Source organism: Nocardia sp. NPDC004123 (genome assembly GCF_053603795.1).
Genome location: NZ_JBSGGG010000012.1, coordinates 57,352 through 112,893 on the forward strand (window position 1 = coordinate 57,352; position 55,542 = coordinate 112,893).

54 protein-coding genes, 2 pseudogenes and 2 riboswitches (2 of these 58 cut by a window edge) are annotated in these 55,542 nt (G+C 68.1%); of the genes and pseudogenes, 26 read left to right on the forward strand and 30 right to left on the reverse strand.

What is annotated here, in order from left to right; genetic code table 11:
- Positions 1-1,161 carry the 3' portion of a dipeptide ABC transporter ATP-binding protein gene (locus ACWEQQ_RS18740; protein ID WP_452349058.1) on the forward strand. Its footprint begins 525 nt before the window's first position, so 1,161 of the gene's 1,686 nt are visible here — the last part of the coding sequence; the start codon falls outside the window, past its left edge; the stop codon is at positions 1,159-1,161.
- Here ACWEQQ_RS18740 and ACWEQQ_RS18745 read toward each other — a convergent pair.
- The 4 genes from ACWEQQ_RS18745 to ACWEQQ_RS18760 all read right to left on the reverse strand — a co-directional run bounded on the left by ACWEQQ_RS18745 (position 1,101) and on the right by ACWEQQ_RS18760 (position 4,076).
- Positions 1,101-1,958 (reverse strand): AfsR/SARP family transcriptional regulator, encoded by an 858-nt coding sequence (locus ACWEQQ_RS18745; protein WP_379400007.1) that lies wholly within the window; start codon positions 1,956-1,958, stop codon positions 1,101-1,103. The two genes, ACWEQQ_RS18740 and ACWEQQ_RS18745, sit on opposite strands and share 61 nt — an antisense overlap.
- Before the next feature lie 47 nt (positions 1,959-2,005).
- Positions 2,006-2,668, reverse strand: coding sequence for a TetR/AcrR family transcriptional regulator (locus ACWEQQ_RS18750; protein ID WP_452339588.1), 663 nt, complete (start codon positions 2,666-2,668; stop codon positions 2,006-2,008).
- Positions 2,669-2,841: 173 nt separating this feature from the next.
- Entirely contained in the window at positions 2,842-3,744 is a 903-nt protein-coding gene (locus ACWEQQ_RS18755; RefSeq protein ID WP_452349059.1) for an MBL fold metallo-hydrolase, read from the reverse strand.
- The gene (locus tag ACWEQQ_RS18760) at positions 3,741-4,076 is read right to left on the reverse strand and encodes an antibiotic biosynthesis monooxygenase family protein (RefSeq protein ID WP_452349060.1); all 336 of its coding nucleotides are present in this window, start codon (positions 4,074-4,076) and stop codon (positions 3,741-3,743) included. Before ACWEQQ_RS18760 ends, ACWEQQ_RS18755 begins: the two co-directional genes overlap by 4 nt.
- Positions 4,077-4,276: 200 nt before the next feature.
- On the opposite strand from ACWEQQ_RS18760, the gene ACWEQQ_RS18765 reads away from it, so the two are divergent.
- Positions 4,277-5,809, forward strand: a complete 1,533-nt coding sequence (locus ACWEQQ_RS18765; protein ID WP_452349061.1) for an MFS transporter — start codon at positions 4,277-4,279, stop codon at positions 5,807-5,809.
- A 20-nt stretch (positions 5,810-5,829) separates the two neighbouring features.
- Here ACWEQQ_RS18765 and ACWEQQ_RS18770 read toward each other — a convergent pair whose 3' ends face one another.
- Positions 5,830-6,684 carry an NmrA family NAD(P)-binding protein gene (locus ACWEQQ_RS18770; protein WP_452349062.1) on the reverse strand — a complete coding sequence of 285 codons (855 nt, stop codon included), beginning with the start codon at positions 6,682-6,684 and terminating at the stop codon, positions 5,830-5,832.
- Positions 6,685-6,846: 162 nt separating this feature from the next.
- Between ACWEQQ_RS18770 and ACWEQQ_RS18775 the strand changes: the two genes are divergently transcribed.
- The 5 genes from ACWEQQ_RS18775 to ACWEQQ_RS18795 are packed head-to-tail and all read left to right on the forward strand — an operon-like array spanning position 6,847 to position 11,420.
- Positions 6,847-7,941, forward strand: coding sequence for a methyltransferase (locus ACWEQQ_RS18775; RefSeq protein ID WP_452349063.1), 1,095 nt, complete (start codon positions 6,847-6,849; stop codon positions 7,939-7,941).
- A complete protein-coding gene (locus tag ACWEQQ_RS18780; protein WP_452349064.1) occupies positions 7,910-8,953 on the forward strand; it encodes a phosphotransferase family protein in 1,044 nt (347 codons plus the stop codon). The genes ACWEQQ_RS18775 and ACWEQQ_RS18780 overlap by 32 nt, the downstream gene beginning before the upstream one ends.
- Positions 8,950-9,975: an MsnO8 family LLM class oxidoreductase gene (locus ACWEQQ_RS18785; RefSeq protein WP_452349065.1), complete on the forward strand. Its 1,026-nt coding sequence runs from the start codon at positions 8,950-8,952 to the stop codon at positions 9,973-9,975. Before ACWEQQ_RS18780 ends, ACWEQQ_RS18785 begins: the two co-directional genes overlap by 4 nt.
- Positions 9,972-11,090, forward strand: a complete 1,119-nt coding sequence (locus ACWEQQ_RS18790; protein WP_452349066.1) for an LLM class flavin-dependent oxidoreductase — start codon at positions 9,972-9,974, stop codon at positions 11,088-11,090. Before ACWEQQ_RS18785 ends, ACWEQQ_RS18790 begins: the two co-directional genes overlap by 4 nt.
- A gap of 30 nt (positions 11,091-11,120) precedes the next feature.
- Entirely contained in the window at positions 11,121-11,420 is a 300-nt protein-coding gene (locus ACWEQQ_RS18795) for a muconolactone Delta-isomerase family protein (RefSeq protein ID WP_354838102.1), read from the forward strand.
- A 60-nt stretch (positions 11,421-11,480) separates the two neighbouring features.
- Here ACWEQQ_RS18795 and ACWEQQ_RS18800 read toward each other — a convergent pair whose 3' ends face one another.
- From ACWEQQ_RS18800 to prpD, 4 genes are all read right to left on the reverse strand, one after another.
- Entirely contained in the window at positions 11,481-12,350 is an 870-nt protein-coding gene (locus tag ACWEQQ_RS18800; protein WP_452349067.1) for an alpha/beta fold hydrolase, read from the reverse strand.
- Between the two features lie 78 nt (positions 12,351-12,428).
- Positions 12,429-13,553 (reverse strand): bifunctional 2-methylcitrate synthase/citrate synthase, encoded by a 1,125-nt coding sequence (locus ACWEQQ_RS18805; protein ID WP_452349068.1) that lies wholly within the window; start codon positions 13,551-13,553, stop codon positions 12,429-12,431.
- Positions 13,553-14,467: a methylisocitrate lyase gene (gene prpB / locus ACWEQQ_RS18810; protein ID WP_452349069.1), complete on the reverse strand. Its 915-nt coding sequence runs from the start codon at positions 14,465-14,467 to the stop codon at positions 13,553-13,555. The genes ACWEQQ_RS18805 and prpB overlap by 1 nt, the downstream gene beginning before the upstream one ends.
- The gene (gene prpD, locus ACWEQQ_RS18815; protein WP_452349070.1) at positions 14,464-15,969 is read right to left on the reverse strand and encodes a 2-methylcitrate dehydratase PrpD; all 1,506 of its coding nucleotides are present in this window, start codon (positions 15,967-15,969) and stop codon (positions 14,464-14,466) included. The genes prpB and prpD overlap by 4 nt, the downstream gene beginning before the upstream one ends.
- A 309-nt stretch (positions 15,970-16,278) precedes the next feature.
- On the opposite strand from prpD, the pseudogene ACWEQQ_RS18820 reads away from it, so the two are divergent.
- Positions 16,279-16,458 (forward strand): annotated as a pseudogene (locus ACWEQQ_RS18820) (short-chain fatty acyl-CoA regulator family protein); the annotation flags it as partial.
- A 21-nt stretch (positions 16,459-16,479) separates the two neighbouring features.
- Here ACWEQQ_RS18820 and ACWEQQ_RS18825 read toward each other — a convergent pair.
- Both ACWEQQ_RS18825 and metE read right to left on the reverse strand, forming a co-directional pair.
- Positions 16,480-17,481, reverse strand: coding sequence for a methylenetetrahydrofolate reductase (locus ACWEQQ_RS18825; protein WP_452349071.1), 1,002 nt, complete (start codon positions 17,479-17,481; stop codon positions 16,480-16,482).
- A 100-nt stretch (positions 17,482-17,581) separates the two neighbouring features.
- On the reverse strand, positions 17,582-19,840 hold the full coding sequence (gene metE, locus ACWEQQ_RS18830; protein ID WP_452349072.1) for a 5-methyltetrahydropteroyltriglutamate--homocysteine S-methyltransferase: 2,259 nt from the start codon (positions 19,838-19,840) through the stop codon (positions 17,582-17,584).
- A gap of 138 nt (positions 19,841-19,978) precedes the next feature.
- A riboswitch (cobalamin riboswitch) is annotated at positions 19,979-20,195 on the reverse strand.
- A gap of 173 nt (positions 20,196-20,368) precedes the next feature.
- A riboswitch (cobalamin riboswitch) is annotated at positions 20,369-20,484 on the forward strand.
- A 39-nt stretch (positions 20,485-20,523) separates the two neighbouring features.
- Between metE and ACWEQQ_RS18835 the strand changes: the two genes are divergently transcribed.
- From ACWEQQ_RS18835 to ACWEQQ_RS18845, 3 genes are read left to right on the forward strand one after another with little or no spacing between them, the layout of a single operon-like run.
- Entirely contained in the window at positions 20,524-20,739 is a 216-nt protein-coding gene (locus ACWEQQ_RS18835) for a CbtB domain-containing protein (RefSeq protein ID WP_354838114.1), read from the forward strand.
- Positions 20,740-20,761: 22 nt separating this feature from the next.
- Positions 20,762-21,601: a CbtA family protein gene (locus tag ACWEQQ_RS18840; protein ID WP_452349073.1), complete on the forward strand. Its 840-nt coding sequence runs from the start codon at positions 20,762-20,764 to the stop codon at positions 21,599-21,601.
- Complete coding sequence (locus ACWEQQ_RS18845; protein WP_452349074.1) at positions 21,598-22,170, forward strand: histidine phosphatase family protein; 573 nt, start codon at positions 21,598-21,600, stop codon at positions 22,168-22,170. The genes ACWEQQ_RS18840 and ACWEQQ_RS18845 overlap by 4 nt, the downstream gene beginning before the upstream one ends.
- A gap of 34 nt (positions 22,171-22,204) precedes the next feature.
- Here the strand turns inward: ACWEQQ_RS18845 and ACWEQQ_RS18850 are convergent, their stop codons facing one another.
- Positions 22,205-22,972, reverse strand: a complete 768-nt coding sequence (locus ACWEQQ_RS18850; RefSeq protein WP_452349075.1) for a class I SAM-dependent methyltransferase — start codon at positions 22,970-22,972, stop codon at positions 22,205-22,207.
- A gap of 285 nt (positions 22,973-23,257) precedes the next feature.
- Here ACWEQQ_RS18850 and ACWEQQ_RS18855 point away from each other — a divergent pair, with 285 nt between their 5' ends.
- Positions 23,258-23,461: a zinc transporter Slc39a7 gene (locus tag ACWEQQ_RS18855; protein WP_452349076.1), complete on the forward strand. Its 204-nt coding sequence runs from the start codon at positions 23,258-23,260 to the stop codon at positions 23,459-23,461.
- Between the two features lie 48 nt (positions 23,462-23,509).
- On the opposite strand, the gene ACWEQQ_RS18860 is transcribed toward ACWEQQ_RS18855, so the two are convergent.
- Positions 23,510-24,631, reverse strand: a complete 1,122-nt coding sequence (locus ACWEQQ_RS18860) for a HoxN/HupN/NixA family nickel/cobalt transporter (RefSeq protein WP_452349077.1) — start codon at positions 24,629-24,631, stop codon at positions 23,510-23,512.
- A gap of 122 nt (positions 24,632-24,753) precedes the next feature.
- Between ACWEQQ_RS18860 and ACWEQQ_RS18865 the strand changes: the two genes are divergently transcribed.
- Positions 24,754-25,230 carry a Fur family transcriptional regulator gene (locus tag ACWEQQ_RS18865; RefSeq protein WP_452339569.1) on the forward strand — a complete coding sequence of 159 codons (477 nt, stop codon included), beginning with the start codon at positions 24,754-24,756 and terminating at the stop codon, positions 25,228-25,230.
- Between the two features lie 48 nt (positions 25,231-25,278).
- Here the strand turns inward: ACWEQQ_RS18865 and ACWEQQ_RS18870 are convergent, their stop codons facing one another.
- A complete protein-coding gene (locus ACWEQQ_RS18870) occupies positions 25,279-25,428 on the reverse strand; it encodes a hypothetical protein (RefSeq protein WP_452349078.1) in 150 nt (49 codons plus the stop codon).
- Positions 25,429-25,611: 183 nt separating this feature from the next.
- On the opposite strand from ACWEQQ_RS18870, the gene ACWEQQ_RS18875 reads away from it, so the two are divergent.
- Complete coding sequence (locus ACWEQQ_RS18875) at positions 25,612-26,526, forward strand: helix-turn-helix domain-containing protein (protein WP_452349079.1); 915 nt, start codon at positions 25,612-25,614, stop codon at positions 26,524-26,526.
- The gene (locus tag ACWEQQ_RS18880) at positions 26,513-26,725 is read left to right on the forward strand and encodes a DUF397 domain-containing protein (RefSeq protein WP_452349080.1); all 213 of its coding nucleotides are present in this window, start codon (positions 26,513-26,515) and stop codon (positions 26,723-26,725) included. The genes ACWEQQ_RS18875 and ACWEQQ_RS18880 overlap by 14 nt, the downstream gene beginning before the upstream one ends.
- Positions 26,726-26,998: 273 nt before the next feature.
- Here ACWEQQ_RS18880 and ACWEQQ_RS18885 read toward each other — a convergent pair whose 3' ends face one another.
- Together ACWEQQ_RS18885 and ACWEQQ_RS18890 are read right to left on the reverse strand one after the other, a co-directional pair.
- Positions 26,999-27,442 (reverse strand): hypothetical protein, encoded by a 444-nt coding sequence (locus ACWEQQ_RS18885; protein WP_452349081.1) that lies wholly within the window; start codon positions 27,440-27,442, stop codon positions 26,999-27,001.
- A gap of 153 nt (positions 27,443-27,595) precedes the next feature.
- The gene (locus tag ACWEQQ_RS18890; protein ID WP_452339564.1) at positions 27,596-27,985 is read right to left on the reverse strand and encodes a peptidase inhibitor family I36 protein; all 390 of its coding nucleotides are present in this window, start codon (positions 27,983-27,985) and stop codon (positions 27,596-27,598) included.
- 457 nt (positions 27,986-28,442) lie between these two features.
- Here ACWEQQ_RS18890 and ACWEQQ_RS18895 point away from each other — a divergent pair.
- Positions 28,443-28,586, forward strand: a pseudogene (locus ACWEQQ_RS18895) (asparagine synthase-related protein); the annotation flags it as partial.
- A gap of 194 nt (positions 28,587-28,780) precedes the next feature.
- On the opposite strand, the gene ACWEQQ_RS18900 reads toward ACWEQQ_RS18895, so the two are convergent.
- The 4 genes from ACWEQQ_RS18900 to ACWEQQ_RS18915 form a co-directional block, all read right to left on the reverse strand.
- A complete protein-coding gene (locus ACWEQQ_RS18900) occupies positions 28,781-29,707 on the reverse strand; it encodes a short-chain dehydrogenase/reductase (protein WP_452349082.1) in 927 nt (308 codons plus the stop codon).
- Positions 29,707-31,206: a flavin-containing monooxygenase gene (locus ACWEQQ_RS18905; protein WP_452349083.1), complete on the reverse strand. Its 1,500-nt coding sequence runs from the start codon at positions 31,204-31,206 to the stop codon at positions 29,707-29,709. The genes ACWEQQ_RS18900 and ACWEQQ_RS18905 overlap by 1 nt, the downstream gene beginning before the upstream one ends.
- Positions 31,207-31,221: 15 nt before the next feature.
- Entirely contained in the window at positions 31,222-32,241 is a 1,020-nt protein-coding gene (locus tag ACWEQQ_RS18910) for a PDR/VanB family oxidoreductase (RefSeq protein WP_452349185.1), read from the reverse strand.
- Positions 32,242-32,396: 155 nt separating this feature from the next.
- Entirely contained in the window at positions 32,397-33,290 is an 894-nt protein-coding gene (locus ACWEQQ_RS18915) for a metal-dependent hydrolase (RefSeq protein WP_452339561.1), read from the reverse strand.
- Positions 33,291-33,388: 98 nt separating this feature from the next.
- Here ACWEQQ_RS18915 and ACWEQQ_RS18920 point away from each other — a divergent pair, with 98 nt between their 5' ends.
- Positions 33,389-34,003 carry a TetR/AcrR family transcriptional regulator gene (locus tag ACWEQQ_RS18920; RefSeq protein WP_452349084.1) on the forward strand — a complete coding sequence of 205 codons (615 nt, stop codon included), beginning with the start codon at positions 33,389-33,391 and terminating at the stop codon, positions 34,001-34,003.
- An 11-nt stretch (positions 34,004-34,014) separates the two neighbouring features.
- Here the strand turns inward: ACWEQQ_RS18920 and ACWEQQ_RS18925 are convergent, their stop codons facing one another.
- Positions 34,015-34,431, reverse strand: coding sequence for a PaaI family thioesterase (locus ACWEQQ_RS18925; protein ID WP_452349085.1), 417 nt, complete (start codon positions 34,429-34,431; stop codon positions 34,015-34,017).
- Between the two features lie 161 nt (positions 34,432-34,592).
- On the opposite strand from ACWEQQ_RS18925, the gene ACWEQQ_RS18930 reads away from it, so the two are divergent.
- The 4 genes from ACWEQQ_RS18930 to ACWEQQ_RS18945 all read left to right on the forward strand — a co-directional run bounded on the left by ACWEQQ_RS18930 (position 34,593) and on the right by ACWEQQ_RS18945 (position 42,209).
- A complete protein-coding gene (locus ACWEQQ_RS18930; RefSeq protein WP_452349086.1) occupies positions 34,593-37,742 on the forward strand; it encodes an ATP-binding protein in 3,150 nt (1,049 codons plus the stop codon).
- A 196-nt stretch (positions 37,743-37,938) separates the two neighbouring features.
- On the forward strand, positions 37,939-38,556 hold the full coding sequence (locus ACWEQQ_RS18935) for an NADPH-dependent F420 reductase (RefSeq protein WP_452339558.1): 618 nt from the start codon (positions 37,939-37,941) through the stop codon (positions 38,554-38,556).
- Positions 38,557-38,705: 149 nt separating this feature from the next.
- On the forward strand, positions 38,706-39,602 hold the full coding sequence (locus ACWEQQ_RS18940; RefSeq protein ID WP_452339633.1) for a class I SAM-dependent methyltransferase: 897 nt from the start codon (positions 38,706-38,708) through the stop codon (positions 39,600-39,602).
- Between the two features lie 42 nt (positions 39,603-39,644).
- Positions 39,645-42,209, forward strand: a complete 2,565-nt coding sequence (locus ACWEQQ_RS18945) for an FHA domain-containing protein (protein WP_452349087.1) — start codon at positions 39,645-39,647, stop codon at positions 42,207-42,209.
- 31 nt (positions 42,210-42,240) lie between these two features.
- Here ACWEQQ_RS18945 and ACWEQQ_RS18950 read toward each other — a convergent pair whose 3' ends face one another.
- Complete coding sequence (locus tag ACWEQQ_RS18950; protein WP_452349088.1) at positions 42,241-42,684, reverse strand: SgcJ/EcaC family oxidoreductase; 444 nt, start codon at positions 42,682-42,684, stop codon at positions 42,241-42,243.
- A gap of 209 nt (positions 42,685-42,893) precedes the next feature.
- Here ACWEQQ_RS18950 and ACWEQQ_RS18955 point away from each other — a divergent pair, with 209 nt between their 5' ends.
- Positions 42,894-43,298 carry a MarR family winged helix-turn-helix transcriptional regulator gene (locus tag ACWEQQ_RS18955; RefSeq protein ID WP_452349089.1) on the forward strand — a complete coding sequence of 135 codons (405 nt, stop codon included), beginning with the start codon at positions 42,894-42,896 and terminating at the stop codon, positions 43,296-43,298.
- A 122-nt stretch (positions 43,299-43,420) separates the two neighbouring features.
- On the opposite strand, the gene ACWEQQ_RS18960 is transcribed toward ACWEQQ_RS18955, so the two are convergent.
- A complete protein-coding gene (locus ACWEQQ_RS18960) occupies positions 43,421-43,831 on the reverse strand; it encodes a hypothetical protein (RefSeq protein ID WP_452349090.1) in 411 nt (136 codons plus the stop codon).
- Between the two features lie 152 nt (positions 43,832-43,983).
- The gene (locus ACWEQQ_RS18965; RefSeq protein WP_452349091.1) at positions 43,984-45,369 is read right to left on the reverse strand and encodes a serine hydrolase domain-containing protein; all 1,386 of its coding nucleotides are present in this window, start codon (positions 45,367-45,369) and stop codon (positions 43,984-43,986) included.
- Between the two features lie 300 nt (positions 45,370-45,669).
- Here ACWEQQ_RS18965 and ACWEQQ_RS18970 point away from each other — a divergent pair, with 300 nt between their 5' ends.
- Complete coding sequence (locus tag ACWEQQ_RS18970) at positions 45,670-46,707, forward strand: alpha/beta hydrolase (RefSeq protein WP_452339552.1); 1,038 nt, start codon at positions 45,670-45,672, stop codon at positions 46,705-46,707.
- A gap of 277 nt (positions 46,708-46,984) precedes the next feature.
- The gene (locus ACWEQQ_RS18975; protein ID WP_452349186.1) at positions 46,985-47,956 is read left to right on the forward strand and encodes an alpha/beta hydrolase; all 972 of its coding nucleotides are present in this window, start codon (positions 46,985-46,987) and stop codon (positions 47,954-47,956) included.
- Between the two features lie 65 nt (positions 47,957-48,021).
- On the opposite strand, the gene ACWEQQ_RS18980 is transcribed toward ACWEQQ_RS18975, so the two are convergent.
- The 3 genes from ACWEQQ_RS18980 to ACWEQQ_RS18990 all read right to left on the reverse strand — a co-directional run bounded on the left by ACWEQQ_RS18980 (position 48,022) and on the right by ACWEQQ_RS18990 (position 51,359).
- A complete protein-coding gene (locus tag ACWEQQ_RS18980; RefSeq protein WP_452339551.1) occupies positions 48,022-49,629 on the reverse strand; it encodes a flavin-containing monooxygenase in 1,608 nt (535 codons plus the stop codon).
- 118 nt (positions 49,630-49,747) lie between these two features.
- Positions 49,748-50,113 (reverse strand): ArsR/SmtB family transcription factor, encoded by a 366-nt coding sequence (locus tag ACWEQQ_RS18985; protein WP_379378476.1) that lies wholly within the window; start codon positions 50,111-50,113, stop codon positions 49,748-49,750.
- A 4-nt stretch (positions 50,114-50,117) separates the two neighbouring features.
- A complete protein-coding gene (locus tag ACWEQQ_RS18990) occupies positions 50,118-51,359 on the reverse strand; it encodes an MFS transporter (protein ID WP_452349092.1) in 1,242 nt (413 codons plus the stop codon).
- A gap of 109 nt (positions 51,360-51,468) precedes the next feature.
- Here ACWEQQ_RS18990 and ACWEQQ_RS18995 point away from each other — a divergent pair, with 109 nt between their 5' ends.
- Positions 51,469-52,227 carry a hypothetical protein gene (locus ACWEQQ_RS18995; RefSeq protein ID WP_452339549.1) on the forward strand — a complete coding sequence of 253 codons (759 nt, stop codon included), beginning with the start codon at positions 51,469-51,471 and terminating at the stop codon, positions 52,225-52,227.
- Positions 52,228-52,304: 77 nt separating this feature from the next.
- Here ACWEQQ_RS18995 and ACWEQQ_RS19000 read toward each other — a convergent pair whose 3' ends face one another.
- Both ACWEQQ_RS19000 and ACWEQQ_RS19005 read right to left on the reverse strand, forming a co-directional pair.
- Positions 52,305-53,081, reverse strand: coding sequence for an SDR family oxidoreductase (locus ACWEQQ_RS19000; protein ID WP_452339548.1), 777 nt, complete (start codon positions 53,079-53,081; stop codon positions 52,305-52,307).
- 212 nt (positions 53,082-53,293) lie between these two features.
- A complete protein-coding gene (locus ACWEQQ_RS19005; protein WP_452349093.1) occupies positions 53,294-54,904 on the reverse strand; it encodes an HNH endonuclease in 1,611 nt (536 codons plus the stop codon).
- Positions 54,905-54,991: 87 nt separating this feature from the next.
- On the opposite strand from ACWEQQ_RS19005, the gene ACWEQQ_RS19010 reads away from it, so the two are divergent.
- Complete coding sequence (locus tag ACWEQQ_RS19010) at positions 54,992-55,480, forward strand: hypothetical protein (protein WP_379378468.1); 489 nt, start codon at positions 54,992-54,994, stop codon at positions 55,478-55,480.
- Between the two features lie 26 nt (positions 55,481-55,506).
- Here ACWEQQ_RS19010 and pabB read toward each other — a convergent pair whose 3' ends face one another.
- A protein-coding gene (gene pabB / locus ACWEQQ_RS19015; RefSeq protein WP_452349094.1) for an aminodeoxychorismate synthase crosses the window boundary here: on the reverse strand, positions 55,507-55,542 show its 3' end. The gene runs 2,097 nt beyond the window's last position; only the last 36 of its 2,133 coding nucleotides appear in the window; the start codon falls outside the window, past its right edge; its stop codon occupies positions 55,507-55,509.

Sequence of the window (55,542 nt, forward strand, 5' to 3'; positions counted from 1 at the left end):
ATCATCGCCGACGAGCCGACGACGGCCCTCGACGCCACCGTACAGGCGCGGATCCTGAAACTACTGTCCGCCCTGCGTGATGATGGCACCGCCCTGCTGCTGGTCAGCCACGACCTATCGGTGGTTGCCGGAATAGCCGACCGGGTCGCGGTCATGCACGAGGGCCGCATTGTCGAACAGGGCCCGGCCGCACGGGTTCTCGGCGCACCCGAGCACCCCTACACCCGCCGGCTGCTGGCGGCGGTCCCGACTCCCGGCAAACGGGGAAGGCGGCTGTCCGGGGATGGCCGGACCGTCGCGCGATCGGAACCGGCGGTCCTCGCCGACGCCGGGACCGAATCCGCCCAGCCCGCCCTGTCCGTGACGGGGTTGTGCAAGTCGTTCCGCGTGGCCCGCGGCCGGTCGGTGGCGGCCGTCACCGAGGTCGGCTTCGAGCTGCCGGTCGGTACCACGCTGGGCCTGGTCGGCGAATCCGGATCCGGCAAGAGCACCACCGCCGCACTGGTTCTCGGCCTGCTGCGACCGGACGCCGGCACTGTCACCCTCGGCGGCCAACCCTGGAGCGCCCTGCCGGAGCGGGCCCGCCGGGCCCGGCGTCCGCAGGTCGGCGTCGTCTGGCAGGACCCGGCGAGTTCGTTCGATCCCCGCTGGGATGTCACCCGGATCATCGGTGAGGCCCTGCCCGCGCGCGGGCGCAGCGCCGCCGATCGGCGCAAGCGAATTCTGAGCCTGCTCGATTCCGTCGGTCTGCCACACACTTTCGAACGGAGGCGGCCCGGCGAGATGTCCGGCGGGCAGCGCCAGCGGGTGGCCATCGCCCGCGCCCTGGCCTCCGATCCCACCGTCCTGATCTGTGACGAGCCGGTCTCCGCCCTGGACGTCACGATCCAGGCGCAGATCCTGGATCTGCTCGCGGATCTGAAAGCCCAACGGGGACTGTCGATGCTGTTCGTTTCGCACGATCTCGCGGTCGTGCGGCACCTCAGCGACTCCGTGGCGGTGATGTCCGCGGGCCGGATCGTGGAGCAGGGGAGTGTCGACCAGGTCTTCGACACTCCGCAGCACGACGTCACCCGGGCCCTGCTCGCCGCGGTCCGGCTTCAGCCGCAGAGCGAATCCACCTGTGGTCGCAGTCGACCCGCGATGAGCTCGGCCGAATAGCGCGAGGCGGCAACAATTTTCGGTGGCGGAGCCAGCTCCGGGGCGCTGCGCAGCACCTTGTGGTGCAGTTGCTGCAGCGCCGGGGTGGGCTCCAAGCCCAGCTCCTCCGCCAGCCGGTGCCGCAACCGCTCGTACACCTGCAGTGCGTGCGCCTGCCTACCGGAGCGGTAGAGCGCAATGATCAGGTGCGCGTGCAGGCTCTCCAGCAGCGGCGAGCGCTGCACCATGCCGCTGAGTTCACCGATCAGTTCGCGATGACGGCCCAGCCGCAGATCCACCTCGATGCGGTGTTCGAGGATCGACAGCCGCACCTCGTTCAGGCTGGTGGCCCACATGGTCAGCACCGGACCGGGTTTGATGTCGGTGAAGACCGGGCCGCGCCACACGGCCAGGGCCGCGCGCAGCGCGCTGTCGGCGCTGTCGTCGTCCTCGGCGGCGAGCGCCAGCCGCGCCAGCCGGACCTTGTCCTCGAAGACGTCGACATCGAATTCCCCGGGGCCCACGTGCAGGAGGTAGCCGCGTTCGCGGGTCTCCAGCCGGGACTCGCCCCGATCCAGGTTCGAGCTGTGCTCGCCGAGGCATTTGCGCAACTGCATGACATAGGTCTGGAGCGTGGAGGCCGCCGAGGACGGCGGCGCCGACTCCCACAGTTCCTCGATGCAGTAGTCGGCCGAGATCACCCGGTTCGCGTTCATCAACAGCAGGGCGAGCAGTTGGCGCTGCTTCGGTGCGCTCGGGACTGCGCCGACACCGTCGATGCAGCACTGCAGCGATCCCAATACCCCGAATTTGATCATGTGTAGCTCCCGAGCTGTATGAAGATTTCAGCGCGCCGGAAATCCGGTCACGCTGGTCGTTCGATCGCGTAGGCGCGCAGAATCAGTCGTGCGGCGCGCGCCGAGATCTCTGCGGCCCGGTCCGGCGTGAGCGCGATGGTGCCGAAGGCCGAGGCCTGCTGGCCGTCGTGGGACAGCTGCGCGAAGAACTGGCCCGCCACCTCCGCCGGTTCGGTCGTCTCCAGAATGCCCGCCGCGGCGAGCACTTCGAAGCGATGGGCGAGCCACCCGGCGATCCGCGGCCCCTGCGCCACGGATTGATCGGCACAGACCTGATGCAGGTCCGGATGCCGCGCCACCTCACCGACGATCAGCCGCCGTACCGCGGACACCCGTTCGGACAGGGTCACCGCGAGGAACAAACGCCCCACCGTGACCAGATCCTCGAAGACGGTGCCCGGATTCCGCAGCAGGCGCGGATCGAGTTCGTCGGCCGTATCGGCCGCCGCCCGCACCCCGGCGAGTACCACCCGGAACAGGGTCCGTTTGTCGCCGAAGTAGTTGTAGATCGTCTGCTTGGACACGCCGGCCTGCTCGGCGATGGCCTCGACACTGGTTCGCTCGTAACCGAATTCGAGGAACGAGTCCGTGGCGGCATCCACGATCACCGACCGCTTGCTCGCCGCGCGTGAATCCAGCGCGACTGCGGCCCGGGACGAAGCTGACACCATGGGCACACTCCTTCATTCGAAATGCGATCCGATTCCACAGGCTAGCCAGCGTCCGCCGGGTGCGGAATCGTCCCGCTCGCCGTGATCGGAAGGCTTCGTCAGTATTTCATAATCTGTTACGGCACAGTCGAATTGGTGACATGGTCGGCAATCGGCGGGTGGGCGTGCCGAGGTCAGGCGGAGGCCGGGATCGAATGCCCCAGGAAGGCCGCCATATCCGCCAGGACCGGTCCCGAACGGATCGGCGCGACGGTGTCCGCGATCTCGGCGTACGCACAATGGAGATTAGCGACCAATCGCTCCGGTTCATTCCACGACGACCACGGATGGTCGCCCAGTCGCGCCGGATCGACCTGGCGGGCCGCCTCGAGTGGCGTGGCGCCGGACGGCATCGCGTCCCGGGCCACCGCGAGCAGCCAGTCGAGATAGTCACGGGTCTCGGTGAGGACGTGACGGTCGGCGACCTCGCCGTGGCCGCCGATGATGGTCTCGGGCGCGAGGTCCCGCAGCCGATCCATCCAGTCGAGCATGCCGCGCACCGAACCCGACAGCAGGAACGGTGTCGTGCCGGGCATGACGAGATCACCCGCGATGACGACCCGCGCATGCGGTACCCATACCGCCAGATCAGCGTCGGTGTGTCCGATACCCCCGGTGAGCAGGTGGATCTCGCGCTCACCGGCGTGCAGGACGGTCCGATCACCCACCCCGACACCGGGCAGTACCAAAGGCAGGTCCCCCCAATCGATCTCGGGCCACAGGGCCCGCACCGCCCAGCCGTTGCGAGCCATCGCCGGCCGGCACCGTCGATGCGCGACGACCGGAGCCGGGGCGAACAGCGCGTTCCCCGCCGTGTGGTCCCCGTGCCAGTGGGTGTTGATCACCATCGCCGGCGAGCCCGCGCCCATCCGCGTCAGCGCGGAACACAAACCGCGGGCCCGGCTTTCGGTGCCCAACGTATCCACCAGAACGGATTCGCCGTCAGCGCGGACGAGCGCGGCATTGCTCACGCACCAGCCGCCGGGGCGCTCGATATAGGCGAAGACGTCGTCGGCGACCTCGTCGAGTGCACTCACCCCGACCGACCGGCCGATCGAATGATCCGGCACAGCTGCGGATCTCCGGCCGCCACTTCACCGACCCGGGTGCGGGTGCGGAATTCCGGATTCGAGGTCGCGCGCAGGAATGCCTCGCGGCCGGACCAGCGAGCGATATTGATGTAGACGTCCGGATCGCTCTCGGATTTGAGCAATTCGTAATGCCGGAAACCGGGTTGCCGCGAGAAATAGTCCGCGACATCGGCATAGATCGATTCGAATCGCTCCGCCGGACCGGCCAGGCGCAGGACGTTCACGAAGACGTACTCGGACTGCCCGGGCGCTACCGGGTCGGTCGTTGGATCGGACATCGATCGTCCCCACTTCTCATCGATCGAACACGTGTCTCCAGCATGTGCGCGGGATCTGCAGCGCCACTGGAGTCCCGCTGGAGTCTCGCTGGAGTCTCGCTGGAGCCGGATTGACGGTGGACTCACGAGTCCAGATATTGGACCCATGAGTCCATCGGACTCGAATCACCTTTGTATCCAAGGAAATTGGAGCCCAATCCATGTCCACACCGTCTCCGTCGTTCGACACCACACGGTCCCGGATTTCCCGTCCGCCGGATTGGGCGGTGCTGAGCCTGCTCTGCCTGGGGCAGCTGATCGTCGTCCTCGACCTTTCGATCGTCAATGTCGCGCTACCCGCCATCCAGGGTTCGCTCGACTTCTCCGACGCCGGACTGCAATGGGTGGTCAACGGCTACGCCATCACCTTCGCCGGCTTCCTGTTGCTCGGCGGCCGGGTCGCCGACCTGATCGGCCGCCGGCGGGTGTTCCTCATCGGCCTCACCATTTTCACCCTCGCCAGCCTGGCCGGTGGTCTGGCCAGGTCGTCGGAATGGCTGGTGATCGCCCGTGTCATCCAGGGTTTCGGCGGCGCGCTGCTCTCGCCCGCCACCCTGGCGATCCTGTCGACCACCTTCACCGAGGGCAAGGCGCGGGCCCGTGCCACCGCGGCCTGGGGTGCGATCTCGGGGGCCGGGGCTGCACTGGGGTCGGTGCTCGGCGGCGTACTGACCGATATCGCCAGCTGGCAGTGGATCTTCTACGTCAATATCCCGCTCGGTGCGCTGGCCCTGGCACTGACCTATCCATTGCTCGGTGAGAGTCGGGGCGCGGCGGGGAAGCGACTCGACGGGGTCGGCGCGGTGCTCGTCACCACGGCGCTGGTGGCGCTGGTGTTCGGTGCGGTCGACTCCCAGAACCACGGCTGGTCCGCACCTTCGACCTGGGGGCCGATTGTGGGTGCGGCCGTGCTGCTGGTCTGGTTCACCGTGCACGAGGCGAAGGTCGCGGCCGCGCCGCTGATTCCGTTGTACGTCTTGAAGATCCGTTCGGTCGCCTTCGCCAATATCGTCATGTTCTGGATCGGCGCGGCGGTGATCGCGCACTTCTACTTCCTGTCGCTGTACATGCAGAACATCCTGGGCTACAACGCCTTCCGCACCGGCATCGCGTTCCTGCCCGGCGCGGTGGCGATGACCATCGGCGCGTACTCGGGTCCGCCGCTGGTCAAGCGATTCGGGGGCGTCCGCCCGCTGCTGACCGGAGCGCCCGCGTTGAGCGCGCTCGGCTTGATCTGGCTCGCGTTCGTCCCGGATCACGGCTCCTTCGCGCTGCATGTGCTGATCCCCCAGGTCCTGATCACCCTCGGTGCGGGCCTGGTGATGGTGCCGTTGGTCATTGCCGCCACCGGCGGTGTGGCGCCCGCCGAGGCCGGCGTGGCCTCCGGAATCATCAACACCACCAGGCAATTCGGTGGAGCCATCGGGCTGGCGGTGCTGGCCACCATCGCTGCCTCCCGGACCGGTTCCGGCAGCGGTGGCCACCCGCCGTCGCACGCTGAACTGCTGTCCGGCTATCACGCCGCGTTCGGTGTCGGCGCGGTCTTCGCGGTGGTGGCGCTGGTGTTCACCTTCGGGCTGCGGACCGCCGCGCCGCCCGCACCGGCGGCGGCGACCCCGGCGGAGCCGGAGATCGACGCACCTGAGTCCGATACCGCGCTGGAGACCACCGAAAGCAGTTCCGCCCGCCCGTGACCGGCGCCGGGCGAGGGTCCTCACGAGTCGCCGAGGAACCTCGCCCGGTGGTCGCGCACGAACTTCTCATAGCTGATCGGCGGTGTCCCGGTGAGTATTTCGACGTCATCGAAGATCCGGCCCCGGACCGGGCCCGCGGCGGCACGGGCGGCGGTGACCGCGTCCGCGACCGCCGCGGGCACCCGGCGGGCCAGCCGCTCCCGCTCCTGGTCGATCGAGATCTCCCGCACGGCGATCGGCCGGCCGAGCACCTCGGCGAGGACGGCCACCTGCTCACGCGGGCTCACCGCCCGCGGACCGCTGAGCCGCAGCACCGGTGCGCCGGCGGGGTCGGTCTCCGCGGACAGCGCCCGGGCTGCCACCCGCCCGATATCGCGGGGATCGAGGTGGGCCGCGGGCAGATCGGGCAGCGCCACCTCGGCCACGCCGGTGCCGAGAATCGAAGGGATCCACGCGAATGTATTGGAATAGAACCCGTTCGGCCGCAACACGATCGACGGAATTCCGGACTCGACGGCCACTCGCTCGCCCGCGGCATGCCAGCCGCCGAGCGCGCCGTCCGGATTCTCGTCCACTGCCAGCGACGAGACCGTGACCACCCGCCGCACGCCCGCCGCCGCGGCGGCCGCGACGACGGTGGCGTCCTGCCTCGCCTTCAGATGGCCGGAGGTCGCGATGAAGACCGAATCCACGCCCTCCAGTAGCGGAACCAGTGTGCGAGGAACATCGAGGTCCCCGGCCACGAATTCCACGCCCGCCACCGGGGCGGTCCGGCCCGGATCCCTGGTCAGGGCGCGAACCTTCGCGCCCCGCCGCGACAATTCCCGTACCGTCGCGGTGCCGACGATACCGGTGGCTCCGACCGCGAGAATCATTCGAATCATCTCCCTTGCAACGCGATTCACTGCGACGGCGGGAGCGTATCCGGCAATTCGGGCGCACGGCCGAATGCCGGATCCACGCTCCAGAGATCCTCCAGGAGCCGTGCAGCAGCGCTTTCTACGGTCGATTCCGACGCCAAACCTCAGGAGAACTCGATGAGTCACGTCTCCACACCGCTGATCCCCGCTCCCGGTGAGAACCTCGACAACACCGATTCCGGTGGATCGCCCGCACATATTCTCGGCCTGGTCTCCGGGGCCCGCCGCGCCCAGGTGGTGCTGGCCGCGGTGGAGCTCGACCTGTTCACCGCACTGGCCGACAAAGAGCTTCCGGCAGTCGAAATCGCCGCGATCACCGGAATTCAACCCGAATGGTCGCGCGATTTCCTCGATGCCGTCGCCGCCACCGGACTGCTCATCACCGATCACGGTCGCTACGCGAACAGCCCCGACGCGCACCGTTATCTGGTGCGCGGCCGTCCCCACTATCTCGGTGGATTCCTGCGTTTCCTCGACAAGACCCTGCATCCGGCCTGGACCGGGCTCGCCGCCAGCCTGAAATCCGGGAAACCGGCCAATTCCGATGCGGCGGACGGTGATCCATACGGCGCCCTGTTCACCGACGCCGACGATCGTCGCGCCTTCTTCGAGGCGATGGATGTGCTCAACGCCCCCATCGGCGCGGCGCTGTCCCGGCTGGACTGGTCGCAGCGCACCACCTTCGCCGATATCGGCGGCGCGCGCGGAAATATCGCCGCGGAAGTGGTGCGAGCCCACCCACACCTCACGGCACAGGTCTTCGACCTGCCCGAGGTCGAGCCCGAATTCGACGCCCACATCACCGAACTGGAGTTGACCGACCGGATCGTCTTCCGGCCCGGCGACTTCTTCACCGATCCGCTGCCCAGCGCCGATGTGCTGATTTTCGGGCACGTCCTGCACAACTGGCCCGTCCACCGTCGGCAGCAGCTCATCGCCGCCGCCTACGCGGCGCTGCCGGAGGGCGGCACCATCGCCATCTACGACCCGGTGCTCGATCCGGTCAGCCCCACCCCACCGGCCCTGCTCGCCAGTCTGAACATGCTGGTCTGGTCCTCCGGCGGCAGCGAGTACACCGTCGCGGAGGCCGAAACCTGGCTGCGCGCGGCGGGATTCGTCGATATCGCCGCGGCTCCGCTCGGTCCGACATCCACGCTCATCACCGGCGAAAGGCCACATCATGGCGGTGCCACTGCAGCGATCGCGCAATAGCACCCGGGATCTGGTGCTGGGCTGGCTGTCCCGCACCTCGACCGGGTACGACATCGATCCGGACAGCGTCGATATCTCGCTGCCGCGCAACGGTTTCTCGGCGGAGACCATTCAGGTGACCGCGCGCGATATCGCGGGCGGCACTCACCGTTCGATCATCCGGGTCGGCGCCACCGGAGAGCGGATCTATCCCACCGAATCGATTGTGGCGCAGGCCGATGCGCTGCGGGCGGTTCGCCGCCACAGCGATGTGCCCGTGCCCGAGGTGCTGGCCGTCGAACCCGATGCCACCGTGCTGGGCGCGCCGTTCTTCCTGATGGAGTTCGTCGACGGCCGGGTCCCGCCGGACTTTCCGTCCTACCACTGGTCGGGCTGGGTCGCCGATCTGGTGCCCAGCGAACGCACGGCGGTCTGGTGGGCGGCCCTGACCGCGCTCGAACGACTGCATTCGATCACGGCGGACACCGCCGATCTGCCCGATCTGGGTCCTGCGGGTCCCGCTGCGCAGGTTCGGTATTGGAGCGATGCGCTGGACTTCTATCGCTGCGCGGACGATCCGGTGATCCGGCGGGCCGCGCGGTGGCTGGCGGGCAATATTCCGGTCCACCGGTCGCCGTACGTGCTGCTGTGGGGTGACGCCAGGCTCGGCAACATCATCTACCGCGATACCGAGGTCGCCGCCCTCGTCGACTGGGAGATGACCGGATACGGCGAGCCCGAGAGCGATCTCGCCTGGTTTCTGTACCTGGACCGGCACCTGAGCCGGGGGATCGGCGCACAGCGACTGTACGGGCTGCCCGACCGGGACCGAACCGTCGAGGCATACGCCGCGCTGTCCGGCCGGACCCTGCGGAATCTGACCTTCTACGAGGTGCTGGCCGGATTCAAATTCGCGCTCATCACCGCGGCGGTGACGCGCCGCGCGGAGCGCACCGGACTGCCCTCGGATACGCCATTTCCCTTGCACCGCAATGCGGTAGCCCTGCTCGACGAAACCCTGGAGGCGCTATGACCATCAGATTGTCCATCCTCGACCAGGCTCCGGTTCCCGAGGGCACGCCCCAGTCGCAGGCCCTGGCCAATTCTCTCGACCTCGCCCGCCACGCCGAACGCTTCGGCTACACCCGATACTGGGTCGCCGAACACCATGCCATGTACTCGCACGCCATCTCGGCGCCCGAGATCCTGGTGACCGCGATCGCCTCGGCGACCTCGACGCTGCGGGTCGGATCGGGCGGGGTGCTGCTCACGCACTACAGCCCGTTCAAGGTGGCCGAGACGTTCCGGACGCTGACGGCCCTGCATCCGGGCCGCATCGACCTCGGCATCGGACGGTCCACGGGCGCCGACGAGGTCGAGACCCTCGCACTGCGACCGGTGCCCGAGGCCGGACGCGGACCGTCGATCGACGCGAAGGTCGAACAGCTGCGCGCGCATCTGGCCGGCTCCCCGGCCGTCGACGGGGCGCGCCGCGCCCCGGTCGCGGTCCCGCTCGACGCGCCCGCACCGGATATCTGGCTGCTGGGCAGCAGCCCCGGGAGCGCCGTGTCGGCAGGCCGGGCCGACATCGACTACGCGTTCGCGCATTTCATCAATCCGGGGGCGACCCGGGAGTCCATCGAGGCGTACCACCGGCTCGTGCCCGGGCGGTCGCCGATCGTCGCCATCACGGCGGTGGTCGCCGATACCGAGGCCGAGGCCGCGCGACTGTACTCGGCCCAACGCGCGGTGCGTAATCGGTTGTTCCGCAACGATGTCCGGCCGATTCCGGAGCCGGACACCGCGTTGGCGGAGCTGGCCCGTTACGGCGACATCCTCGAAAACGAGAACTTCGAATGGCCCCGGTACTTCTGGGGCACGCCCGACCGGGTCGGTGACCGAATCCGTTCGCTCGCCTCGAGTCTCGGCGTCGAGGAGATCATCGTCGTCACCACGGTGCACGACCATCAGGCGCGGGTGCGCAGTTATGAACTCCTGGCCGCCGAGTTCGCGCTGCCGGCCGCCACCTCTTCACTCCAGGACGTGACGCGATGAAGTTCGGCATCAACCTCTTTCCCACCGTCGGCCCGCGCGACCAGGCGCCGGTCGACTATTACGATCACGCGCTCTCGATCGCGCTCTATGCCGAAGAGCTCGGCTACCACCACGTCAAGACCGTCGAGCACTACTTCTTCGAATACGGGGGCTACAGCCCGGATCCCACCACCTTCCTGACCGCCGTCGCCGCCCGGACGGAGCGGATCCGGCTGATCACCGGCGCCGTGGTGCCCGCGTTCGATCATCCGATCAAACTCGCAGCGCGGCTGGCGGTGCTGGACAACATCAGCCACGGGCGGCTCGATGTCGGTGTCGCACGTGGATTCCTGCCGGACGAGTTCGCGGCCTTCCAACTGTCCCTGGATGATTCGCGGCCACGGTTCGACGCCACCGTGGCGGCGATCGTCGAGCTGTGGACGGGATCCGACGTGACCATCGACAACGGCTTCCACTCGTTCGGGCCGGTGACGCTGCAGCCGCGTCCGTTTCAGAGTCCGCACCCGCGCATCCTGGTGGCCACGGCGATCACCCCGGAGTCCGCCGAGCGGGCCGGTGCGGCCGGGTACGGACTGCTGCTGGTGCCGTCGATCAATCCGCGGGAGAAGGTGCAGGACATCATCGCCAGGTATCGGGTGGCCCGGGAAGCCGCCGGATTCGACCCCGCCACAGCCGAAGTGCATCTGAGTTACAGCTCGTTTCTTGCCGACGACGCGGACGAGGCGCGCAGCCTCGGCGAGCAGTTCGCGAACACCAACCACCGTGCGCTGGCCCGGGCCGTCTCCGGCTGGTCGACCGCCCGCAGCACCCAGTACGCGGGGTACGAGAAGATCGTCGACCGGGTCGCGGGCGGGACCTTCGCCGCCCAGCTCGCCGCCGACAAGACCATAGTCGGGACGCCGGCCCAGGTCGTCGATCAGATCGCTCGTATCAGAGAGGCGTTCGGCGACGTGACGATCAGCCTGCAGACGCCGCCCAGCACCGCGCCCGAGGCCGTCGTGCGGCGCTCGGTGCAACTCTTCGCCGAGGACGTGCTGCCGCACTTCTCGACGCCCGTCGCGCTCGACGGCACAGCTCCCGGCGTCGCGGCGGCGGCTGTCGCGCCGGGCCGATAGAAAACACCCGCATCAGAAGGAGTTTCGAGCATGGCGCTCTTCGCCGTCTTCACCAAGCAGCACCCCATCGGCATCAGCGCCGACGAATTCCGGCACCGGCTGCCGGAGGGATTCGCACACCACGTCGATCTCGTGAAGCGTGGCATCATCAAGCACAGCTGGATCATTGCCGGACAGTCCGGCGGGCTGAATGTCTACGAGGTGGCCAGCCACGAGGAACTCACCGACGCGCTGTACGGCAACCCGCTGTCCTCGCACCTGGAGTTCGAGGTCTTCCCGCTGTCGGACCCGGGTGGGTTCGATGTCGACGAATTCGCCACGCGGGACTAGGACATGCGAAAGCGGGGTGGTCACCGATCGGTGACCACCCCGCTTTCGTGCATGCGGCTATCAGCCGCGGGCCAGGAACGTCTCGACGACGGAGCTGAACTCGGGCGCGTTGTCGACCCACGGATAGTGGCCCGCTCCCGCGATCGACACGTGCGTCGCGACCGGGAACAGCGCGGCGGCGGCGTTTCCGGCCTCCACACCGGTCAGCGCGTCCGCGGCGCCCGTCACGACCAGGACAGGTGCGGTGACCTGCCCGAACGTCGGCAGGAAGCGTTCTGGCTCGGTGCGATCGCCATTGCCGTGGAAGTGCTTCCACGCCTCGAGCGAGAACTGTTCGCGCTGTGTCGCGGCATGCGCGCGCTGCCGCTCACCCCACCCGCCGTACGCGGCCGGGACATAGCGGTCCAGTAAGTCGAGCACAGCCTCGGGCGAGTCCTGCGGCCCGGCTGCTGCCAATTCCCCGGCAGCGGTACGCACCTCGTCGAACCACGGCTCGGCAGCGCGGGCATTCAGCAGGCTCGCGATATCGCCACCCCCGCCGAAGAAGTCCGGTCCCGGCACGACCAGCACCAGCCGGGACACCCGATCCGGATGATGCCCGGCGTACACCGCCGCGACCACCGCCCCCGACGAGTGGCCGAGCACATCGATCGTCTCCACCCCGAGATGGGATCGCAGCGCGTCCACGTCCCGGGCGAGCGACGGATAGGCGTACTTGGCTGGATTATCCGGGGCCGCAGTGGATCCCGTGCCGCGCGCGTCGTACCGAATCAGGGTCCGGCTCGCGGCGAGCCCCCCGAGGTCCTCGAGATACCGCGAATCCCGGGGTCCGCCCGGCACCACGACCAGCGGTCGCCCCGATCCGATCGCCTCGAACGCCAGCTCGGCCCCATCGAACGACACTGCGGTGCCATGAGTCGAAGTAGTCATAGCCCGAACCTACGAACCCCGGGTCCACTCTCCCTACGCCCTCGCTACAGCCCCGCTGGAAGCCTCGCGGCAACTCTGTCAGGCGACGACGGAACGTTGTGGGACGCCGACGTATTGGCTCAGGGGGCGGATCAGGGCGTTGGAGGCGCTCTGTTCGATGATGTGGGCGGTCCAGCCGGTGATGCGGCTCATGACGAAGATGGGGGTGAAGGACTCGATGGCGAAGCCGAGCAGGTAATAGGCGGGGCCGGTGGGGAAGTCGAGGTTCGGCTCGATGCCGGTGGCCTCCTTCATCGTGCGTTCGAGGATGTCGTACATCCGCACCCAGGTGTCGCCGTCAGTGGCGGCGGCGATGTCGAGGAAAGCCTTTCTCATGGTGGGCACCCGGGAGTCACCGTTCTTGTAGACCCGGTGGCCGAAGCCCATGACCTTTTCCTTCTTGGACAGCTTGTTGCGCATCCACTCCTCGGCCAGCGCCGGATCGCCGATCTCGAGCATGTCGTGCATGACCGCCTCGTTAGCCCCGCCGTGGAGCCGGCCCTTGAGTGCGCCGATGGCGGCGGTGACTGCGCTATAGATATCCGAGAGTGTCGAGGTGACCACGCGGGCGGCGAAGGTGGAGGCGTTGAAGCTGTGCTCCGCGTACAGGATCAGCGAGACTTCGAAGGCCTTCACCAGTTCAGGTGCAGGGACTGTGCCGAAGCACATGTTCAGGAAGTTCTCGGCGAAACCCAGATGTGAGTGCGGCGCAATGGGATCCAGGCCCTGGCGGCGGCGGTGATCGGCGGCCACGATGGTCGGCAACACCGCCATCATGCGAAGTGCTTTGGCGCGGTTGGCTTTCGCCGAGTTGTCGTCCTCGGCGGGGTCTTCGGCGCCGAGATAGCTGATAGCGGTGCGCACCACGTCCATGGGGTGGCAGCTGTCGGGCAGCTTGGCCACCAGCGACAGCAGCGAGCGATCCGCGCGCCGCGAGGCACGCTCCTGCTGCAGGAACTGGGCCAACTGGGTGTCGTTGGGCAGTTCGCCGTACCAGAGCAGGTAGGCGACCTGTTCGAAGCTGCAGTGCGCGGCCAGATCCTGGACCGCGTAGCCGCGGTAGATCAGGGAGTTGGTTTCCGGCACCACCTTGGAGATCGCGGTGGTGTCGACGACGACGCCGGCGAGACCCTTGTAGATGGTCGGAATCGCGGTCTCCGTCATCACTGGTTCCTTCCCAGGGTGAAATTGAAGATGTCGGAATCGAATTCGTTGTAGCGCTCGTACTGCAGCAGCTCGTAGAGCCGGCTGCGGTGCTGCATGCGATCCAGCAGCCCGGACTGGGTACCGGTCGCCGCGATCTCCCGCAATCCGGTTTCGGCGGCGAACATGGCCAGCCGCAGCGTGGTCACCGGGTAGATGACCGCGTTGTAGCCGATCGACTCGAGCGTCTGGGCCGGAATCAGTTCGGACTTCCCGAACTCGGTCATGTTGGCCAGCAAGGGAATCGACAGCGCAGCCCGGAATTTCTCGAAGTCGGCCTCGGTGTGCAGCGCCTCGGTGAAGATCAGGTCGGCACCGGCCTCGGCGTAGGCCTTGGCCCGGTCGATGGCCGCGTCCATGCCCTCGATGCCCGCGGCGTCGGTGCGCGCACAGATCACGAAGTTCGGGTCCCGGCGGGCGGCCACGGCCGCACGCAGGCGGCGCACCATGCCGGCGGTGGGCACCACGGCCTTGCCGTCGAGGTGGCCGCAGCGCTTGGGGTTCACCTGGTCTTCGAGGTGCAGCCCGGCGATGCCGGCGTCCTCCATGACCGTGACGGTGCGCGCGACGCTCATGGGTTCGCCGAATCCGGTGTCGGCGTCGATGAGCACGGGCAGGTCGGTGACTCGGGCGATCTGCTGACCGCGCCCGGCCACCTCGGTCAGCGTGGTGAGCCCGATATCGGGCAAGCCCAGATCAGCGGAGAGCACCGCGCCGGAGACATAGACGCCCTCGAAGCCGACCTCCTGAATCAGCTTGGCCACCAACGGGTTGAACGCACCGGGGAACCGCTGGATCGTGCCGGAGCTCAGCCCCGCTCTGAACGCTGCGCGCTTGTCTGCGGCCGAGGTGGCGGCGGCGAGCAAGCCGGTCATCGGAACAGCCCCTTCGGCGACCGGGGCGCGCGGGCGAGCACGTCCGACGAGACGGTGAACGTCAGCTCCGACAGCTCGCCCGCGGACAGCTGGCCCGCGCGCTGGGCCACCTCGAGGAAGCGATCCTGCTCGGCGGGCGCGATGACACCCTCGGCGAGAGTGCGGAACTTGGCGACGTATTGATCCCGGGCGAAGGGACACGCGCCGAGTGGATGCGCATCGGCGACGGCCAACTCGTCGATGATCACCTCACCGCTCTTCAATGTCACCTCGGCGCGGGCGCCGAACGCCTTCTCGTTCGGGTCTGTCGAGTGGTAGCGCCGCGTCCACTCCGGATCCTCGGCGGTGGAGATCTTGTTCCACAGCTCGATCGTGTCCGGACGCTGCGCGCGCTCCGGCGCGTAGGAGCGCTCGTGATGCCAGGTGCCGTCCTGCAGCGCCACCGCGAAGATGTACATGACGGAGTGGTCCAGGGTTTCGCGAGAAGCCTTGGGGTCGAACTTCTGCGGATCGTTCGATCCGGTGCCGATCACGTAGTGGGTGTGATGACTGGTGTGCAGCACGATCGACGCGATCTGGTCGAGGTCGCCGATCCGCTCCCGCATCCGCCGCGCCAGATCGATCGGGGCCTGGCTCTGGTATTCGGCCGAGTGTTCCTTGGTGTAGGTGTCGAGAATCCCGCGCTTGGGCTCACCCGGACCCGGCAGCGGCACCGAGTATTCGGCGTTCGGGCCGCCCAGCAGCCACGCGATCACACCGTCCTCCCCCTCCCAGATCGGCGCGGGCGCGCCTTCGCCGCGCATGGCGCGATCCACGGCCTCCACGGCCATCTTCCCGGCGAAGGCCGCTGCGTAGGCCTTCCAGCTCGAGATCTCACCCTTGCGGGACTGACGGGTCGCGGTGGTGGTGTGCAGGGCCTGACCGACGGCCTGGTAGATGGTCTCGGTGTCCAGGCCGAGGAGTGTGCCGATACCGGCGGCCGCCGACGGTCCGAGGTGGGCGACATGGTCGATCTTGTGCTCGTGCAGGCAGATCGCGCGCACCAGATCCACCTGGATCTCGTAACCCGTTGCGAGACCGCGGATCAGGTCGCGGCCGGTGCGTCCGGTGTGTTGCGCGACGGCCAGGATCGGCGGGATGTTGTCCCCCGGGTGCGAGTACTCGGCGGCCAGAAAGGTGTCGTGGAAGTCGAGTTCGCGCACCGCGACCCCATTGGCCCACGCCGCCCACTCCGGGGAGTACGAGCCCTCGACCCCGAACACGGTGGCGCCCGGCCGGTAGGGGTGGGCCAGCGCCTGCGCACGGGCATTGGCGACCGGGCGGCGGGCGATCGAGGCCGCCGCGACCGCCGCATTGTCGATGATCCGGTTGACGATCATCGCCTCCACCTCCGGAGCGACCTCCACGGCATCCGCGGCAACCTCGGCGATCCGCCAGGCGAGGTGTTCCTCTCGGGGGAAGTGCTCGGCGGAGCGGTGGGTGCGGACGAGATGGTGCTTCACTGTCGGAGTCCTCCAGGGCGTCGATTTCACCGGTACATTTCGCACGCTACACAGCGCTGTATTCGACCGAAACACCACGCAAATGCCGATTTTTGTGGAACCAGCCCTGCGAATTTGCAAAGGTTGTGAAAATAGGAATTGCTAGATTGAACCCAAGTAGAAGATGTACGCGGGTGCGCGATTGCGCACGGTCCGGGAATAGCGGGGGTTCACCCGGTCGGCCTGAGCCAAGGCGCTCGGGCTATCCGTGAGCTACGTCAACCAGCTCGAGCGCGACCAGCGACCGCTGACCGCGCCGGTGCTGCTGCGCCCGGGCAGGCACGGGTGCCGTTCTTCTTCGTGCGCACCGACCGCGCCGGCAATATCTCGAAGCGGCAGTCCACCATGGCCTTCCACTTCTCCCGGGTGGGCGGCAGCTGCCCGCTGTCGGTGGTGCACGAGGCGTTCTCGACGCCGGGGAGCATCCGCACCCAGATCGCGCAGATGCCCGTGCCGACCGTGGCGTAGCGGTCAGGCGCTCAGGGGCGCGGCGGTCACCTCGTAGCCCAGGTTGGTCAGCACCTCGGTGGTCGCCTTGGCGAAGTTGTGGGTGATGAAATGCAGGCAGGGCGCGCCTTCGTCGATCAGGCGCTGCGCCATCTCCGTGGCGATCTCGATACCGGCCGAGCGTGCGGCGGCACGATTCTCCTCCGGACCGTCGCCCGCCGCCTTCCGCAGGCGCTCCAGCACCGTCGTGGGCAGCTCGCGCCCGGACAGCTCGACCGCCCGCCGCACCGTGCGCAGCGAGGTGATGGGCATCAGCTCGGGAATGATCGGCTTGGCCCCCTCGACCGGATCGACCTGCAGCACCCGGTCGCGCAGGCGTAGATAGTGCTCGGGGTCGAAGAACATCTGTGTGATCGAATAATCCGCTCCGGCACGGAGTTTCGCGGCCAGGAACGCGGTATCGATGTCCAGGTCGGGGGAGCGGTGATGGCCCTGCGGGAACGAGGCCACCCCGACATGGAAGTCGCCGAGATCCCGCACGATCCGTACCAGCTCCTCGGCGTACTCGACGCCGTCGGGATGCTTGCGCCAGTCACCGAGCGGGTCGCCCGGCGGGTCGCCACGCAGCACGAGAATATTGCGGATACCGCAGTCGGCGTACGCGCCGACGAGCGCGCGCAGTTCGGCGACGCTGTGACCGACCGCGGTCAGGTGCGCGACCGGCAGCAGCGTGGTCTGCTGCGCCAGCTGCCCGGTGATGCGCGCGGTGCGGTCCTTCGTGGAACCGCCTGCCCCGTAGGTCATGGAGACGAAGGCCGGGTGCATGCGCTCGAATTCGCGTACCGTGCGCCACAGCCGCGCCTCCCCGGCGGCGTCGCGCGGTGGATTGAATTCCACCGAGAAGGGCACCCGAGGGCCGGAGTGCGTGCGCAGGCTCCGCACGACCGACGGTACTCCGGTGACTATCGGTGAGATCCGGGTCGAGCGCTCAGCGATCGAACGGTTCCGTTCGAGTGGGGAATCCATGATGACCTCGTGGAAGAGATTGTGGCGCGGCCGATGCCGCGCCGATGGGAGAACGACGTCACGCCGGGGCGCCCGCGGTGTGGAGCGCCCCGGCGCGCGGTCAGCGCAGCGCCTGTGCCGCCGTGACCAGGTTGCGCAGCGAGGCGGTCACCTCATCGGTGTGACGCGTCTTCAGGCCGCAGTCGGGGTTGACCCAGAGCCTTTCGGCCGGAACGGCTTTCAGTGCCAGGCTCAGCGACTGCTCGATCTCGCCCGGGCTCGGCACGCGCGGCGAGTGGATGTCGTACACGCCCGGCCCCACGCCCAGGCCGAAGCCTGCGGCCGTGAGGTCGTCGAGCACCTCCATATGGGAGCGGGCGGCCTCGATCGAGGTGACGTCGGCATCCAATTCCGCGATGGCGCCGATGATCTCGCCGAACTCCGAGTAGCACAGGTGCGTGTGGATCTGCGTGGCGTCCGCGACGCCGGAGGTCGCCAGCCGGAACGCGTCCACCGCCCAGTCGAGGTAGGCGGGCTGGTCGGCGCGGCGCAGCGGGAGCAGTTCCCGCAGCGCGGGCTCGTCCACCTGGATGATGCCGATACCCGCGGCCTCGAGATCCACCGTCTCGTCCCGGATCGCCAGCGCTATCTGGCGTGCGGTGTCCGCGAGCGGCTGATCGTCGCGGATGTAGGACCACGCCAGGATGGTGACCGGCCCGGTGAGCATGCCCTTGACCGGCTTGGCGGTCAGCGACTGCGCGTAGGTGCTCCAGCCGACCGTCATGGCCGCGGGGCGCACCACATCGCCGAACAGGATCGGGGGCCGGACGCATCGGGTGCCGTAGGACTGGACCCAGCCGTTCGCGGTGGCGGCGAATCCGTCGAGCTGCTCGGCGAAGTACTGCACCATGTCATTGCGTTCGGGCTCGCCGTGCACCAGCACGTCCAGGCCGATTTCTTCCTGCAGCGCAACGACTTCGGCGATCTCCGCTCGCATCCGCGCGTCGTACTCGGCCTGATCGATCTCCCCGCGGGAGAGCTCCGCGCGCGCTACCCGGATCCGGCCGGTCTGCGGGAACGAGCCGATCGTCGTGGTCGGGAGCACCGGCAGGTGCAGTCGCTGCTGCTGGAGCGTCCGGCGCTCGTCAGCCGGGGCGCGCCGGGCGTCGGACGCCCCGGCCAGACGGGCCCGCACGGTCGCGTTGTGCAGCCGGGGGTCGGATCGCCTGTCCCGCACGGCCGTTCGCGCGATCTCCAGCTGCTCGCCGACCGCGTCCTGCCCCTCATGCACGGCGCTCGCGAGCATCCGGATCTCCGCGATCTTCTCCGCGCCGAAGGCCAGCCATGAGCGCAGCCGCGGCTCCAGCGCGGTCTCGGCGTCCAGACTGTAGGGAACATGCAGCAGCGAGCAGGAGCTCGATACGGCGACCCGGGCACCGCCCTCGCGCAGGGCGGCCAGCCGGGGCAGCGCGCGATCGGGATCGACGCGCCACACGTTGTAGCCATCGACGATGCCGGCCACGATGAGTGTGTCCCGAAGCGACTGCGCCGCAACCACATCCGCGTCGCCGCCCGCGACCAGATCGACGGCGATACCTTCGATGCCGGTCGCCGCCAGCACCGGCAGTGCCTCACCCAGACGGCCGAAGTACGAGGCCACCAGCAGCGCGGGCCGCGCGGACACCTCGGCCAGCCTGCGATAGACGGTGTGCACCAGCGCCAGTTCGGTCTCGCTCAGATCGGTGACCAGCACCGGTTCATCGAGCTGCACCCAGCGCGCGCCCGCCTTCGCCAGCAGGCCCAGCAGCCGCTCGTACAGCGGCAGCAGATCCGGCAGCCGGTCCAGCAGGTCGCTGCCGTCCACCGACTTGGCCAGCTTCAGGAACGTGACCGGTCCCAGGATCACGGGACGGGCCGGAACGCCCAGTGCCAGCGCCTCTTTCAGCTCGGCCAGCGGCTTGGCCGGATGCAGCGAGAACTCCGTCGCGGCCGAGAGCTCCGGCACCAGGTAGTGGTAGTTGGTGTCGAACCACTTGGTCATCTCCAAGGGCGCGACCTCGGCGGTGCCGCGCGCGGCGGCGAAATACCGGTCCAGCTCGTCCTCGATGCCGCCCACCCGGTCGGGCAGTGCACCCAGCAGCACCGCGGTGTCGAGCACATGGTCGTAGTACGAGAAGGTCCCCACCGGAACCGAATCCAGGCCGGTGTCGCGGATCCGCAGCAGCTGTGCGGCGCGCAGCCCCGCCGCGACGTCGTGCAGCGTGGCGGCGTCGATCCGCCCCGCCCAGTACGACTCGACCGCGCGCTTGAGCTCGCGGTTGGGCCCGATGCGCGGCAATCCGAGCACCGTGGCGGTGAAAGTGTTGTCAGGGTTCAGCATTGATGAACTCCTTGGTCAGTAGCCGATGGCCGCCGCCCTTGAGAAACGCACGCTGACGGAGCCCGCAAAGCATCGATCCCGTGCCCAGGTCCCACTCGGCGTACCGCCCAATCCACGAGGCGACGACCGCCGGATACGGCGTATCCGGCACAACGGGCAGGTCTTCGGACTCGTGGGCATCGACCCGGAAGGGTCGGCCCCGGCGCTCGAGGCCGGGGCTGGTCCTACTGGCCGTCGCTTCCCAGGCATCACTTCATGCGCCCAGTGCGAATGACGGCTGTCGTTCCCACTCACCGCTGCGGGACAGTCCCGGATTCTCACCGGGTTCCCTCTCACCCGCTCGGCACGCGCACGCGCCGCCGGGCTTCGACGCCATCGGATGGATCAGGGGCTCCTCGACTCCACCTCCGGCGAACCAGCTGCGATGGCGAATATAGCGAAGGTTCGCACGAACCCGCTGCGCGGCCGGCGCGATCCCATCAGCTGGACAGTCGTGCGCACCCGGATTGACCAGCGTGGATGTGTCCTCGTATGGTTGTTCGACGATGTCTCGAGGAATCCGGTGCAATTCCGGAGCGGTCGCGCCACTGTGAGCATCCCGGTAGGGGTGTGAGTCAGACCCTCGCATCGTGAATTCGATCGACTGTGGGGACGCGAAATCCCCCTGACTCAAAGGGGTCACCGTGGCTACGTCCTACGCTCCTCGTTCCGGTCTCGGCACCGGCGCTCTCGCCCTCCCCACCACCGCCCTGTGGCTGGTCGGCACCACCCTTCTCGCGCTGCTGGCGATCTACTTCATCGGCATCGACCAGGGTGCGGTGTCGATCTTCGGCAGTGACATGCACGTCCACGAGTTCGTGCACGACGGACGGCATTTCCTCGGGTTCCCCTGCCACTAGTCGCGGGAATCGAGTCACCACAATGGAAAAGCGAATCATCGGCCGAGGAGTCCTGCTGGGGGCACTCGGCGGATTGCTGGCGTTCGTCTTCGCCCGGATCCTGGCCGAGCCCATCATCAACCGGGCCATCGACTACGAATCCGGCCGCGACGACGCGCAGATGGCCCTCGACAAGGCCGCCGGAAAGCCCATGGGCGACATGGGCCCCGAACTCTTCACCCGCGCCCAGCAGGAGAACATCGGGCTGGGCTTCGGCGTGATCGTGTTCGGCGCGGCGCTGGGCGCGCTGTTCGCGGTGGTCTACTTCCTGGCGCTGCGCAAGGCCGGCAAGATCGCCCCGCGCAATCTGGCGCTGCTGGTGTCGGGCGGCATGTTTCTGGTGCTGTACGCGGTGCCGTTCCTGAAGTACCCGGCCAACCCGCCCTCGATCGGGCATCCGGAGACCATCAAGGAACGAACGGCGCTGTTCGTGGGCATGATCGTGATCAGCGCGGTCGTCCTGCTCGCCGCCATCTGGCTGGGCCGCAAACTGGCGGCACGGCTGGGCAACTGGACCGCCGGCGTCACGGCTTCGGTGGCCTTCGTGGTGGTCATGGGCGCGGTCATGGCATTGCTCCCGTCCCTCGGGAAGCTCTCGGCCAATAAGGAGTACGGCGACTTCGCCACCGAAACCCCGCAGCCACTGAAGGATCCGTCCGGAACGATCGTGTACCCCGGCTTCCCCGCCGACGACCTCTATCACTTCCGGCTGTATTCCTTCGCCGCCCAGCTGATCCTGTGGGCGGTCATCGGCGTCGGCTTCGCCTGGCTCGCCCCGCGCCTGCTCGGCGACCGCTCGACCACCACCGAACTGGCCGCATGAGCGCGGTCACCCGCCTCACCCTGGTGACGCACGCGATCACCGACGCCGTGCAGGCCGCCCGCTTCCCGGCCGACGAACCGCTCAACCCGCTCGGGTCGCGGTCGGTCGAGAAGGCGGGCGGCCTCCCCGGCCTCGAACCCGCCGTCGTCTACCATGCCCCGGAAATCCGTACGGCCCAAACCACTCACGGTCTGAGCTTGACCGGAACTCCCGAGCCGGCCCTCCGGGATATCGACCACGGCACCTGGAGCGGCCGGTCGATGGACGCACTCCCGCCCGACCAGCTGATGGCCTGGCTCACCGATCCCGCCTACCGCGCCCACGGCGGCGAATCCATCATCGGACTCCTCGACCGCGTCGGCTCCTGGCTGGGCTCGCTGACCGGCCGCGGTGATCGCATCGTCGCGATCACCCACCCCGCCGTGGTCCGAGCTGCGGTGTTGCTCACCGTGAACGCTCCCGCGGAGTCCTTCTGGCGCATCGACATCCCGCCGTTGACGGCCACCACGCTCCACCATCGCGCCCCCGCCTGGACCCTGCGGACCACCGCCCACGATCTCATCGTTTGATCGTCGGTGGCGCTCCGGCCGTCGCTCACGCGGGCTATCGGATCCCGACGATCACGCGGTCGTCGCCGTACTGCCATACGATTCCGGATTCGGCGAAGCCCGCCTCGCGTGCGAAGGCGATGTAGTCGTGGACGGTAGGTCGGTCGTCGACCGGGTGGGCGAATCCGCCGTCGCGCAGCCGGACCAGGTCGGCCAGTTCGGGAGCGTGGTCGACCGCGGCCCACCACGTGTCCCAGTCCTCCGTACTCGCGGTTCCCATGCGTTGGGCGCGGCGGGCGGTCATGGCTTCGCCCAGTGCGTCCAATCGCGGGCCGGCGGCTCCTTCGTGGAGATGGTCCCCGTCGATGAACAGACCGCCGGGTGCGAGTGTGTCCGCGCAGGTTCGGATCAGCGCGCGAAGCGGTTCACGGTTCATCCAGTGCAACGCGGTGGTGCTCACGAACGCGTCGGGTACTCGAGGCAAGCGGAGTCTGTCGAGCCAATCGCGCTCGCGCAGATCAGCGTTCACCGTACGGAAGCGCGGTGACCCCAGGGTCATCTCGGCCAATGTCAGCAGCAGTGGATCCACGTCCACGCCGACGATGGTGGCGGCGGGCATTCGCCTGAGCAGCCGGTCCGACAGCGTTCCCGGCCCGACGCCGAGGTCGACGATCAACGGGTCCGTCCGGTCGGCAAGTTCGGTCAGGACGTCACCGATCACCTCGAACCGCTGTTCGCGATCGGGCATGTAGTGCTCCTGCTGACGATCCCACCGGCCGACCCAGTACCGCGCCCGCGACATATCGAGTTTGCTGGTCGTCACACGAATCCTCCTCGCAGGTAAGGTATTTCGCGCATTCTGCGACAACCGCGCCCTTCCCGGTCGACGCGCTTCGACGCCCCAGCATATGTGTGTCGAACCCAATACAAGACCATTTGGTCCGGTTTGGGGCGAAAAGGCTTCTGCGGCCGCTTATGGACAGAGCCGGATATGAGGGCGCAACTCGTGCCCACCCGCCGATGGTCCGGGCATCCCGGATATCACCGCGGCGTGCTGGTATGCATGCATTGCCGTAAAACTCACTCGATACAGAAAAGGAACCGGGATATGACCGACGAACACTCCCACGTCGAGCCCCATACCCACCCACACAGTCACGGCACCCAGACCCATGCCCACGCCCACAGCACGCACGAGCATGACCACAGCGAACACGAACACACCCATACACATGAGGACGGGACCGTGCATTCGCATCGCCATGTGCATCAAAGCGATCTACTCGACGATCACTCACACACCCACGACTGAGCCGAACCGCACGGGAACACGGCTGCGGTGCGGCCGGGCGTCAGCTGGTCAGTCGTGATGGTCGGTTCGCTGCTGGAGTCCGGCGGTCCATTTCTCTTCGATGCGTCCATAGCGCCAGGCGAGGATGGCGATGGCCCAGGTCCCGACGAACAGGCCGACGATCAAGTAGCCGATCAGGTTGAGGTCCAGGGCGCTGATCCAGTCGAAGAAGCCTCCGGTCCAGCCGAATTGGTCGGCGAGCAGGCCGACAAGTTCGACGGTGCCGATGATGAGGGCGACCGCGACCGAGAGCGCGGTGATGGTGATGTTGTAGTAGACCTTGCGCACGGGTTTGGCGAAGGCCCAGCCGTAGGCGAAGTTCATGAAGCTGCCGTCGATGGTGTCGAGCAGGCTCATGCCGGCGGCGAACAGGATCGGCAGGCACAGGATCGCGTACCAGGGCAGGCCCGCCGCGGCGCTGGTGCCGGCCAGGACCAGCAGCGCGACTTCGGTGGCGGTGTCGAAGCCGAGGCCGAAGAGGAGCCCGATCGGGTACATCTGCCAAGGTTTGGTCACCGACTTCATCACCGGGCCGAGCAGTCGGTTGATCAGACCGCGTTGTGCAAGTTGGTTTTCCAGCTCGGCGTCATCGAACTCGCCGGTGCGCATGCGCCGGAACACGCGCAGGATGCCCACCAGCACAGCGATATTGATGATCGCGATGACATAGAGGAACGTCCCGGACACGGTCGTGCCGATCAGGCCCGTGTAGTGGTGCAGTGCCGAAGAGTCGTCCTCAACTGGCCCGACGATGGCCTTTACGCCGATCGAGAGCAGCAGCGCCAGACCGAAGACGACGCTGGAGTGGCCCAGGGAGAAGAAGAATCCGACCGACAGCGGTCGCTGCCCGTCGTGCATGAGTTTGCGGGTGGTGTTGTCGATCGCGGCGATGTGGTCGGCGTCGAAGGCATGCCGCATGCCCAGCGTGTAGGCGGTCAAGCCGACCCCGATACCCAGGGTCCGATCGCCCAGGCTGAAATGCTGCGGAGCGACGAACGCGACCAGGGTGAACCAGCCCAGCACGTGCAAGCCGATGATGACCCCCGCCATCGCGGCCAGCCGCAGCCATTCCGGGCGGGTCAACGCCAGCCGATCGGTGACCGCGCGAAAGGGTTTCAGGATTGCAGACATCACGATATGCCCTCTCCGCACGAGCCGAATTCATCGAAGGTAGAACGCATCCCGCCTTGTTGCAACTGATTGGCAAGACGAGGGTTGGCGGTTGAGCGGGTGGAAGCGGCAGACTAGGGGCCATGGCGCGCGTTTCGCACCTGACTCACGCACCGGCGCCGGCCGGTGAGCACAACGCTCGCCGTTTGCTGCGCAGCCGCGGACTGCGGTGCACCGCACCACGACTGGCGGTGCTGTCGATCCTGGACGGCTCGCGCGAGCAGGGACACCTGACGGTGGCCCAGATCCAGCAGGGTCTCGCCTCGGCCGGCCACGAGGTCGACCTCACCACCGTCTACCGGACGGTGGCGACCCTGGTCGACGCGGAAGTGCTGCACGCCTTGGTCATCGATGAACGGATCACCAGCTACGGGCTCACCGACATCCCGCACCATCACGCGGTGTGTACCCGGTGTGGCGCGATCGACGAGGTCCCCTCGGCACATCTCACCGTGGCCCTGGCCGAAGCACGCAACGGCAGCCGCTTCGCCCTGCCCGACACCGGCGGACTCACCCTGCACGGTTTATGCCCGGCCTGCCAGCAGGACACCGAGCACTGACCACGCAGGAACCGCGGTCGACTACTCGATGAGTTTTGCGTGGTCAGTTCATGTTCGCGATGTGGTGTCCCACAACCCGCGAATCTCATACCCGCCACCGATGCGCTGGGCATCGATGCGGTGGGAGTCGGCAACCTTCCGCTCACCTTCGATGCGGTCGATGATCGCCTGCACCGACCACTGATTGTCGCTCGACATCTCGCTGCCCTCCCTGCCGTCGTTGTGGTTCCAGCACACCACCAGCGATGCAGGGGATACAGTGATGTTGGGTACCCGGTCCGAAGTCGTCCAAATCTCCATGAGCCGACCCGTAAATCCCGTGGACCGCACCCGATTTCGTGCTCCGATCGACCCGATTTCACGTAGTGATGGGACGTCGACATGACCAGTGCGTACGACGACACCGAGAACACTCCGAGTTCGACGCTGCCGAGGCGGCAATTAGGTCGGTTCCTACGCGAATTGCGCGAAGCCAATGGCTTTACCATCGCTACCGCCGCGAAACTGGTCGATTTGTCCGCGTCGGCTCTGCAACGTATCGAGGCGGGCCAGACCCAGAAGGTGCGCAAGCAAGACGTGCGTGCACTGTGTGAAATCTATGGGGTCGGCTCCGGCGATGCCGCTGCCGCAGCCGATTTGGCGGCCGTGGCCAGGATGCAAGGCTGGTATCACGCGTATGGCGGACTGTATTCGGACGCGTTCAACATGTATGTGGGACTCGAAGCAGCTGCGCGGCGACTGACCACCTACCACGAACACATTCCCGGTCTGCTGCAGACGGCCGACTACGCCCGCGCCATCATCGGTGCGTATCCGGGATTCGCCGATTCCACCGACGTCGACCGCCGAGTCGAACATCGGCTGAGGCGACAGGCGATAGTTACTCGCAAGACCAATCCTGTTGTCCTGGAGGTGTTGCTGCACGAGTCGGCATTGCATCGGATGATCGGCAACCGGCAGACCATGGCCGCCCAGTTGCGCCACCTGGCCGAAGTATCGAAGCTGGACAACCTCACGGTGCGCATTCACCCGTTCGCGGCGGGGATGACCTGGGGAATGCCACGAGGGTCGTTCACGGTCTTGGAGTTCGACGCCGAGCCCGGGCATGAACCAGTAGAACCGCCCATCGTGTATATCGAGGGCGGGCCGACCCAGGACGTGTACCTGGAAAAACCCGACGAAGTGCGACTCTATAGTGAGCTTGCGTCAGCGATTCGAAGCTCGGCACTGGACGATGGACCCACCCGGGAGTTGGTACGCCGGGCGACGAAGGAGTATGAGCGTGAGCAGCATTGATCCCTCCGAGCCCAAGTGGTTCAAAAGCAGCTACAGCGGCAGTCAAGGTGATTGCGTCGAGGTCGCGCATCTCGACGGCGGCATGGTCGGTGTCCGGGATTCCAAGAATCCGACCGGTCCGGCTCTGATGTTCGGGCCGGGGGAGTGGGATGCCTTTACGTCCGGTGTGGTCGGCGGAAAGTTCGGTCATCCGGCCTGACGCCGATCGCTCTGATGCTGAGGTGACAGGTCGAGTAGATCATCGGGTTTCGGCCTGAGGCGCAACTTCCGAGGGCTCGATACCGCAGCGACACCGATGCGGGTGTGTGGCCGTGCGTGATGCCGGTGGTGCGGATCATGGCGTGGCGGAGCTGGATTCGTTGATGGCCCGAGGCGCGTTCAAGGTCCGCCCGCTCCCCGTCGGAGCCGAGGGAGCGGGCGTCTGCTAATTCTTCTTGCGGGACCGAGGGTTCCGGGTCGGCAGAATCCTCGGCTAGCCGGAGATGCTGGGGAGCGGGCAGCCGAAGCTGCCGGTGGAGCTGGCTGCGCCGACCTGGACGGTCAACGGCGTCAGGGGCATAGGGGTGTTGAAGCTGAAACCGGCTGTGGCGGTGAGGACGTGCTGGCCCGGGGTGGCAGGTGTCCACGAGACTTCGGCCGGGTTGCCGAGCAGGCTGGTGCCGACCTTGCCGGTGCCGATGGTGGCCCCGTTGTCGTAGAAGGTGACGGGCATCTCGTTGAACGCGCTGCTGCCGCCCCCGACCAGGTCGCCGCTGGTCAGCGTGTAGCTGCACCCGGCCTGCGGGTTCGAGCCCTTCAGCGTCACCTCGCCGATGCCGGCGGCCGCGGCGTCCGGAGCCGCGGCCAGCAGCAGCGCGCCCGTGCCCGCGATCGCCGTCACGGCGAGTTTCGCGTGGCGTACCCAGGGTGTTGTCATGGCGTCCCTTCACTACGAGATGTCCGCGCGGTCACGAACATTCGACGCGATCCGCGACCACGCCGAGATAGTGAAATTAACATGCTTCAGAATTGGCCGAGCCGGATTCGCGGCAGCCGGACCGGCAGCCGGCCGGCTGGGGGAAGTTCCTGGTCAGTCGCAGAGCCGGACCGCGTCGGTCTTCTTGTCGGCATAGCGCGAGAGGGTGCCGCGCTCGCTGTCCTGAATGACCGCGAGGGTTTCCCAATGGTCGCCCATCCAGTTGAGGAGGGTGACCTGCTTGCCGGTCCGGTTCCAGTACGAGGTGAGCAGATCGCCCTTGCCGGCATTCCCGATGTCGTGGAGGAAGCAGTCGGAGTTGGCCTGGACAACCAGGTTTCCGGTTCCGTCGCGACCCTCCCATCCGCAGAACATGCCACCGGGGCAGTCATAGGCGTAGGCGTGCGCGGGGGTCGCGGCGACCAGGGATGTGGCGGTGAGCGCGCCGAAGGTCAAGGCGACGGCGGCGAGGGGCGCGAGACGCGCGCTGTTCGAGCGGGACACTGTTTCCTCCTCTGGCGGGACACCCAACTGCGGGTGCTGCGGGGAAGCGTATGGACAGCTGCCGGTTCCGGACGTCCGCCGAACTACTCACCGCGCCTACTCATTCGAAGCCGGTGGCCGAGGCTCGCACGGAATGGCGAGGGTTCGGGTTGGATCCGGCCCTTCGGGCGCGAGCATGATCAAAGTTATTGCGTGACAACAAGGCTCGACTGCAACAGGTTTCTGTGGATTGCGGCTCTTGTGGGTTTCGGTGTGTTGCAACGGAATTACAGATAGTTCACGTTGCTAACAATCTGGAGGTCCCCGAATGTGTGGGATTGCAGGGTGGGTGTCGTTCGAGGCGGATCTGACGCGGCGGCAGGGGTGGTGGACGGGATGACGGAGACCATGGCGTGCCGGGGGCCGGATGCGCGGGGGACGTTCGTGCGTGAGCATGTCGCGCTGGGGCATCGGCGGCGATCACCGGCTCGTCGAGTACGTGTACAACACGCCCTGGGAACTCGAGACCTTCGACGGTCGCGAGAAGAGCCTGCTGCGGGCGGCGGCGAAACACGTGCTGCCGCAATCGGTCGTGGACCGCGTCAAGAGCCCGTACCCGTCCCCGGGTACGCAGCCGATCTGCAGCAGCACGTGAAAGAACGCCTGATGGAACACGATTCGCTGTTGTTCGACCTCTGGCAGCGATGGCGAGAACTGTCGTAGCCATCATTTTCTTGGTGTGCATGATCTCATCCCATCCGTTCGGGATTGTCATTCGACGCTCCCCCGACGCACGGCAAAACGGATGGGATGAGATCAATAATGCGCTTGCACGCGCTCCCTGTCTATGGGGATTACCGCTGGTGAGGGCGGTTTTACGAGACTGCGCCGCTCGACTTCCCGCAGCAGCGCGTGCACCCGCGGGTCACGGGTCAGGCGGGAATCGAGCACGGTATTGATCACGCCACGCAGCAGCGAGTAGGGCATCCAGGCCAGCGGCGAGATGGCCTGCGGTGCGCGGTGCTCGATGGCGTCGGCAATGGTGCGCGCGGCGTGCTCGGCGGTGATGCGGGTGCTCAGCGGCCACGGCAGCAGCGCCTCGATGCGGCGGCCGAGCTCGTCCCGGTCGAGGGTCGAGTGGGTCATCTCGGTGTCGACGATCCCGAAATAGGCGACGCCCGCGGACGCCCCGTGCGGCGCCAGCTCGACCCGCAGCGCCCGGCCGAGCTGCTCCACCGCCGCCTTGCTGATCATGTACGGCGCGCCGCCCATCCCCGGAGCGAAAGCGGCGCACGAGGATACGACCTCGACATGCCCGCGCGCGGTGATGATGTGGTCCAGCGCCGGGTGCACGGTATTGAACACCCCGGTGAGGTTGATGCCGATGACCCGGTCGAACTCGGCGGGATCCATGGTCCGCAGCGTCGCCGGCGGCGGCACCACGCCCGCGTTCGCCACCACGATGTCGAGATGCCCGAAGTAGGCGACCACCTGCGGAATCGCCTCGGCCATGGCGGCCCGGTCGGAGACATCCGCGATCACCGGCAGCGCCCGATCACCCAGGGCGGCGGCCAGCGAGGTGGCGGCCCGGGCATCGACATCGACGATGGCCACCGACGCGCCCCGCCGGTACAGCACCCCGGCGAGTTCGCGGCCGATACCCTGACCGGCCCCGGTGATGAGGGCGACCCGGCCTTCGGGACGGAAGGGGCCGGGACCGGGGAGACAGCGCGGAGTGGACATCAGCGGCTCATTTCGTAGGAGTCGGAGTCGAAACGCCGGGTGCGCCGGCGGTATTCGAAGCTCCAGTTGGGGTACAGGCCGGCATTGCGGCCGTCGGCGGTGGTGTAGTAGCTCTGGCAGCCGCCGGTCAGCCACACGGTGTCGGCGCTGCGGCGGTCCATCTCGTCGAGGAAATCGTCCTGCACCTCGGGGCGCAGCTCGATACGGTCGATTCCCCTGTCGCGCATGGTCTTCACCGCATCCACGATGTAGGCGATCTGGGATTCGATCATGTAGACGGCCGATTGGTTCCCGGCCGCGCCGAACGGGCCCAGCGTGCAGAAGAAGTTGGGGAATCCTGCGAAGGCCGCGCCCAGATAGCTCTGCGGCTCCTGGTGATACAGGTCCGCGATGGACTGCCCGTGCCGTCCGATATAGCGGTGATACGCCGACGGAATCGAGGTGAAGCCGGTGCCGAAGATGATGGTGTCGACCGCGTGCTCGGTGCCGTCGCGCAGCACGATCGAATGCGGGCGCACCTCGGCGATGCCGTCGGTGACGACCTCGACATTCGGCTGATCCAGCGCGGGTAGATAGGCATCGGAGAAGATGGCGCGTTTGCATCCGATGACATAGTCCGGGGTCAAGGTCTTGCGCAGCGCCGGATCGCGCACCTGCCGTAGCAGCTGCAACCGGCCCAGTGCCTCGTATGGATGGCGGAACCGCTTGTCCACCAGCGAGATCAGGCCGAAACCCTCGATGGCGGCGTACCAGCCGCCACGGATCGCCTTCTGGGCGAGGGGAATCCGACGTAGTAGCGTCCGTTCCAGACCCAGCGTGCGCCGATCCATCCGCGGCACGATCCACGGCGCGGAGCGCTGGAACAGCAGCAGCCGGTCGACCACCGGCTGGATCTCCGGCACGAACTGCACCGCCGATGCGCCCGTGCCGATCACGGCCACCCGCTCGCCGGTCAGGTCGTGGTCGTGATCCCAGTGCAGCGAGTGGAAGGCCTTGCCCGCGAACCGATCCAGCCCCGGCAGCTCGGGATACTTGGCCTCCGCGAAGATGCCCGCCGCGGAGATCAGGACATCGGCGGTGAGCGCACCCCGGCTGGTCTCCACCCGCCACAGCGAGCGCTCCTCGTCCCAGCGCGCGTCCAGCAGTTCGGCGCCGAATCGGATGTGCCGCACCACATCGTGGTCCGCGGCGACCCGGCGCAGATACTCCAGGATCTCGGCCTGGCGTCCATAGGTCCGCGACCAGTCCGGATTCGGGGCGAATGAATAGCTGTAGAGCTGTGAGGGGACATCGCACGCGCAGCCGGGATAGGTGTTGGCCCGCCACGTCCCGCCCAGATCCTCGGCGCGCTCGAGAATCACCAGGTCCTCGAACCCGGCCTCGCGCAGTTTGATCGCCAGGCCGATGCCCCCGAATCCGGCCCCGACGACGGCGATCCCGACATGTTCTGCCGGTGCCGAATCGGGTTCGGCCACAGCTGTTTCCGTATCAATCGACATGAGTGTTCCCAGCGTTCAGAGATCGAGCACGAGCGCGTCGCCGCAGGCGCGGGACACGCAGAGCAGCATCCGGTCCTCCCGCTCGGCCGCGGTGAGCAGCCGGTCGCGGTGGTCCACGTCGCCCGCGCGGACCCCGACCTTGCAGGTGCCGCAGAAGCCCTGGCGGCAGGAGTAGTTCACATCGGGCAGCACCCGCCGTACTGCCGCGAGCGCCGTCTCCTCCGCGCCGACCCGGACCGTCCGGCCGCTGCGCGCCAGGGTGATGTCGAAGGCCCGCCCGTCGACCACGGGCGGTGCCGAAAAGCGTTCCGTGTGCAGTGATCCCGTCGGATCCAGTGCGAACCGGCAGCGCTGCGCCGCCGCCAGCATGGCGGGCGGACCGCACACGTACACGGCCGCACCGGGCGCCGCGCTCGCGATGATCGCGGCGATATCGGGCGGTCCGAGCTCGTCGTCGGGCCGCACGTCCGCGTCGGGCAGCTCGTCCAGGAACGGCATCGTCGCCCGTGACCGCCCCGCGTACACCAGTCGCCCGCGCGACCCGGCGGCCCGCACCATCGGCAGGATCGGGGTGATGCCGATCCCGCCGGCCAGGAACAGATACGACGGCGCGTCGACCAGCGTGAAAGCGTTGCGTGGCCCGCGAATTCGCATGCGGTCCCCGACCCACAGCGAGTCGTGCAGCTCGCGCGACCCGCCTTCGCCGTCCGGGATCAGCCGCACCGCGATCCGGTACCGCGTCCGATCCCGCGGATCCCCGCACAGCGAGTACTGCCGTTGCCGCCCCGACGGCAGGAACACGTCCACATGCGCCCCGGGCCGCCAGCTCGGCAGGTCCCGCCCGTCCGGGGCCCGTAGCGTCACCGCGAGCACGTCGGGTGCGGGCCGCTCCAGTTGCTCGACCACCGGGTCCAGCTCGAACCCGCTGTGGCGCACCGGATTCGACGGCGACAACAGCCGAGCCGCGCGGCCGCTCACGAAAAGCTGCTTGTAGGCGTCCATCATCCCGCCGAGCATCCGCAGGCTCGCGGGCATCGTGGCCGCATCCACGGAGTCGACCGCATGCGCCCGACCGGTCGTGCTCGCCTGGCCCGGGCTGCCGGACCGGTGCGCCGCGCCGACCCGGGCCGGGACGGCCGTTCGGCTCTTGGCGCCCAATTGGATTCGCGTGCTCACGCTGTCCTCCCGGCTCACTCGGCGGTCGCCCGTGCCGCCGGGGAATGTGCGAGATACCGCAGCGCCACATCCATCGGGCCCAGTTGCGACGGATGGAATCCCGGCCGCAGATACCGCGGAATCTCGGTGAAGAACACCGTCCAACTGGGAATCACGCCACGCCGCGTCGCGCTCAGGAACTGCTGCGCCCAGAACCGCCCCTTCCGCGGCGACGGATCCTTCCGATACAGATATCCGGCCGAAATGATGAACAGCGGCAGCAGCGTCGCGCTGGCCAGTACCGCGGTGCGCGCCTTCCGCAGATACCCGCCGTCGAGGTACATGTACGCGTCGTAGACCACGCTGCGGTGCTCGACCTCCTCGGCCCCGTGCCAGCGCACCAGGTCCAGCATGGCCGGATGCATGCCCTCGGTCTCCAGAATGTCGGCATTGAGCAGCCATTCGCCGATGACGGCCGTGTAGTGCTCCATCCCGGCGAACAGGCCCAGCCGCTCCTTGAGCCACTCCTCCCGGGCCCGGCCGCTCAGCCCGTGATCGCCGAGAATCCGATCGACCAGCCAGGCAATGGCATCGACATAGGAGTCGACGTCCAGCCCGAGGGACCGCAGGTGCCGGCGCGCCGCCTCGTGACTGCTGGCGTGCATGGACTCCTGCCCGATGAACCCGGTCACCTCCTCCCGCAGCCGCTCGTCGTGGATGTGGGGGAGGGCCTCCGACAGCGTCTGCGCCATGGCCCGTTCGCCCTCCGGCAGCACCAGGTGCATGACATCGACAATGTGGGTTGCCAGGACTTCGCCCGGAATGTAGTGCAGCGGAACGGAATCGAAATCGAACCGCACATCGCGGGCGGAGATGGCGTGCGCCTCGTCGCGGTAGTGGCGCTGCGTCGCGCCAGCCTTGTCAGCCATGACCGAACCGTACAGCGCAACAAATCCTATTGCAATGTTGCAGCTACAAATTGTCCGAGATTGTTGCAACGGGGGTGACGCCTGCTAGCGTGGATCCGGTGACGACCGCGTCGAAAAACCCGCTGACCCGCACGGATGCCGCCGATGACATCGAGACGCGCATCCTCGACGCGGCACTCGTGCAGTTCCAGAAGGTCGGGGTCAAGAAGACGACGATCGAGGACGTTGCCAAGCAGGCCGGCGTCGACCGGGTGACCGTCTACCGCCGGCTCGGCTCCCGCGACGACCTGGTGCAGGCCGTCGTCAGCCGCGAGGTCGGCAACCTGCTGGCCGAATTGTCGAGCATGCCGGACCGGCACGACGACCTACCCGGACTGGTTGCCGACATCTTCGTCACCGTCATCACCCGCTGGCGGGCGCATCCGCTGGTGGAGCGGCTGCTCGCGGTCGAGCCGGACCGAATCCTGGTGAAACTCACCGTCGAAGGCGCGACCACCTTCGCCATGTCCGTCGCGGCCACCGTCCAGATCCTGGAGCGGGCCGCCGCCCGGGGCCTGATCGAGGCCCCGGACGATCTGGCCGCGCGCACCGAAATCGGCTGCCGCATAGTGCATTCGCTGATTCTCGTCGGCGGCGGCGCGGCCACCCTCGAAACCCCGGACGAGCTGGGGGAATTCGCGCGCACGTATCTGGTGCCGATCCTCGTCGGGTAGGGGATGCCCGACTACAGCACCGCCTGGGTCTGGGTCACCTTGGCGGCGAGTTTGCCCGCGTCGTCCCGGATTTCGGTCTCCACCACGATGAAGCTGCGCCCGGCGTGCAGCGGACGGGCCGTGGCGGTGGCGTGACCCGAGCGCAGGGCACGCAGGAAGTTCGTCTTCGACTCCACCGTGGTCGTGCCCTGCTTGCCCTCCGGCAGATTCAGGAAAGCGCACACCGCGGCGGTGGCGTCGGCCAGCGACATGAGCGCGCCGCCGTGCATCGATCCGCCCAGGGTGCACAGGTTCTCGCGCCACTCCAGGCGGCTGCGCACCAGCTCCGGGCCGCATTCGAGGACCTGGACGCCGAGGCCCTCGGTGAACGGCATGGTGGCGAACAGCTGGGCGCCCGTCGGAGCGGTGGCGATCTCGATATCGGTCATCCGATCGACTCTGCCCGACGCCGGGCCGCGCGTCGATTACTTCGCGGGTAATCGTGCGGGTTCGGAAGTTGCTGCCGATGCGCGAGGTAATCGCCTGTGCTCCGCAGTAATCGGTGGGTCCGCGGCCGCGCGTCGGGCGGCGATTCTGGAAGACTCGGCACGTGCAGGTTGGTGTGCTCGGGGCCGTTCGGGTCCATGCGGAGGATGGGACGCCGGTGGAGATCCCCGGCGTGCGGGTGCGGATGCTGCTGGCGCGGCTGGCGCTGGAATCGGGGCGGGACGTGCCGGCGAACGCGCTCATCGACGGACTCTGGGGTGAGGAGCCGCCCGCCGAGGCGGCCGGAGCATTGCAGGCCGCGGTGTCGCGGCTGCGGAAGGCATTGCGCGGCGTGGGCACGGTCGAATTCGGGACCGGCGGCTACCGGCTGCCCGGGGTGACGGTCGACGCCGATCGGTTCGAGGACCTGGTGCGGCAGGGTCGTCAGGAGCTGGCCGCCGGGCGGGCGGAAGCGGCCACCCGGCAGCTGGGCGAGGCTCTCGCGCTGTGGCGTGGACCGGCGCTCGGTGATGTGCAGGACGCGCCGTTCGCCCAGGCCGCTGCGACCAGGCTGGACGATCTACGGGCCGCCGCGGTCGAGGACCGGTTCGACGCCGAACTGCGGCTGGGCCGGTACGCCGATGTGCTCACCGATCTCGAGATCGCCGGAGGGGACAATCCGCTCAGCGAGCGGCTGGCCGCGCTGCGCATGCGGGCGCTGGCGGCGGCGGGACGGCAGTCGGACGCGCTGGCCGTGTACGAGGAGATGCGGGAGCGGCTGGACGAGGAACTCGGCATCGATCCGGGAGCCATCCTGCGGGACACGCATCTCGCGCTGTTGCGGGGCGAACTCGAAATCCCCGCTCCGCGTGGGGAATCCGTGACCCGGACGCTGCCCGTGCGGCTGACCGGATTCATCGGGCGCGAGGCGGAACTCGCGGAACTGGCCGGGCTGCTGGCGGATTCGCGGCTGGTCACCATTGTCGGACCCGGCGGAGCGGGCAAGACCCGGCTCGCGCTGGAAGCCATGGACCGGCAGGCCACCGGGGCGGTGTTCTTCGTACCGCTGGCCGAACTGGGCGCGCCCGACCAGCTCGCGGACGCGGTGGCCGGGGCGCTCGACAGCGACTCCGCCGCGCGGCCGGACAAGACCGCCCGGCTGACCGAACTACTGGACGTCGGGCCCGCGGTGCTGGTGCTCGACAACTGCGAGCACGTCATCGCGGCCGCGGCGGCCCTCGCCGAACAGCTGCTGGATCGGCTGCCGCAGCTTCGTGTACTGGCCACCAGCCGGGAACCCTTGGCCATCACCGGCGAGGCGCTGTGCCACCTGGGACCGCTCGGCGTTCCGGTCGAGACAGCGGATCCCGTTGTGGCCCAGGGCGCACCGGCCGTGCGGCTGTTCACCGATCGCGCCGCCGCCATCCGCCCCGGCTTCACCCTCGACGACGCCACCGTCGCCCCTGTGGTGGAGATCTGCCGTCGACTCGACGGCCTCCCACTGGCGCTGGAACTCGCCGCCGCCAAGCTGCGCGCCATGAGCGTCGACCAGGTCGCCCGGCGGCTCGGCGACCGCTTCCGGCTGCTCACCTCCGGCAGCCGCACCGCCCTGCCCCGGCAGCGCACCCTGCTCGCCCTGGTGGAATGGAGCTGGGACCTCCTCGACGAACCCGAAAAGATCCTGGCCCGAAGGCTTTCCGCCTTCCCCGGCGGCGCCACCGCCGAGGCAGCCGAAGCCATCTGCGCCGACGGCGACCTCCCCATCGAGGACATCGTCTACCTCCTCGACGCCCTGGTCGAGAAATCCCTCGTCACCGTCACCCCCGACGACCCGCCGCGCTACCGCATGCTCGAAACCATCCGCGCCTACGCCGCCGACCAGCTCACCCGCTCACCCGACGACCTGACCCCGCTCTTCACCGACTACTACCTCACCCTCGCCGAACACGCCGAACCCCACCTCCGCGGCACCGAACAGCTCACCGCCATCGCCCTTTTCGACGCCGAACACGCCAACCTCGCTGCGGCACTTCGTACCGCCCTCGGCACCGGCCCCGACCCGGATACGGCGATGCGGCTCGTGCGGGCCATGTTCTGGTACTGGGGAATCCGGGGAATGAGCAGCCAGTTCGAGAGCTCGCTCGATGCGGTGCTGCGGTTCGGGGACGAGCTCCCGGCGGCCGCGCGGGCCGCCTTCCGGGTGATCGCGCTGATGGCCGGTTCGCCGCCCGCCGGGAGCTCGCTGACCGCGCTCATCGAGGACTGCGTGCAGGCCGGCGGGCTGGAATTCCATGCGGCCGTACCACTGTGGACGGCGCTCCTGGCGGCGCGGGCCGACGACGAGAAGCTGGCCGAACGGCAGCTCGAACAGGCGCTGACCTGGCCGGACCCGTGGGTGCGGGCCAGCGCGCAGCTCGCCCGCGACATCGCCCTGACGGGGCAGGGGCGCCTGCACGAGGGGGCCGCCGCGCGACGGGAAGCCCTGCGCGGCTTCGAAATCGTCGGCGACCGCTGGGGCCTGGGCATGGCGCTCCTCGCCGTCGGCCGCGCCCACTCACTGCAGGGCGACCACAACCAGGCCCGCGCCGCCTACGCCCGCGCCGTCACCCTTGCCTCCGAACTCGGCACCGAGGACGACATCGTCGCCGCCCGCACCGCCCTCGCCGACGAACGCATGCGCGCCGGCGAACTCGCCGAAGCCGCCCGCGACATCGACGCCGCCCAGCGCCTCGCCGCCGACCAGGGCTTCCCCCGCCTCGCCGCCGTCATCCTCCTCACCAGCGCCGAATTACACCGCCGCACCGGCGATATCACCCGCTCCGACCAAGAACTCGACCAACTCGAGCATCGCTTCCGCCACCTGCCCTATCCAGAAGCCATGGCCGCCAACCACATAACGGTCGCCCGCCTGCGCAACCGCCTCACCGAAGGATCGCCCGCCGCGGCCCGCGCCCTGCTACCCCGCGCCATCGAAGGCGCCTTCACCTACGGCGACTCCGCCGCCACCGCCCAGGCCCAAGCCCACGCCGCCGAACTCCTCGCGAAACTCCATCTGCTGGAAGACAACCCGTCCGCCGCCGCCACCGCCCTCGGCCTCGGCCAAGTCATCCGCGGCACCGCCGACCACGGCGAGCCCGAACTCATCGCCCTGACCGCCACCCTCACAAACCGCCTGGGCGACACCGAATACCACCGCGCCTATCACCTCGGCGCAGACCTCCCTCGACCACAGGCCCTGGCCCGCCTCGCAACGGAGGCCACCCCCGCCCCGTAATCGAAACCGAGAAGTCGACCCGCGACTTTCCAAACGCTGGACGCTGTATTCTGATCACCAGAGCTCGCCGCGCCCTCAATGAATTACGTCTTGCGGCATCGGGAAATTGGTAGAGACGCAACCGATAATCTCCATCCGGGTGGGGGAAAGCTCGTTCTGCCCGCCGCCCGGCCCGACACGATCGAGGGTGAGCATCATGACCACACACAGCGCCATCGGCATTCTCGGAGCAGGAAATATCGGCCAGGCGGTCGCCGACAAGGCCGTCCGTCACGGCCACGAGGTACTCATCGGCAACAGCCGGGGCCCGGAGACGCTCCGGGCCGTCGTGGAGCAGTTGGGGCCGAAGGCCCACGCGGTGACGGCCGGGGAGGCGGCGCAGGCCGAACTCGTGTTCCTCGCGGTGCCGTTCACCGCGGTCCCGGATCTGACCGGGCTCACCGACTGGTCCGGGAAGATCGTCGTCGACACGACGAATCAGTTCGCCTCGGCGAACCCCTGGCAGGGCCGCTACGACGTCGGTGACCTCACGGGCAGCGAGTGGGTCGCCGAGCGCCTTCCCGGCGCGCGGGTCGTGAAGGCCTTCAACACTGTGTTCGCCGCATTCATCGCCGCCGACCCGCAGCATGCCGAAGGCCGGCAGGTGATCTTCTACGCGGGCGACGATGCCGAGGCGAAAGCCGCCGTGGCCGGATTGCTGGACGAGTTCGGATTCGCCGGCCTGGACCTCGGTGGTCTGCGTGCCGGCGGACAGCTGATGCAGCTGGACGGTCCGCTCAACGCGCGGCACCTGCTTCTTCAGGACGTCGGCTGACGCCCGGGTCATCCTGGTCGACTCGGCCAGGGCGTGATAACCAGTTAGTTGCCGAAAGGTTCTGTATGGGAGCAGAATCGAGCGGGTGGAACCGGGGCGCCGGCTCCGGTCGAGATAGTTCAGGCGATCGATGACACCACGAGGTGACCTTGATGCGAATGGACGGGGACAGCTGGGACATCGTGACGAGCGTGGGGCTGACCGCCTTGGGCGTCGCCACGTTCCGCGCACTCGAGACGATCGATCCCGAGCCGATGATCCGCGACGACTACGCGGCGTGGTTCGTCGAGGCGGCGGGTGAACCGCACTTCACGCAGATGCTGGAGGACCCGGCATCCGTGGGCGACATGACGCGGTTCGGGCGGTTCATGGGTGTCCGGACGAGGTTCTTCGACGAGTTCTTCGCCACGGCGTGGCAGCAGGGTGTGCGGCAGGCGGTGATCCTGGCATCCGGCCTGGATGTGCGCGCGTACCGGCTGGATTGGCCCGCGGGCACGGTCGTCTTCGAGATCGATCAGCCCCGGGTGCTGGAGTTCAAGGACCAGGTTCTCGCCGAGCACGGTGCCGTGGCCAAGGCCGATCGGCGCGTGGTCGCGGTCGATCTGCGCGACGATTGGCCCGCTGCGCTCACCGCCGCGGGATTCGATCCGGAGCGGCCGACGGCATGGTCGGCCGAGGGGCTGTTGCCGTTCCTGCCGGGTTCGGCACACGACGCCTTGTTCGAACGCATCGACGCCCTGTCCGCGCCCGGCAGCAGCGTGGCCACCGACGACTTCGGCCGCGGCTTGGACCCGCAACGCTTCGAAGACACGGAGGAGAAGTTCTTCGGCAGCAACCCCTTCGGGAACCTGGACGTGAGCGACCTCTGGTACGACGACGCCCGCGCTGTTCCCGGCGACTGGCTGGCACGGCACGGCTGGTCGGTCCAGAGCACCGCCCCTGTCGACCTCGCCGCCGGCTACGGCCACCCGATCACCGACATGCCCGCCGAATTGCTCGATCTCATGCAGCAGGCGCACTATGTGAGCGCCGAAAAGCGCCGGTGAACCCGCATATTCGGGGTCACAAAATTCGGTACATGAAACAAAATGAGAAATATTCGGCTTCGATCTTGCGTCAGGTTCTGTCGGATTAGTATTTCGAATCCCATCGGCATTCGCCGCGACAGTTCGGTCCGGTCGTATAATTCCGTTATGGCGGATGAGCGGTCCTCCACGGAATTCCCCGAGTCGCCCGTTCTCGTGGTGCAGACGCGAGAACACGTCTATCGGCTACGCGCCGGGGGTGCATACAACATCGGCCGTGATCCGACCGCCGACATTGTTGTCACCGATCCGCGTGTTTCGGCCTTGCATGCCGTGCTGGAGAAGGGATCGCACGGCTGGGAAATCGAGGACGCGCACAGCCTGAACGGCACCTTCTTCGACGGTCAGCGCGTCGAGCGGATGCTGATCGACCACGAGGAGACCTTCAAGCTGGGGCATGCCAAAGACGGTGCGCGGCTGTCCTGCTCGCTGGAAGCGTCAGCCGAGCCCGAGCCCGAGCCAGATGACGATTTCGGTGGGGACACGATGGTCGTCCCGAATCCTGGCTATGACCTCGACGATGAAACAACGGTCACCAAGTTCGAGCCGGGCCTGCCCCGGCGAGTGTCGCGGTCGTCGCCTCCGGCCGCCCAGCCCACCGCGGTGGTACGAATCGTCTCGGGCACGCTCCGGATCGGGCGCGCCGCCGACAACGACATCGTCGTGCCCGACCTCATGGTCTCTCGCCATCACGCCGAACTACAGGTGATCGCCGAAGGCAAATATCGAGTCGTCGACCTTGACAGCCACAACGGCACCTACGTCAACGGCCACCGGATCGAGACTGCGGATCTGTCCGAATCCGACCTGATCGGCATGGGGCACACCACCTACCGGCTCGTCGGCAACGAACTGCGCGAGTCTGTCGACACCGGTGACATCTCGGTCTGTGTCCAGAACCTCATCGTGCGGACACCGGAAGGCAAAGTGCTGCTCGACGACGTGACCTTCCCCATCGCGCAGCGCTCACTCGTCGGGGTCATCGGACCCAGCGGAGCGGGCAAGTCGACGCTGTTGGGCGCGGTCACCGGGCTGCGGCCTGCGACCGAGGGGACCGTCCGCTACGACGGACGCGACCTGTACACCGATTACGACGAGCTGAGACACCGGATCGGGTTGGTTCCGCAGGAGGACATCCTGCACAAAGAGCTCGCCACGCGCCGCGCCCTGCTCTACGCGGCCGAGCTGCGCTTCCCCGGTGACACACAGAGCGAGGAGCGCGAGCAGCGAGTCGACGAAGTCCTCGACGAACTCGGCCTGTCGCGGCATGCCGACACCCGCATCGATCGGCTCTCCGGCGGGCAACGCAAACGGGTGAGTGTCGCATTGGAACTGCTGACCAAACCGTCGCTGTTGTTCCTCGACGAACCGACCTCCGGCCTGGATCCCGGCCTGGACAAGACGGTCATGGAAATGCTGTCCGAACTCGCCCACGACGGGCGGACCGTCATCGTCGTCACCCACAGCGTGGCGAATCTCGATTCCTGTGACCGCCTGCTGGTGCTGGTGCCCGGCGGCAAGCTTGCTTACTACGGGCCGCCCGCAGAGGGCTTGCAGGAGTTCGGGCAGCGCACCTGGGCCGAGGTGTTCCAGGCATTCGACCGGGAGGAGGACCGCGACTGGGCCGGTGAGTTCCGGAAGTCCCCGCGCTTCGAGAACTACGTCGCTGTCGAGCAGACCGACGTCACCGGACCGGCGGAGGTACACACACCGGCGCCGCCGCCCGCGCCGCAGTCCAAGCTCAGCCAGCTCAGCACACTGTGCCGGCGGTATCTGGCGGTGATCGCCTCGGACCGCAGTTACCTGGCGTTGCTCGGCGCGTTGCCGCTGCTGCTGGGCGGCCTGATCGCCGCGGTGCCGTCGGGCGCCGGTTTCACCGGGGCGCCGGGAACCAACACCGATGCCTCGACCAAGCTCATGATCTTGATATTCGGTGCCTGCTTCGTCGGCACCGGCAACGCGATTCGCGAGATCGTCAAGGAACAGACGATCTATCGCAGAGAACGCGCGGCAGGACTGTCGGCCGGGGTCTATTTGATGTCGAAACTGCTGGTCTTGGGCGTGATCACCGTCCTTCAGACGGCGGTGCTGTTCCTGATCGGCACCATCGGTGAGACCTTCCCGCCGACGGGGATATTCACCTCGGTCCAGCTGGAGTTGATCATGGCGATGGCGATGCTGGGCATCGCGTCGCTGACGTTGGGCTTGCTGGTGTCGGCCGCGGTGGACACCTCGGAAAAGACACTGCCGCTGCTGATCGTGCTGTCGATGGCACAACTGGTGCTCACCGGCGGGCTGGTGCGGCTTCCCGGCACTCCCGTTCTGCAACAGCTGTCCTACCTGTCGCCCTCCCGTTGGGGCTACGGCGCTGCAGCGGCCAGCATCGACCTCGACACCCTCTCGCCGCACAATGGCGGGCCCGACCCGCTGTGGAAACACACCATCGGTACGTGGCTGCTCGATATGGGAGTCGTCGCCGGCCTGGCGGCGATCTTCCTCGCGCTGGCCTGGTATCGCCTGCATCAGATGCGGCCACGCCGCCGCGGCGCCCGCCCCGCCCAGATTTGAGCCTGCTCAACGGATTACCGCTGGGTGGCCATCAGCGGGCGGCCGGGCGGGTGGCGGGCTGAAACTTGAAGGAGACGGCCTCCATCAGGGGCTTGTGCTGGGTCTTCTGCACGGCCGCGATCCGCCACTGACCGTCGGTGTCGCGCACGACGGTGTAGGTAGCCAGCTTGCCCAGCTTGCGGGGGTCTCCCTTCGCGGACTCTCCGCGCGTCACGACGACAGCAGCGTCGGCGCCGTAGTGGCGGATCTCGACGATCTCGACCATGAGCCGGGTGCCCTTCAGGTAGCTGTCGAACAGGGCCTGGTGAGCGCGGCCGATTTCCTCACCACCGTGGTAGACGGTGCCGACGTAGGTGACATCGGTGGCATCGGTGGTGAAGCACGCGCCGTAGGCGGAGCCGTCACCGCGGTTCCAGGCATCCTGGCTGCGCTCGATCAGTGCGGTGATGGCGGTGGTGTCGGCGGTGGTGTTCATGGTGATTCCTTCCGTGCATGGGGGTTATCGAGAGTCGGCCGGCAGGGCCTGCCTCGTCTTCCCTCGTGCTAGTCTCTGCTTAAAAGATTTCTCTTCTTCTACGCGTTATCTTCTCCGAGGAAGAGATTACGAGAGAGGTGTCGCACTTGTCAACGTCTCGGGCCGGAAACGAACACGGCCAGGTCTTCCGCCGATACCAGAGTTCGGTTGTGCTGCATGCCCAGGCCGGCGCCAAGGCCTGTGGTCTCGGCGCCACCGATCTGTATGCGCTGAACATCCTGGAGTTGAGCGGGGCGATGACACCGGGGCAACTCGGTGCTCGCACCGGCCTCACCACGGGTCCCACCACCAGGCTCATCGATCGCCTCGAGCGGGCAGGCTATGTACGCCGGGCCGCGGACCCCGGCGACCGACGCAAGGTCATCGTCGAACCCGTCGGCAAGCCCGCCGACCTGGACGCGGTGCTGGCTCCCGCCCGGCGCGCGATCGGTGACATCATCGCGAGCTACACCCCCGAGCAGCGTGAGCTGCTCTTCGATTACTTCGCTCGAGCGGCCGAGGCCTTCCGGGAAGCCACCGACGAGATCGCCGAACTCGACGAGAAGACGCACTGACCCGACCGGAACGGCGCATACCGCGCTGACCGAAGCGGTCAGCGCGGTATGCGCCGAAGGGCAACGAGCCGAGGGGATCTCAGGGTTGCACTCGACAGCTGGAGTATGTGGGCTCCGGCCTTTCACGCCGCGTGCAGGGCCGCGGTCACCTTGCGAGTCATGTCGTCGACCACGGGGCCGGGCTGACCGTTGCGGTTCGCCTGGGCGGCCGCCTCGATGGCGACCAGCACGGTGGTGCGGAAGTTGTCGGCCTCGGCGGGATCCTGCCGCTCGAGCAGGGCTGTCGCGGCGGACAGGGCCGGGAGAACCTGGTCGGCGAGGTCGGCGACGGTCTTGCCGGACAGGTGAATGTCCTTGGACTTCGCGTTGAGTACGTGTCCGATCTGACCGGTGGCCGACGACAGCGCGAGGGAACCGGCGGTGGCGGCCTTGTGGGGCTTGTCGGAGGCGGCGGCGAGCAGGGAGACGGCACCGTAGGCGGCAGAGCGGATGGTGGCCTTGTCCTGGTCGGTCAGGGTGAGTGCGGCAGACATGGTGTGCTCCTTCGAAATCTGTTGTGGCAGTGGCCCGGATCCGGTGTCGGGTGCGGGCCCGTTCTGTTCGATGCGCCTACTTTGTCCGGCGCGGCTGACAGCGCCCTGATGGCGACCTGACACGGTGGCTGACGCCGCGTTCAGCGGTTCGGTCAAGAGACTCGGGTGAAGACCCGGCCCGCGAGGTCGATGGCGGTGATGTCGCCGTTGGTGTCTCGGGTGAAGTAGCCGCGCTGGCCCCTGAAAGAGCCGTCGGTGATGACGTATTCGTCGCTGCCGGGAAGGAGGCCGAAGGGGAAGGGCGGGTGGTCCTGGGGGATTTCGGCGTCGGCGGCGGCGCGGATTTCGGGCTTGACCCTGCAGTCGAGGTAGAGCTGGTCGCCGTCGGCGTAGCAGGTCATGGTCATGGCGTCGATGTCGTAGACCCCGAACAGTTCCGGGGCGCGCGCGGCGTCGAAGGGGGCCGGCTCGGGATCCTTGTCGACGACGCCGAGATAGTGCTCCAGGGCCCAGCGGATGATGGCCTGGTTGGCGGGGATGCCGTCCGGGCTGGCGTTGGAGAGCACGACCACCGCGAAATCGCGCTCGGGCACCAGCTGGAAATTGGCGAACTGGCCGAAGCCGGAACCGTCGTGGCCGACCGTGCGGACCCCGTCCACATCGCGCAGCATCCAGCACAGGCCGAACGCGTCGGCGAGGGTGCTGGCCCGCAGCTCGACGGTCGGCTGCTGCATCCGGTGCATCAGCTCGGCCGGCAGCACCGGCGCGCCGCTCTCGGTGCGGCCGTCACCGAGGTGGAATCGGCCCCAGCGCAACAGATCCGACACCGTGGAGCCGAGCCCGCCGCCGGGGTTGTTGGCGCGGCTGCCCTTCCAGGCCCGCGACACCTCGAGCTCACCGTGCTCTTGCCGCTCGTGCCCGGCGGCGAAGCGGCGGGTCATGACATCGCCCTCGAAGTAGAAGCTCTCGGCCAGCCCCACCGGCTCCAGAACCGCGTCGGCGACGACCTTTTCGAACGACTCCCCGGTCACCTTCTCGATGACGCGGCCCAGCAGGTTGAACCCCGCCTGGCTGTAGGACGCCCGCTCGCCGGGCGCGCCGATCAGCGGCAGCTCGGCCAGCGTGGCCACGAAAGCGGCCAGCCCGTCCGCACCGTCGCCGGTGTCGTTGATGATGTTCCACTCAAGCCCGGCGGTGTGGTTGAGCAGCTGCCGCACGGTGATCGTCGCCGCGGACTCCTCGTCGATCAGCACCAGCTCCGGCACATAGGTGCGCACCGGCGCGTCCAGATCCACCCGGCCCGCCGCGACCAGCTGCATCAGAGCGGTGGCGGTGAAGGTCTTGCTGGTCGAGCCGATCGCGAAGATCGTGTGCTCGGTGATCGGCACCGGGTTCTCGGTGCTGGTCACGCCGACATTGGCGTGGATCTGCCGCCCGTCGACCCAAATGCCGACGGCCATGCCGGGCATCCCGTACTCGGCGGCGGTGGCCGCGACGAACTCGGTCAGGGCGGAATCGGTGTGCGCGTTCTCGGACATTGCGGTGCCTTTCGGTGATGGCTGTTCGTGTGTGTCCATGACGATGCCGACCCGCGCTGACAGCCCGCCGACAGTGCGCTGACCGCCGCCCGTCAGTGGCGTGGATCCCGGTCAGCGGCGGCTGTGAGTGAAGTCACCCGAGCCGATTTCCGGCTCCGACCGGGGGCTCACCACCCTCTCAGCCGCAGCTCAGCTTCGAGTCAGCAATTGCTAAGAGGCCGTGGGCAACGTGGGGGCCTGATTCGTGACACCTGGACAAACGACTCGTCACGCCAGAGAAAAACTGCCGAAGGAGAAAGCGTGCGTTCAACGAAGACCTGGGGCAGCGCGGTATTGGCCTTGACCGCAACCGTTCTGCTACCGGTGGCCGCGGGCGCCGCCTCCGCCGACCCGGGGACCTCGCTGAACTTCGCGGGCACCTCCGCCAACGGCTCTCGCATCGCCTCCAGCAAGGCCACCGACGCACGCACCCTGAACCTGCAGGTCTATTCGGCGGCCATGGACAAGAACATCGAGGTCGATGTGCAGCGCGCCGCCGATACCTCGGCGCCCACCCCGGTGCTGTACCTGCTCAACGGCGCGGGCGGCGGTACCGACTCCGCGACCTGGCAGAAGCAGACCGACGTCCTGAACTTCCTGTCCGACAAGAACGTCAACGTGGTGCAGCCGATCGGCGGCGGCTTCAGTTACTACACCGACTGGCGCGAGCCGGATCCCACCCTGGGCGTGAACAAGTGGAAGACCTTCCTCACCGAGGAACTGCCGCCGCTCATCGACCAGGCGCTGAACACCAACGGCCGCAATGCCATTGCCGGTCTGTCCATGGCGGGCACCTCGGTGCTGCAGCTGCCCATCGCCGCGCCCGGCCTCTACCAGTCGGTGGCCGCCTACAGCGGCTGCGCCCAGATCAGCGATCTGCTCGGCTACAGCATGGTCAATACCGTGGTCGCCGCGGGCGGCGGCGACAGCGCGAACATGTACGGCCCGCACTCCGATCCCATGTGGGCCGCCAACGATCCCTACGTGCACGCCGACCAGCTGCGCGGCCTGAACCTGTTCATTTCCAGCGGTTCCGGCCTGCCGGGCCCGTGGGACACCCTCGGCGGCACGCACACCCTGCCCGGCGCGGGCGGCTGGGCGAACCAGGTGGCCCTGGGCGGCACGCTCGAGGCCGCCACCAACTACTGCACCCACAACCTGAAGGCCAAGCTCGACGGCCTCGGTATTCCGGCCACCTACGACTTGACGCCCACCGGCACCCACTCGTGGGGGTACTGGCAGGACGCGCTGAAGAAGTCGTGGCCCGTCCTGGCGACCGGTCTGGGCCTGCCGGCCTGACCGGTACATCGACGAAACCGGCACGCCTTCAGGGGAAGCGAGCCGGTTTCGTCTTGTGTACACGTGTGGTAACGAGGGTGGGAATCGCGCCCTGACCCTACGGCCGGAAACGTACTCTCGGAGTCAGTTCAGTTCCGGGCCAGCATTTTCCGAAGCCGCTCGGCACGCTGAAGTGCTGACTCGTGACAACCGGGAACCTGCCGGAGGAGTCAGCGTGCGTTCCACAATTACCCTGGGCAGCGCGGTATCGGCCTTGATCGCAACCATTCTGGTGTCGATGGCCGCGGGCACGGCCTCCGCCCAACCGGACACCCCGGTGACCTACACCGGCACTTCCGCCGACGGCTCACGCATCGTCTCCAGCACGACCACCGGCACCCGTCTCGTGACGCTGCAGGTCTATTCGGCCGCCATGGACAAGAGCATTCAGGTTGATGTACACCGGCCGGCCGGCACCTCCGAGCCCGCCCCGGTGCTGTACCTGCTCGGTGGCGCGGGCGCCGCCGACGCCGTGACCTGGCAGACGCAGACCGATGTGCTGGACTTCCTGGCCGAGAAGAACGTCGATGTGGTGCAGCCGATCGGCGGGGATTTCACCTACTACACCGATTGGCGCGCCCCGGATCCCGTTCTGGGCGTGAACAAGTGGAAGACCTTCCTGACCGAGGAACTGCCACCGCTCATCGACGAGGCGCTGAATGCCAACGGGCGCAACGCGATCGCGGGTCTGTCGATGGCGGGCACCTCGGCGTTGCAGCTGCCCATCGCCGCGCCCGGGTTGTATCGGTCGGTTGCGGTCTACAGCGGCTGCGCCCAGATCAGTGACCCCATCGGATATCACTTCGCCGATGACGTGGTCACCAAGGGCGGCGGGGACAGCGCGAACATGTATGGCCCCGACGGCGATCCCGAGTGGGCCGTCAACGATCCCTATGTGCACGCCGACCAGCTGCGCGGCCTGAATCTGTTCATCTCCAGTGGTTCCGGGCTGCCGGGCCGGTGGGACGCCCCCGGCGGCCCGCACACCCTGCCGGGCACGGACGGCTGGCTCCAGCAGTTGACCATCGGTGGCGGGATCGAGGCCGCCACCGACTTCTGCAGCCACAATCTGAAGGCCAAGCTCGACGGCCTCGGCATCGCGGCCACCTACGACTTCACGCCGACCGGCACCCACTCGTGGGGTTATTGGGAGGACGCGATGAAGCGGTCGTGGCCCGTCCTGGCTGCTGGTCTGGGCCTGCCCGCCTGACCACGGACGACGAAACCGGCCCGCCGCCGAGAGGAAGCGAGCCGGTTTCGCCGGGTCCGGGCCGACTACGCGGTGAGCTCGAAGTTCGGATACCCGTTGTCGCGCTCGTCGTCGCAGTAGCGGCGGTAGTTGCCGAAACCGCCGATGTAGGGCATGAATACGCGCTTCTTGCCCTCGATGTTCGCGCCCATGTACCAGGAGTTGGCCTTCACGAACAGCGTGCCCTCGGCGACCTCGAGCAGGTGATCGGTCCACTTGACCGCCGCCTCCGCGCTGGCCTCGGCCTTGCGGATCCCGTTGGCGCGGCAGTGCTCCACCAGCGCCAGCACCCAGTCCAGCTGCTGCTCGGAGTGCAGCACCATGTTCGCCATCACCGACGGGGTGCCGACACTGTTGATGCTGAACATGTTCGGGAAGCCGGGGATGCCGAAGCCCAGGTAGGTGACCGGCCCGTCGGCCCACAGCTCACCGAGGCGGGCATCCCGCGCGCCGTGCATGTCGATGCGCAGCAGCGCGCCGGTCATGGCGTCGAAACCCGTTGCGTAGACCAGCGCGTCGAGTTCGATGAACTTGTCGGCGGTCCGGATGCCGGTCGGGGTGACCTCCTCGATGGCCTCGCGGCGCAGGTTCACCAGCGACACGTTCGGCCGGTTGAACATCTCGTAGTAGCCGGAGTCGGTGCAGATGCGCTTGGTGCCGATCGGGTGGTCGTAGGGGATGAGGTCGTCGGCCACCGCCTGGTCGTCCACCTTGGCGCGGATCTTGGCGACCGCGAACTCGCGCACCAGCTCGTTGGCGGCCAGATCGCTGTTCTGGTCGGGGAAGACCTTGTTGAACAGCACGCCGCCGCCGTCCCAGCGGTCCTGCATGGCCTGCTCGCGCTCCTCGGCGGTCAGGTCCAGGGCCTTGGTCTCCAGCGAGCGGTGCGGGGTGGCGGCCGGTGCGTAGTAGGAGTTCTCGCGCCGCTGCTGGTAGGTGGCGCGGATCTCGCCCTGCTCCTCGTCGGTCCACGGCCGGTTGGGCACCGGAACGCTGAAGTTGGCCGAACGCTGGAAGACGGTGAGTGCCTCGGCCTCCCGCGCGATGATCGGCGCGACCTGGATGCCGGAGGAGCCGGTGCCGATGACGCCGACCCGCTTGCCCTCGAAGGACACGCCCTGCTCCGGCCACTGCGCGGTGAAAAGCTCCTCGCCCGCGAAGGTTTCGATGCCGGGGATGTTCGGCTTGATCGGCGCGGACAGGCAGCCGGTGGCGAAAACCACGAACTGCGAGCGGAATTCGTCGCCGGCCTCGGTGCGCAGCGTCCAGACGGCCGCCTCGTCGTCGAAGCGGGCGCCGACGACGCGCTGACCGAACCGGTAGCGCTGCTTCAGCTCGAAGCGGTCCGCCACATGGTTGATGTAGGCGAGGATCTCCGGCTGGGCGGCGAAACGCTCGGTCCAGGTCCAGCCCTGCTGCAGGTCCTCGTCGAACGAGTAGGAGTAGTCGACGCTCTCCACGTCGCAGCGCGCACCCGGGTAGCGGTTCCAGAACCAGGTGCCGCCGACACCCTCGCCCGCCTCCAGGCCGAGCACGTTCAATCCGGCCTTCGCCGCCTGGTGGACGCCGTAGAGTCCGGCGAATCCGGCACCGATGATGATCACATCGAATGGGCTGCCCTGCTCGGGATGCATGCGCGACCTCTCACTATTCGTCTCGAGATATTTCGAATAGGCATATCGTCACGGCGCATGCGGGCACTCGGCGATACCACGTCCCACTGACCAGGAGCCGAGTCCCGGGAAATACTCGCTATTCGTGCGATGGTTCGCCGGTCACAATGTGATCGGCGTGGTTCAGGCCCTCGCGGACCAGGCGGGCCAGGTGGCCGTCGCGGATGCGATAGATGATGCGGCGGCCCTCGCGGCGGGTGTCGACCAGGCCGCTGAAGCGGAGTTTGGCCAGATGCTGGCTGACCGCGGTGCGGGAGGCGCCACAGGCTTCGGTGAGGGCGGTGACATCGGCCTCGTCGGAGGCGAGGATCCAGAGGATGTGCAGGCGGGTCGGATCCGACAGCATGCGGAAGGTGGCGGTGGCCACGTCCAGGTGGGGCTGATCCGGACGGACCGGGTGGATGAGGCTGGGTGCGGCAGGTGCCGGTTCGGTCTCCTCGCTCACCAGTTCACCTTCCTGCCGCCGCCGTCACCGCCTCGGGGCCCGTCGGCACGTGTGCGGGCCAGGCGCGGGCCGCCGTCGTAGCTGCCAGTGTAGCGACGGCGGCCAGCACGATCGCCGTGGTCGGCAGGCCCGCCAGCGCGCCCAGCTTGCCCGCGACCGGGTAGGTCACCAGGAAGCACGCGTGCGAGAGGGAGAACTGCGCGGTGAAAACGGCTGTGCGGGTGTCGGGTTCGGACTGGGCGCGCAGCAGGCGGGCGGACGGGGTGTTGATCATCGAGGTGCCCGCGCCCAGCAGCACCCAGGTCACCGACAGCACGAGCGCACCGGCCCCGCGGGGGAGCAGGGTCGGCAGCGACGCCGCGATCAGGCCCAGTGGCAGCAGTACGCAGCCGGTCATCATGAAACTGCGGTCCGGCACCCGCGCCAGCAAACGCGGGGTCGACAGCGCCACCGCCATGGAGCCGAATCCGAAGCAGCCCAGCGCCAGTGCCACCGCGGTATTGGAGCCGCCCAGCTGATCCCGCACGTACACAACGGTATTCACGATCACCAGCGCGGTGGCCGCGGCCACCACCATGTTCATGGCCAGCAGCCCGCGCAGCACCGGCCGGTTCATCATGATCCGGGCGCCCGCGGTGATGCGCCGCAGCAGCGGGTCGGACCGCTCGGGCGCGGCGAGCCGGGGCAGCCGGGTGGTCACCACCAGCAGCGCCGAGGCCACGAAACCGGCCGCGGTGCCCACGAACAGCGAGTGATAGCTGATGACCGTCAGCAGCGCGGCCGCCAGCACCGGGCTCAGCAGCGACTCCATGTCGTAGGCCAGCCGCGAGAGCGACAGCCCGCGGGTGTAGTGCTCCTCGTCGACCAGGATCGAGGGGATCAGCGACTGGAACGCCGGCGTGAAGGTGGCCGAGGCCGACTGCAGCAGCGCGATCAGCACATAGATCTGCCAGGTGTGCGTGACGAACGGCAGCATGAGCGCGATTCCCGCGCGCACCGCGTCCGCCGACACCAGGACCAGCTTCCGGGGCAGCCGCAGGGTGAGCGCCGAGATCACCGGCGCGACAGCCACATACGCCACCATCTTGATGGCCAGCGCGGTGCCCAGCACCGCGCCCGCCTGGCCCCCGGCCACCTCGTAGGCGAGCAGGCCCAGGGCCACGGTGAGCAGTCCGGTTCCGATCAGGGCAACCACCTGGGCGGTGAACAGCTTGCGGAACCGGGGATCGCGGAGCACGTCGAGCACACAGTTACTATAAGCCTATATGTGCGCAGTTGTGCACATGATGTCGGATATATGTGGGGTCGGCCTCGCTCGGTCCGATTGCTGCGCATTCGTCGCTATCCTCGCTTCCATGGGGAGGAATCTCGTGGCCGCGGTGCTGGCTGCCGCCACGCTCACGCTGGCCGCGTGCGCACAACACCCCGCCACCGCACCCATGGCCGGCAACCTCTCCCCGCACACCAGCGATCACGTCGTCCCCGGTCCGGTCACCCCCGTCTCCGCCCTCCCGCCCTGCGGCGATATCGCCTCGGCCGCCACGCCTCCCGACTGCTACCTGCAATCCCACGACGCCGCCGGGCTGACCTTCGAAGTGCGGCACCGCGGTACGGGACAGCAGGGGTCGGTCGCCATCACGGTGCTGGACCCCGTCGGCGCACCGCTGCAGACCCTCACCGAACAGGCCGTCGGCACCACCGAGCCACGACTGCGCGACCTCGACAACGACGGCCGCGACGAGCTGATCATCCCGATCATGCTGGCCAGCGCCAACACTCGCTACGTCATCTACCACGCGGCCGGCGACGGGCAGCTCCAGCGCGCGGGCGAACTCGCGGGCATCGGCATCGACACCTCCACGGCCGGCTACACCGTGGTCACCGCGCGCGACAGCTACGAACTCTGGAACATCGAATTCTGGACCTTCGACGCCGAGAAACTCCAACCCCTGGTCACCGCCGAGGTCCGGCTCCTCGACGACGGGACCGGGCGCGTCGGCGGCAGCGAGTGCACGGTGATCGACAGCGGCGGGCTGAACCGCACGGGCCTCAGTCTGGACCAGGCGACCGGCCAGTTCTGTGCCGAACCGACCGTGCTGCGCGTGAAGCGCTGATCCACGGGTACCGCTCCGGTAGAGCGCGGCGCCGGGTGCGCCGATCACCGCTCCCGCGGCGATCGGAACAGGTCAGCTCACCGCTGTCCGTATTGCCGCCGCAGCCACTCGGCGTAGTCGTATGACACGGTCTCGCCATCGGTGTCGAGACACAGCGCAGCGTCGCGCACCCGCCGCACGATCCGGCCGACCGGCGGCACCGGCAGCGGCAGCAGCGCCTGCCCCAGCGCGTGACCCCGAAGTTCGGCCAGCTCGCCGAGGGTCTGCACGACCGGACCGCCCAGATCGCGGACCCGGCCGGACGGGCCCGCCTCGACCGCGTCGGCCAGGCGGCCCGCCACCGCGACCACGTCCACCGGTTGGAACCGCATGCCGGTGCGCGGCGCGATGCGAAACTTCGCGGCCGCGCCGACCATTTCGTCGATGAGCTCGTGGAACTGCGTGGCGCGCAACAGGGTCCACGGCACCGGGCCCTGGGTGACCACCCGCTCCTGCGCGACTTTGGTGCGGTAGTAGCTGAACGGCACCCGCTCGCAGCCGACGATCGAGATCTCCACATGGTGGCCGACCCGGGCGCGCTGCTCGGCGGCCAGCAGGGTGCGTACACCGTCGACCATCACCCGTGCGCTGCGCAGTCCGCGATGGGAGGCCGCGTCCACCACCGCGTACACACCTTCCAGTGCCGCGTCCATCCCCGCACCGGTGACCAGATCCACCGCGTGATGCGTGGTCCCCGGCACCGGGTCGGCGGGCGCGGACCGGCTCAGCACCCGCACCGTATGCCCGCGCGTCACCAGATCCCGCACCACCGGCGCACCCAGCGTCCCGGTACCGCCCACAACCGCCACCTGCATGTCGGATCCCCTTCCTCGACCAGCCTTCCTCGGACGCTAGATCCACACCGCGTGCCGCTCAACATGATTCATCGCACGCCGTCGGATTGCCCACATTCGACCCTGCGCCGCGTGTCGACGCGGCCGGCTGCGTGGCCGGGTGGGCCCACGTCACCGAGGTCGAACGAGTCTGTCGCGGGCCGGAATCCGGGCGGTTCGACTGACGGCTCCGGTCAGATGTGCGCGCCCTTGGTGCGGTTGCACGCGCGGCAGAGGATCTGCAGGTTGGCGGGGCTGGTGGCCCCGCCGCGGCTGATCGGGATGATGTGGTCGAACTCCAGGTAGCGGCTGTCGCCGCATTCGACGCATTTGCCGCCGTCGCGCTGCCAGACCACGGCCTTGACATCCGGTGGGATGGAACGGGTGTCGCGGCGGCCCGGGGTGAGGGCCAGGCGCTTGGCGATGCGCAGCGCGCCCTCCATGGCGGCGGCCACGAAGTCCGGATCGGCGACCTCGAGGATCGCGCCGCCGCGCGAGGAGGTGGCCGACACCTCGACCAGGCCATCGGCGGCGGTCACCGAAACCACACGGGCCCAGGGCATTTCGGTGCCGGTGTCCGCGCCGGTGAAGCGCAGCTTACGGTTGCTGACGATCAGACGGCCCTCGGTGCGCTTGGGGCCGCGGGCCAGCTGCCGGATGTGCACGGCGGGGAGGTTCAGGTGGACCCGTTCGTCGGGATCCAGGTGCAGGCCCGTGGCGGACTGCTGCGGCAGCTCGCCCGACCGCAGTCGGGTGAGCAGGCGGCCGCGGTGCAGGCGGCGGCGCAGGTCCTCGATGACCGGGCCCGACAGGGACAGCTCCGCGACGGTGTCCTCGAAGTCGTCCACGTCGGACTCGTCCACCACGCCGTCGGCGAAGGTGAAGGCGGCCAGGCGTTCCAGCTGATCGAGGGCGAGCGGGCGCAGCAGATCCAGGGCGGCGGCGCGGTCGACGCGCTGGAAGCGCAGCGCGGCCCAGAGCGTCTCCCAGTCGTCGTGCGGGGAGAGGCCACGCAGGGTGCGCTCGGCGCGGGGCCGCCAGGTGCGCAGGTATTCGGCTGTCTCGGTGGCGCATTCGCGGCACAGCGGCGTGGTGCCGAACAGCGCCGCGCCGAACAGGCGGCGGCGCGGCGTACCGCAGCGCGGGCAGTGGCGGGCATCCTGAGGCGGGGCAGGGCGGGCCGATGCCGTCCAGGTCGTGCCGTCCCACCAGCGCAGGCGGGCCGGATCGCGGGGATCCGGATGCCATTCCGCCCGTTCGGGATCCGGGGGCGGCGGCGTGCGGCGCGGCTCGGGCGCGAGGCCGTGCGCGGGATCGATCCGCACCCCGAACTCGCGCACCAGTCCGGCCAGGCTGACCCCGGCGTCGGCCAGCGCCCGGAACTCCCAGCCCTCCTCGGCGCGCGTGAACTCACCCAGCACCAGGGCCGGTGCCGGGTCCGGCGTGTCGATGTCGTACCAAGCGACCGGATGGTCGTGGTCGAACACGGTCAGCCGCAGGCCCGCGACATCGGCGAAACCGCCTGGCACCGAACCGATGACCACGATCCCCGCCACCTCCGGCTCGGTGCGCGGGAGCGAGACCGACAGCCGCGCCGTTCCCGGCGCGGGCTCCCGATCCAGCGTCACCGCCTGCGAGACGTGCCGGGGCGCGTCGAACCAGACGAAATCCCGGTCCGACCGGGCCCGCCCGTGCTCCGCCACCAGCACCGCCTGCGCCCGCACCGCATGTTCCGACCGCCACGAAAGCACAAGCGTCAGAAGCGATGTCGGAACCGTCGTATGGCCACCCATGGTCAGTTTCATCGTGGTCGAACTATGCCACGATCCTCCGACAAAACCGCATGCCCGGCCCTCCCGGCAAATCTGAAAACCGTGCGGCACAGTAGAGGTATGACCAACCCCAAGGGGAGCGACCGTCAGCCCGCCAAACCCTCGACCTCGCGCGTCCCCACCGCCGGGGACATCCTGGCGGCTGCCCAGGCCGCGGTCGAAGCCGCCCAGAGCGCGGCCGGTCAGGCCCTGGATTCCGCCCAGGTGACCGCGTCCACCGCCTTCGACACCGCCGTCCGCCTCCCGCCCGCCTCCATTCAGCTCGCCGCTCAGCTACCCGACCTGATCCAGAGCCTCACCATCGCCGTCGAGCGCCTCAACTCCACCATCGACCGCCTCGATCGCACCCTCGCCCTGGCCGAACCCGCCTTCGTCGCCTACGACAAGATCCTCACCCGGCTCGAGGCGGTCACCGCCCTCGGCGAGGAGGTCTTCACCCGTCTCGACAAACTCCCCGGCGTCTCCCTGCTCGGCCGTCTCACCGGAACCCGCGAGAACCCGGAACCCGAACCGCCCGAAGGCAAGTCCCGCCGCTCCCGCCGCAAGTGACACCGCAGGACGCCATCGCGCCGGATCTACCTGGCCGAGGGAATGCGGTCGCGGGGCGGGAC

Bases quoted from the DNA above. Each gene is read 5' to 3' on its own strand.
- ACWEQQ_RS18745 (WP_379400007.1), bottom strand. From the start codon at position 1,958: ATGATCAAATTCGGGGTATTGGGATCGCTGCAGTGCTGCATCGACGGT.
- ACWEQQ_RS18750 (WP_452339588.1), bottom strand. From the start codon at position 2,668: ATGGTGTCAGCTTCGTCCCGGGCCGCAGTCGCGCTGGATTCACGCGCG.
- ACWEQQ_RS18760 (WP_452349060.1), bottom strand. From the start codon at position 4,076: ATGTCCGATCCAACGACCGACCCGGTAGCGCCCGGGCAGTCCGAGTAC.
- ACWEQQ_RS18765 (WP_452349061.1), top strand. From the start codon at position 4,277: ATGTCCACACCGTCTCCGTCGTTCGACACCACACGGTCCCGGATTTCC.
- ACWEQQ_RS18770 (WP_452349062.1), bottom strand. From the start codon at position 6,684: ATGATTCTCGCGGTCGGAGCCACCGGTATCGTCGGCACCGCGACGGTA.
- ACWEQQ_RS18775 (WP_452349063.1), top strand. From the start codon at position 6,847: ATGAGTCACGTCTCCACACCGCTGATCCCCGCTCCCGGTGAGAACCTC.
- ACWEQQ_RS18780 (WP_452349064.1), top strand. From the start codon at position 7,910: ATGGCGGTGCCACTGCAGCGATCGCGCAATAGCACCCGGGATCTGGTG.
- ACWEQQ_RS18785 (WP_452349065.1), top strand. From the start codon at position 8,950: ATGACCATCAGATTGTCCATCCTCGACCAGGCTCCGGTTCCCGAGGGC.
- ACWEQQ_RS18790 (WP_452349066.1), top strand. From the start codon at position 9,972: ATGAAGTTCGGCATCAACCTCTTTCCCACCGTCGGCCCGCGCGACCAG.
- ACWEQQ_RS18795 (WP_354838102.1), top strand. From the start codon at position 11,121: ATGGCGCTCTTCGCCGTCTTCACCAAGCAGCACCCCATCGGCATCAGC.
- ACWEQQ_RS18800 (WP_452349067.1), bottom strand. From the start codon at position 12,350: ATGACTACTTCGACTCATGGCACCGCAGTGTCGTTCGATGGGGCCGAG.
- ACWEQQ_RS18805 (WP_452349068.1), bottom strand. From the start codon at position 13,553: ATGACGGAGACCGCGATTCCGACCATCTACAAGGGTCTCGCCGGCGTC.
- prpB (WP_452349069.1), bottom strand. From the start codon at position 14,467: ATGACCGGCTTGCTCGCCGCCGCCACCTCGGCCGCAGACAAGCGCGCA.
- ACWEQQ_RS18825 (WP_452349071.1), bottom strand. From the start codon at position 17,481: ATGGATTCCCCACTCGAACGGAACCGTTCGATCGCTGAGCGCTCGACC.
- metE (WP_452349072.1), bottom strand. From the start codon at position 19,840: ATGCTGAACCCTGACAACACTTTCACCGCCACGGTGCTCGGATTGCCG.
- ACWEQQ_RS18840 (WP_452349073.1), top strand. From the start codon at position 20,762: ATGGAAAAGCGAATCATCGGCCGAGGAGTCCTGCTGGGGGCACTCGGC.
- ACWEQQ_RS18845 (WP_452349074.1), top strand. From the start codon at position 21,598: ATGAGCGCGGTCACCCGCCTCACCCTGGTGACGCACGCGATCACCGAC.
- ACWEQQ_RS18855 (WP_452349076.1), top strand. From the start codon at position 23,258: ATGACCGACGAACACTCCCACGTCGAGCCCCATACCCACCCACACAGT.
- ACWEQQ_RS18860 (WP_452349077.1), bottom strand. From the start codon at position 24,631: ATGTCTGCAATCCTGAAACCCTTTCGCGCGGTCACCGATCGGCTGGCG.
- ACWEQQ_RS18865 (WP_452339569.1), top strand. From the start codon at position 24,754: ATGGCGCGCGTTTCGCACCTGACTCACGCACCGGCGCCGGCCGGTGAG.
- ACWEQQ_RS18870 (WP_452349078.1), bottom strand. From the start codon at position 25,428: ATGTCGAGCGACAATCAGTGGTCGGTGCAGGCGATCATCGACCGCATC.
- ACWEQQ_RS18875 (WP_452349079.1), top strand. From the start codon at position 25,612: ATGACCAGTGCGTACGACGACACCGAGAACACTCCGAGTTCGACGCTG.
- ACWEQQ_RS18885 (WP_452349081.1), bottom strand. From the start codon at position 27,442: ATGACAACACCCTGGGTACGCCACGCGAAACTCGCCGTGACGGCGATC.
- ACWEQQ_RS18900 (WP_452349082.1), bottom strand. From the start codon at position 29,707: ATGTCCACTCCGCGCTGTCTCCCCGGTCCCGGCCCCTTCCGTCCCGAA.
- ACWEQQ_RS18905 (WP_452349083.1), bottom strand. From the start codon at position 31,206: ATGTCGATTGATACGGAAACAGCTGTGGCCGAACCCGATTCGGCACCG.
- ACWEQQ_RS18910 (WP_452349185.1), bottom strand. From the start codon at position 32,241: ATGCCCGCGAGCCTGCGGATGCTCGGCGGGATGATGGACGCCTACAAG.
- ACWEQQ_RS18915 (WP_452339561.1), bottom strand. From the start codon at position 33,290: ATGGCTGACAAGGCTGGCGCGACGCAGCGCCACTACCGCGACGAGGCG.
- ACWEQQ_RS18925 (WP_452349085.1), bottom strand. From the start codon at position 34,431: ATGACCGATATCGAGATCGCCACCGCTCCGACGGGCGCCCAGCTGTTC.
- ACWEQQ_RS18935 (WP_452339558.1), top strand. From the start codon at position 37,939: ATGACCACACACAGCGCCATCGGCATTCTCGGAGCAGGAAATATCGGC.
- ACWEQQ_RS18945 (WP_452349087.1), top strand. From the start codon at position 39,645: ATGAGAAATATTCGGCTTCGATCTTGCGTCAGGTTCTGTCGGATTAGT.
- ACWEQQ_RS18950 (WP_452349088.1), bottom strand. From the start codon at position 42,684: ATGAACACCACCGCCGACACCACCGCCATCACCGCACTGATCGAGCGC.
- ACWEQQ_RS18960 (WP_452349090.1), bottom strand. From the start codon at position 43,831: ATGTCTGCCGCACTCACCCTGACCGACCAGGACAAGGCCACCATCCGC.
- ACWEQQ_RS18965 (WP_452349091.1), bottom strand. From the start codon at position 45,369: ATGTCCGAGAACGCGCACACCGATTCCGCCCTGACCGAGTTCGTCGCG.
- ACWEQQ_RS18975 (WP_452349186.1), top strand. From the start codon at position 46,985: ATGGCCGCGGGCACGGCCTCCGCCCAACCGGACACCCCGGTGACCTAC.
- ACWEQQ_RS18980 (WP_452339551.1), bottom strand. From the start codon at position 49,629: ATGCATCCCGAGCAGGGCAGCCCATTCGATGTGATCATCATCGGTGCC.
- ACWEQQ_RS18995 (WP_452339549.1), top strand. From the start codon at position 51,469: ATGGGGAGGAATCTCGTGGCCGCGGTGCTGGCTGCCGCCACGCTCACG.
- ACWEQQ_RS19000 (WP_452339548.1), bottom strand. From the start codon at position 53,081: ATGCAGGTGGCGGTTGTGGGCGGTACCGGGACGCTGGGTGCGCCGGTG.
- ACWEQQ_RS19005 (WP_452349093.1), bottom strand. From the start codon at position 54,904: ATGAAACTGACCATGGGTGGCCATACGACGGTTCCGACATCGCTTCTG.
- ACWEQQ_RS19010 (WP_379378468.1), top strand. From the start codon at position 54,992: ATGACCAACCCCAAGGGGAGCGACCGTCAGCCCGCCAAACCCTCGACC.